Annotated in this window: 50 protein-coding genes, 2 tRNA genes and 1 other RNA gene (1 of these 53 running past the window's edge); 30 read left to right on the top strand and 23 right to left on the bottom strand. The window is 65.6% G+C overall.

All coding sequences use genetic code 11. The features are described 5' to 3' along the window. Nucleotides 1-2032: 2032 nt before the first annotated feature. Nucleotides 2033-3085 carry a PfkB family carbohydrate kinase gene (locus RDV55_RS04150; RefSeq protein WP_111824265.1) on the bottom strand — a complete coding sequence of 351 codons (1053 nt, stop codon included), beginning with the start codon at nucleotides 3083-3085 and terminating at the stop codon, nucleotides 2033-2035. Between the two features lie 116 nt (nucleotides 3086-3201). On the opposite strand from RDV55_RS04150, the gene RDV55_RS04145 reads away from it, so the two are divergent. The 4 genes from RDV55_RS04145 (at nucleotide 3202) to RDV55_RS04130 (ending at nucleotide 7296) form a co-directional block, all read left to right on the top strand. After that, nucleotides 3202-3900: a trimeric intracellular cation channel family protein gene (locus RDV55_RS04145; protein WP_111824266.1), complete on the top strand. Its 699-nt coding sequence runs from the start codon at nucleotides 3202-3204 to the stop codon at nucleotides 3898-3900. A gap of 9 nt (nucleotides 3901-3909) precedes the next feature. Further along, a complete protein-coding gene (locus RDV55_RS04140; RefSeq protein ID WP_111824267.1) occupies nucleotides 3910-5412 on the top strand; it encodes an amino acid permease in 1503 nt (500 codons plus the stop codon). Nucleotides 5413-5534: 122 nt separating this feature from the next. Next, nucleotides 5535-6272: an HNH endonuclease family protein gene (locus RDV55_RS04135; RefSeq protein ID WP_111824268.1), complete on the top strand. Its 738-nt coding sequence runs from the start codon at nucleotides 5535-5537 to the stop codon at nucleotides 6270-6272. Between the two features lie 175 nt (nucleotides 6273-6447). Continuing rightward, on the top strand, nucleotides 6448-7296 hold the full coding sequence (locus RDV55_RS04130; RefSeq protein WP_111824269.1) for a VanZ family protein: 849 nt from the start codon (nucleotides 6448-6450) through the stop codon (nucleotides 7294-7296). Nucleotides 7297-7301: 5 nt separating this feature from the next. On the opposite strand, the gene RDV55_RS04125 is transcribed toward RDV55_RS04130, so the two are convergent. The 13 genes from RDV55_RS04125 to RDV55_RS04065 all read right to left on the bottom strand — a co-directional run bounded on the left by RDV55_RS04125 (nucleotide 7302) and on the right by RDV55_RS04065 (nucleotide 21647). After that, entirely contained in the window at nucleotides 7302-7943 is a 642-nt protein-coding gene (locus tag RDV55_RS04125) for a response regulator transcription factor (RefSeq protein WP_111824270.1), read from the bottom strand. Nucleotides 7944-8108: 165 nt separating this feature from the next. Further along, nucleotides 8109-9212, bottom strand: coding sequence for a sensor histidine kinase (locus RDV55_RS04120; RefSeq protein WP_111824271.1), 1104 nt, complete (start codon nucleotides 9210-9212; stop codon nucleotides 8109-8111). 9 nt (nucleotides 9213-9221) lie between these two features. Next, the gene (locus RDV55_RS04115; RefSeq protein WP_111824272.1) at nucleotides 9222-10013 is read right to left on the bottom strand and encodes an ABC transporter permease; all 792 of its coding nucleotides are present in this window, start codon (nucleotides 10011-10013) and stop codon (nucleotides 9222-9224) included. Nucleotides 10014-10113: 100 nt separating this feature from the next. Continuing rightward, the gene (locus RDV55_RS04110) at nucleotides 10114-10833 is read right to left on the bottom strand and encodes an ABC transporter ATP-binding protein (protein WP_111824273.1); all 720 of its coding nucleotides are present in this window, start codon (nucleotides 10831-10833) and stop codon (nucleotides 10114-10116) included. 1339 nt (nucleotides 10834-12172) lie between these two features. Then, complete coding sequence (locus RDV55_RS04105; RefSeq protein ID WP_111824274.1) at nucleotides 12173-14086, bottom strand: dipeptide ABC transporter ATP-binding protein; 1914 nt, start codon at nucleotides 14084-14086, stop codon at nucleotides 12173-12175. Then, nucleotides 14083-15051 (bottom strand): ABC transporter permease, encoded by a 969-nt coding sequence (locus RDV55_RS04100; RefSeq protein ID WP_111824275.1) that lies wholly within the window; start codon nucleotides 15049-15051, stop codon nucleotides 14083-14085. Before RDV55_RS04100 ends, RDV55_RS04105 begins: the two co-directional genes overlap by 4 nt. Next, nucleotides 15044-15970, bottom strand: coding sequence for an ABC transporter permease (locus RDV55_RS04095; protein ID WP_003797334.1), 927 nt, complete (start codon nucleotides 15968-15970; stop codon nucleotides 15044-15046). Before RDV55_RS04095 ends, RDV55_RS04100 begins: the two co-directional genes overlap by 8 nt. Before the next feature lie 291 nt (nucleotides 15971-16261). Continuing rightward, entirely contained in the window at nucleotides 16262-17857 is a 1596-nt protein-coding gene (locus tag RDV55_RS04090) for a peptide ABC transporter substrate-binding protein (protein WP_111824276.1), read from the bottom strand. Nucleotides 17858-18114: 257 nt separating this feature from the next. Continuing rightward, nucleotides 18115-19032 (bottom strand): ABC transporter substrate-binding protein, encoded by a 918-nt coding sequence (locus RDV55_RS04085; RefSeq protein ID WP_111824277.1) that lies wholly within the window; start codon nucleotides 19030-19032, stop codon nucleotides 18115-18117. Continuing rightward, entirely contained in the window at nucleotides 19029-19724 is a 696-nt protein-coding gene (locus tag RDV55_RS04080; protein ID WP_111824278.1) for an ABC transporter permease, read from the bottom strand. Before RDV55_RS04080 ends, RDV55_RS04085 begins: the two co-directional genes overlap by 4 nt. Beyond that, entirely contained in the window at nucleotides 19721-20359 is a 639-nt protein-coding gene (locus RDV55_RS04075; protein WP_111824279.1) for an ABC transporter permease, read from the bottom strand. The genes RDV55_RS04080 and RDV55_RS04075 overlap by 4 nt, the downstream gene beginning before the upstream one ends. Beyond that, the gene (locus tag RDV55_RS04070) at nucleotides 20356-21183 is read right to left on the bottom strand and encodes an ABC transporter ATP-binding protein (RefSeq protein ID WP_111824280.1); all 828 of its coding nucleotides are present in this window, start codon (nucleotides 21181-21183) and stop codon (nucleotides 20356-20358) included. The genes RDV55_RS04075 and RDV55_RS04070 overlap by 4 nt, the downstream gene beginning before the upstream one ends. Further along, on the bottom strand, nucleotides 21180-21647 hold the full coding sequence (locus tag RDV55_RS04065) for a MarR family winged helix-turn-helix transcriptional regulator (protein WP_111824281.1): 468 nt from the start codon (nucleotides 21645-21647) through the stop codon (nucleotides 21180-21182). Before RDV55_RS04065 ends, RDV55_RS04070 begins: the two co-directional genes overlap by 4 nt. A gap of 295 nt (nucleotides 21648-21942) precedes the next feature. On the opposite strand from RDV55_RS04065, the gene RDV55_RS04060 reads away from it, so the two are divergent. Continuing rightward, complete coding sequence (locus RDV55_RS04060; protein ID WP_111824282.1) at nucleotides 21943-22647, top strand: ion transporter; 705 nt, start codon at nucleotides 21943-21945, stop codon at nucleotides 22645-22647. A gap of 306 nt (nucleotides 22648-22953) precedes the next feature. On the opposite strand, the gene RDV55_RS04055 is transcribed toward RDV55_RS04060, so the two are convergent. Beyond that, the gene (locus RDV55_RS04055) at nucleotides 22954-24327 is read right to left on the bottom strand and encodes a uracil-xanthine permease family protein (RefSeq protein ID WP_111824283.1); all 1374 of its coding nucleotides are present in this window, start codon (nucleotides 24325-24327) and stop codon (nucleotides 22954-22956) included. Nucleotides 24328-24486: 159 nt separating this feature from the next. Here RDV55_RS04055 and RDV55_RS04050 point away from each other — a divergent pair, with 159 nt between their 5' ends. Then, nucleotides 24487-24924 (top strand): hypothetical protein, encoded by a 438-nt coding sequence (locus RDV55_RS04050; protein ID WP_111824284.1) that lies wholly within the window; start codon nucleotides 24487-24489, stop codon nucleotides 24922-24924. Between the two features lie 230 nt (nucleotides 24925-25154). Continuing rightward, nucleotides 25155-25242, top strand: a tRNA-Ser gene (locus RDV55_RS04045). A 286-nt stretch (nucleotides 25243-25528) separates the two neighbouring features. Here RDV55_RS04045 and RDV55_RS04040 read toward each other — a convergent pair. Beyond that, nucleotides 25529-26092 (bottom strand): YbaK/EbsC family protein, encoded by a 564-nt coding sequence (locus RDV55_RS04040; RefSeq protein WP_111824285.1) that lies wholly within the window; start codon nucleotides 26090-26092, stop codon nucleotides 25529-25531. Nucleotides 26093-26243: 151 nt separating this feature from the next. Here RDV55_RS04040 and ffs point away from each other — a divergent pair. Beyond that, nucleotides 26244-26339, top strand: an RNA gene (gene ffs, locus RDV55_RS04035) — signal recognition particle sRNA small type. A gap of 116 nt (nucleotides 26340-26455) precedes the next feature. After that, nucleotides 26456-26528: transfer RNA gene (locus tag RDV55_RS04030), tRNA-Arg, on the top strand. A gap of 1092 nt (nucleotides 26529-27620) precedes the next feature. Here RDV55_RS04030 and RDV55_RS04025 read toward each other — a convergent pair. Next, nucleotides 27621-27749, bottom strand: coding sequence for a hypothetical protein (locus tag RDV55_RS04025; RefSeq protein ID WP_281267701.1), 129 nt, complete (start codon nucleotides 27747-27749; stop codon nucleotides 27621-27623). A 629-nt stretch (nucleotides 27750-28378) separates the two neighbouring features. Further along, nucleotides 28379-29293 (bottom strand): tRNA glutamyl-Q(34) synthetase GluQRS, encoded by a 915-nt coding sequence (gene gluQRS, locus RDV55_RS04020; protein ID WP_111824287.1) that lies wholly within the window; start codon nucleotides 29291-29293, stop codon nucleotides 28379-28381. Nucleotides 29294-29374: 81 nt separating this feature from the next. On the opposite strand from gluQRS, the gene RDV55_RS04015 reads away from it, so the two are divergent. From RDV55_RS04015 to RDV55_RS03995, 5 genes are all read left to right on the top strand, one after another. After that, nucleotides 29375-29839: a fluoride efflux transporter FluC gene (locus RDV55_RS04015; protein WP_111824288.1), complete on the top strand. Its 465-nt coding sequence runs from the start codon at nucleotides 29375-29377 to the stop codon at nucleotides 29837-29839. Continuing rightward, entirely contained in the window at nucleotides 29836-30207 is a 372-nt protein-coding gene (locus tag RDV55_RS04010) for a fluoride efflux transporter FluC (RefSeq protein ID WP_111824289.1), read from the top strand. The genes RDV55_RS04015 and RDV55_RS04010 overlap by 4 nt, the downstream gene beginning before the upstream one ends. Nucleotides 30208-30354: 147 nt before the next feature. Continuing rightward, complete coding sequence (locus RDV55_RS04005) at nucleotides 30355-31374, top strand: methionine ABC transporter ATP-binding protein (protein WP_111824290.1); 1020 nt, start codon at nucleotides 30355-30357, stop codon at nucleotides 31372-31374. After that, entirely contained in the window at nucleotides 31371-32108 is a 738-nt protein-coding gene (locus tag RDV55_RS04000; RefSeq protein WP_111824291.1) for a methionine ABC transporter permease, read from the top strand. The genes RDV55_RS04005 and RDV55_RS04000 overlap by 4 nt, the downstream gene beginning before the upstream one ends. Before the next feature lie 68 nt (nucleotides 32109-32176). Further along, a complete protein-coding gene (locus RDV55_RS03995; RefSeq protein WP_111824292.1) occupies nucleotides 32177-33010 on the top strand; it encodes a MetQ/NlpA family ABC transporter substrate-binding protein in 834 nt (277 codons plus the stop codon). A 124-nt stretch (nucleotides 33011-33134) separates the two neighbouring features. On the opposite strand, the gene RDV55_RS03990 is transcribed toward RDV55_RS03995, so the two are convergent. Next, a complete protein-coding gene (locus RDV55_RS03990; RefSeq protein ID WP_111824293.1) occupies nucleotides 33135-33689 on the bottom strand; it encodes a YagU family protein in 555 nt (184 codons plus the stop codon). 238 nt (nucleotides 33690-33927) lie between these two features. Next, entirely contained in the window at nucleotides 33928-34566 is a 639-nt protein-coding gene (gene upp, locus RDV55_RS03985; protein ID WP_111824294.1) for a uracil phosphoribosyltransferase, read from the bottom strand. Nucleotides 34567-34774: 208 nt separating this feature from the next. Here upp and tadA point away from each other — a divergent pair, with 208 nt between their 5' ends. Both tadA and RDV55_RS03975 read left to right on the top strand, forming a co-directional pair. Beyond that, on the top strand, nucleotides 34775-36097 hold the full coding sequence (tadA, locus tag RDV55_RS03980) for a tRNA adenosine(34) deaminase TadA (protein WP_245907763.1): 1323 nt from the start codon (nucleotides 34775-34777) through the stop codon (nucleotides 36095-36097). Between the two features lies 1 nt (nucleotide 36098). Then, complete coding sequence (locus tag RDV55_RS03975) at nucleotides 36099-36590, top strand: MogA/MoaB family molybdenum cofactor biosynthesis protein (RefSeq protein ID WP_111824314.1); 492 nt, start codon at nucleotides 36099-36101, stop codon at nucleotides 36588-36590. Nucleotides 36591-36699: 109 nt separating this feature from the next. On the opposite strand, the gene moaC is transcribed toward RDV55_RS03975, so the two are convergent. The 3 genes from moaC to RDV55_RS03960 all read right to left on the bottom strand — a co-directional run bounded on the left by moaC (nucleotide 36700) and on the right by RDV55_RS03960 (nucleotide 40100). Beyond that, entirely contained in the window at nucleotides 36700-37182 is a 483-nt protein-coding gene (gene moaC, locus RDV55_RS03970; RefSeq protein WP_111824296.1) for a cyclic pyranopterin monophosphate synthase MoaC, read from the bottom strand. A gap of 32 nt (nucleotides 37183-37214) precedes the next feature. Continuing rightward, nucleotides 37215-38492 (bottom strand): molybdopterin molybdotransferase MoeA, encoded by a 1278-nt coding sequence (locus RDV55_RS03965; RefSeq protein ID WP_111824297.1) that lies wholly within the window; start codon nucleotides 38490-38492, stop codon nucleotides 37215-37217. Between the two features lie 591 nt (nucleotides 38493-39083). After that, nucleotides 39084-40100, bottom strand: coding sequence for an endonuclease domain-containing protein (locus RDV55_RS03960; RefSeq protein ID WP_111824298.1), 1017 nt, complete (start codon nucleotides 40098-40100; stop codon nucleotides 39084-39086). Between the two features lie 1220 nt (nucleotides 40101-41320). Between RDV55_RS03960 and moaA the strand changes: the two genes are divergently transcribed. The 14 genes from moaA to RDV55_RS03890 form a co-directional block, all read left to right on the top strand. Continuing rightward, the gene (gene moaA / locus RDV55_RS03955) at nucleotides 41321-42385 is read left to right on the top strand and encodes a GTP 3',8-cyclase MoaA (protein ID WP_111824299.1); all 1065 of its coding nucleotides are present in this window, start codon (nucleotides 41321-41323) and stop codon (nucleotides 42383-42385) included. A 224-nt stretch (nucleotides 42386-42609) separates the two neighbouring features. Continuing rightward, nucleotides 42610-43962, top strand: coding sequence for an MFS transporter (locus tag RDV55_RS03950; RefSeq protein ID WP_111824300.1), 1353 nt, complete (start codon nucleotides 42610-42612; stop codon nucleotides 43960-43962). 68 nt (nucleotides 43963-44030) lie between these two features. Next, on the top strand, nucleotides 44031-47801 hold the full coding sequence (locus RDV55_RS03945; RefSeq protein ID WP_111824301.1) for a nitrate reductase subunit alpha: 3771 nt from the start codon (nucleotides 44031-44033) through the stop codon (nucleotides 47799-47801). Further along, a complete protein-coding gene (gene narH, locus RDV55_RS03940; RefSeq protein ID WP_048742549.1) occupies nucleotides 47801-49351 on the top strand; it encodes a nitrate reductase subunit beta in 1551 nt (516 codons plus the stop codon). Before RDV55_RS03945 ends, narH begins: the two co-directional genes overlap by 1 nt. Continuing rightward, nucleotides 49348-50037, top strand: a complete 690-nt coding sequence (narJ, locus tag RDV55_RS03935; RefSeq protein WP_111824302.1) for a nitrate reductase molybdenum cofactor assembly chaperone — start codon at nucleotides 49348-49350, stop codon at nucleotides 50035-50037. The genes narH and narJ overlap by 4 nt, the downstream gene beginning before the upstream one ends. A gap of 5 nt (nucleotides 50038-50042) precedes the next feature. Beyond that, the gene (narI, locus tag RDV55_RS03930) at nucleotides 50043-50819 is read left to right on the top strand and encodes a respiratory nitrate reductase subunit gamma (RefSeq protein ID WP_111824303.1); all 777 of its coding nucleotides are present in this window, start codon (nucleotides 50043-50045) and stop codon (nucleotides 50817-50819) included. Nucleotides 50820-51121: 302 nt separating this feature from the next. Then, a complete protein-coding gene (locus RDV55_RS03925) occupies nucleotides 51122-52117 on the top strand; it encodes a MoaD/ThiS family protein (protein ID WP_111824304.1) in 996 nt (331 codons plus the stop codon). Nucleotides 52118-52217: 100 nt separating this feature from the next. Beyond that, nucleotides 52218-52637, top strand: a complete 420-nt coding sequence (locus RDV55_RS03920) for a molybdenum cofactor biosynthesis protein MoaE (RefSeq protein WP_111824305.1) — start codon at nucleotides 52218-52220, stop codon at nucleotides 52635-52637. A gap of 1 nt (nucleotide 52638) precedes the next feature. Next, nucleotides 52639-53463 (top strand): HesA/MoeB/ThiF family protein, encoded by an 825-nt coding sequence (locus RDV55_RS03915; RefSeq protein WP_111824306.1) that lies wholly within the window; start codon nucleotides 52639-52641, stop codon nucleotides 53461-53463. Nucleotides 53464-53468: 5 nt separating this feature from the next. Beyond that, nucleotides 53469-54155, top strand: coding sequence for a molybdenum cofactor guanylyltransferase (gene mobA, locus RDV55_RS03910; protein WP_245907765.1), 687 nt, complete (start codon nucleotides 53469-53471; stop codon nucleotides 54153-54155). A 76-nt stretch (nucleotides 54156-54231) separates the two neighbouring features. Continuing rightward, complete coding sequence (locus tag RDV55_RS03905) at nucleotides 54232-54774, top strand: hypothetical protein (RefSeq protein WP_111824308.1); 543 nt, start codon at nucleotides 54232-54234, stop codon at nucleotides 54772-54774. Between the two features lie 60 nt (nucleotides 54775-54834). Next, nucleotides 54835-55380 (top strand): hypothetical protein, encoded by a 546-nt coding sequence (locus RDV55_RS03900; protein ID WP_111824309.1) that lies wholly within the window; start codon nucleotides 54835-54837, stop codon nucleotides 55378-55380. Between the two features lie 26 nt (nucleotides 55381-55406). Further along, nucleotides 55407-56996 (top strand): hypothetical protein, encoded by a 1590-nt coding sequence (locus tag RDV55_RS03895; protein WP_111824310.1) that lies wholly within the window; start codon nucleotides 55407-55409, stop codon nucleotides 56994-56996. Continuing rightward, nucleotides 56990-57671 carry the 5' portion of a S8 family peptidase gene (locus tag RDV55_RS03890; RefSeq protein ID WP_111824311.1) on the top strand. The gene runs 545 nt beyond the window's last position, so 682 of the gene's 1227 nt are visible here — the first part of the coding sequence; the start codon lies at nucleotides 56990-56992; its stop codon lies off the right edge, out of view. Before RDV55_RS03895 ends, RDV55_RS03890 begins: the two co-directional genes overlap by 7 nt.

Below are 57671 nucleotides of genomic sequence, written 5' to 3'. Positions count from 1 at the left end.
TTAGTAGGACGTAGGTGGGTTTTGTAACCGGTGACGCCTCTGTTGGTCGGTTGTGTGCGTTCTTTGAAACCGGTGACGCCTCTGTTGAGTGGAAAGTGGCTGAAATGGGGTCTTTTAGGTCGACGGTGGTGCCAGCGGTTGCATGAGTGCTCGGTGTCGGCACGACGGTGGTGCCAGTGGTTGCATGAGTGCTCGGTGTCGGCACAGCGGTGGTGCCAATGGTTGCATGAGTGCTCCGTGTCGGCTCGGCGGTGGTGCCGTTGTTGGCGGGAAACGAGCGGAATCTGTAACCGGTGGCACATCTGTTAGTAGGACATAGGCGGGTTCTGTAACCGACGACGCCTCTGTTGGCAGGCCACAGGTGGGTTTTGTAACCGATGACGCCTGTGTCGGTCGGTTGTGTGCGTTCTTTGAAACCGGTGACGCCTCTGTTGAGTGGAAAGTGGCTGAAATGGGGTGTTGTAGGCCGACGGTGGTGCCAGCGGTTGCACGAGTGCTCGGTGGTGGCCTGACGGTGGTGCCAGCGGTTGCATGAGTGCTCGGTGTCGGCACAGCGGTGGTGCCAATGGTTGCATGAGTGCTCGGTGTCGGCTCGGCGGTGGTGCCGTTGTTGGCGGGAAACGAGCGGAATCTGTAACCGGTGGCACCTCTGTTAGTAGGACATAGGCGGGTTTTGTAACCGACGACGCCTCTGTTGAGTGGAAAGTGGCTGAAATGGGGTGTTCTGGCCCGACAGTGGTGCCGGTGGTTGCATAAGTGCTCAGTACCGTGTCGACGGTGGTGCCGGCGGTTGCATAAGTGCTCGGTACCGGGTCGACAGTGGTGCCTTCGGTGTCGCGAGTAGCTGGAGCAGTGTCGGCGGTGGTGCCAATGGTTGCATGAGTGCTCGGTGTCGGCTCGGCGGTGGTGCCGTTGTTGGCGGGAAACGAGTGGGATCTGTAACCGGTGACGCCTCTGTTGAGTGGAAAGTGGCTGAAATGGGGTCTTTTAGGCCGACAGTGGTGCCGGTGGTTGCATAAGTGCTCAGTACCGGGTCGACGGTGGTGCCAGCGGTTGCATGAGTGCTCGGTGTCGGCTCGGCGGTGGTGCCGTTGTTGGCGGGAAACGAGTGGGATCTGTAACCGGTGACGCCTCTGTTGAGTGGAAAGTGGCTGAAATGGGGTCTTTTAGGCCGACAGTGGTGCCGGTGGTTGCATAAGTGCTCAGTACCGGGTCGACGGTGGTGCCAGCGGTTGCATGAGTGCTCGGTATCGGCACAGCGGTGGTGCCAATGGTTGCATGAGTGCTCCGTGTCGGCTCGGCGGTGGTGCCGTTGTTGGCGGGAAACGAGCGGAATCTGTAACCGGTGGCACATCTGTTAGTAGGACATAGGCGGGTTTTGTAACCGACGACGCCTCTGTTGAGTGGAAAGTGGCTGAAATGGGGTGTTCTGGCCCGACAGTGGTGCCGGTGGTTGCATAAGTGCTCAGTACCGTGTCGACGGTGGTGCCGGCGGTTGCATAAGTGCTCAGTACCGGGTCGACAGTGGTGCCTTCGGTGTCGCGAGTAGCTGGAGCAGTGTCGGCGGTGGTGCCGGGGGTGTCATCTTGCTTCTGGGAGGCATCAGGTGGTGCTTTGGATGGCAGGCCACAGGCGGGTTTTGTAACCGGTGGCACATGTGTCGGTCGGTTGTGCGCGTTCTTTGAAACCGGTGACGCCTCTGTTGAGTGGAAAGTGGCTGAAATGGGGTGTTTCAGGCCGACGGTGGTGCCAGCGGTTGCATGAGTGCTCGGTGTCGGCACGACAGTGGTGCCTTCGGTGTCGCGAGTAGCTGGAGCGCTGTCGGCAGTGGAGTCGTGGGCGGACTTGTGTTGAGAGAAGACTCGTCCAGTGGTCGCCGCACTGTCGCCACCTCCACGCCCACGACCGGGCCTGCGACCTACCGGCCCAGCCACCTTTACGACCAGGCCCGCGACCATGACCACGACGAGCCCCGCCACCTCCGTGACGAGCCCACGACGAGCCCAGCCACCTCCACGACCAGCCGCAATACCTACCAGCCGCGCACCAGCTCCGCGAGAGCTGGGGAAGCCAGCCACTGCCTCGTGCCGAAAGACGACACCGCTACCGCCGCTACCGCCGACGCGAAGCGAATCAGGCGCTCTGGATCCGCGTCGCCACCGCGCTCGATTCCCCACGCGAAAGCCCCGTGGAAGGCGTCCCCTGCCCCCAATGTTGACGCGTCCCGCACGGCGTCGACGCATACCTCGCCGCTGGCATCGTCCCACCAGTACTGCACGGAGCGTTCACCGCGCGTGCGCACCGTGCGCGCGATGCCGAAGCCTCGTAGGAAGTCCGCGACCTGCGCCCCATCCGGGTGCTCCATCAGCGGCGGTGCGAAATCCTCGGACACAACGGCGATGTCGACGAACCCCAGCAGCGCAGTGAGCCAGTCCTTCCAGGAACCACCATCCAGGATGCGCGGGTGCGGTGGGCGCGCCTCGAGCAGGGCGAACGGGTCGTCCTCGTCGACGTCGGGCACGCCCAGGGTGAGGGCCGCGTGCGCGAGTATCGGGTTGTGTCCGTCGATCAGGACCGCGCCGACGCGCTCAGGCAGGTCGGACGCGATCTGCTCCGCGTTGGCGTCGAGCCGTGCGTTCGTAGAAGCCACCATGCGACCGCTTGGATGCTCGATGATCGAGGACACGGCGGGCTCGCGTGACGCAAGCGACGAGGCCGGGGCACTCCCGCGCTTGCTTGCCTTCTCAGCGGGTGACAGGGCGGGCACCGTCGCGTCCAGGACGCGCACACCCGCGGCTGCCAGGTCGGCCGCGAGGAAGGCCGACACGGGGCCCTCGCCGAGCGCCGTCAGCAACGTCGGTGCCTCCCCTGAGGGAAGCGCAGCGCCTGAGGCAGCCTCTGCCTCGTCGAAGGACAGCGAGCGCGAGGCGGCGCACAGTGCCGCGTACGTGACGGCTGCGTTCGTCGCGGGGCCGCCGGCGGCCATCGTGAAGTCAGTCGATGTGACCTTGAGGGAGGGGTCCGGCACGTGGTCGAGTCGGTGCAGGACATCCAGGGTCGTGAGCCCGGCGAAGAGTGCAGTCATGGGGACATTGTCGCACCCGGTGACCGAGCTAGACAGCACGGTCTCGGCTCTCGCTGACAGACATACGAACCCGGTAGGATATCAACAACGACACTCATCGACTCCTCCGGATCGCCATGCACCTGCTCGACGCACTGAATAACTCCCTGCCCGAGGTCTTCCGAGCCATCGACCTCATGGGCGTGCTCCTTAACGGTATCCTCGGCGGAAAGGTCGCCCGAGAGCGAAACTTCGACGCCGTCGGCTTCTGCATTCTTGCGATTATGACGGCCCTCGCGGGCGGCATGATCCGTGATCTGCTCCTGGCGACGCGCACCGGGGCACCCGTCGCAATCACAGACCCCTACTACCTGTGGTTCGCCATCGTCGGTGCCCTCATCGCGATGGCCTTCCGCATGGATTCTCGAGCCTGGTCGGTGCTTCTCGTCATCGCCGACGGCATGGTGTTGGGCTGTTGGAGTGCGACCGGTGCGATCAAGACCCTCGACGCGGGCTTCGCGATCATGCCGGCGATCCTCCTGGGCATCATGACGGCGATCGGAGGCGGCATGGTCCGAGACATCTCCGCGGGCCTAGTGCCGCGCGTTTTCGGAGGCAATAACCTCTATGCCACGCCCGCCTTCGCGTGTTCGCTGGTGACGGTCGTGTTCTGGCACATGGGCCAGCCGGTCCTCGGCATGGGCGCGTCCATCGTCGTGGGCCTCATCTTCACTGGAATGGCGCATTGGCGCCGCTGGAGGCTCCCGCAGACCCGAGAGTGGACCATCACTCTCACATATTCGCAGCTGAAAGCTCTGCGTAGAGCCAGACGTTAGTATGGCGGTGTGAATCCCAAATCAGCATCCGTTCCTTCGTCCCCCGCCGCGTCGGGTTCCACTTCCGAGCGGAAGCGTTTTAAGACATGGCACCTGTCCATGATGGCCCTGGGCCTCGCCATTGGCGCAGGCTTCTTCCTTGGTACCGGTTCTGCGATCCACCAGGCAGGACCCGCTGTCATCGTGTCCTACGCGCTGGCCGCCATCATCGTCGTGTCGGTCATGATGGCACTCGCCGAGCTGGCTTCGTCCCTGCCGACGACGGGTTCCTTCTCGTCGTACGCCGAGGCCGGGATCGGACGGTGGGCAGGTTTTACGATCGGCTGGCTGTATTGGGTCATGCTCATCATGGTGTCGGGCCTGGAAGTCACGGGTGCAGCAACGTTCTTTGTCGGCTGGTTCCCTTCGGTCCCGCAGTGGGTGATTGCCCTGTTCATCGTTGTGGTAATCGGTGGCATCAACCTGCTGGCGGCCGGACAGTACGGCGAGATCGAGGCCTGGCTCTCGATGGTGAAGATCATCGCGATCATCGCCTTCCTGTGTGTGGGCGCGTATCTGGTTGCGCGCACGGCGATTGTTGGCCCCCTTCCGGGCCACGAAGGCGTGCTGCACAACGTCCTGGGCCACAACGGATTCATGCCGAACGGAGTCTCGGGTGTCGCTGTGGCTCTCCTGGCCGTCATCACGTCCTTCGGTGGCCTTGAGATCGTCACGATTGCCGCCGCCGAAGCCGAGGATCCCCAAGCCGCCATGAGTAGCGCGATCCGCTCGGTCGTCACCCGCATTTTCGTGTTCTACGTCGGCTCCGTTGTCCTGCTGGTCGCGCTACTGCCGTGGGATAGCGAGGCGATGAACACGAACGCCTTCGCTGCCGTCCTCGAGATGGCGGGCGTCCCCGCGGTCGGGACGCTCATGAATGTCATCATCTTCATGGCGCTCATCTCCGCGTTCTCCGCAAACATCTACGCATCGTCCCGCATGGTCTACTCGCTGTCGGCCCGCGACATGGGTCCGCGCTGGCTGCTGGGTGCGTCCGCATCCAACAAGGCCCACGCTCAGGCAGTCGTGAAGGCCGCCCTCGAGGATGACGAGGCCGTCCTGGCCGCCGAGATGGAGGGGGACATCGAAGCGGGTCGTACCCCGAAGCGCGCGGTCGGCCTCGTCGTGGTCCTGGCGCTGCTGGCGGTTCTGGGCAACTGGTACCTGCCCGGCTCGATCCTGAGTATGCTCATCAACGCGATCGGCATGGTCCTGCTGATCGTGTGGACCTTCATCATCATCTCGCTGATGCGGCTCCACCCGTCTCTGGAGCGCTCGGGTTCCCTGGTGATCCGCATGCCCGGATGGCCGTGGCTGCCGTGGCTGGTCCTCGTTTGCCTGGGTGGCATCGGCATCCTCATGCTCGTGAACGACGAGGGCAGGGCTCAGCTGGCCTCGATGGGCGCGCTGACGCTCATCATCGTGGTGATTTACTTCGTGCGTCAGCTGGTGGGTTCTCGCACGAAGGCCTAGTTATCCACAGGCATTCGCCGCCGGGACGCAGACGCCGGTGGGTGGGTGCATCATGAGGGCACCCCGGGCGGTTGGTTGGGGTGCCCTCAGTGCGTGGGCGTTGTGAGAGAAGGGACAGGGAGATGGCGCGTAAGCGACGGAGGAGCGTCGGGGACACGATTGTCCTGCTCGTGATCCTCGCTGCCCTTGTGTGGGCCTTCGTGCCGGGCGTGGGCTGGGACCTACTGGGTTTGCGATCGCGCCTTGGTTGGCCGCCGCTGCGCAGCGGTCAGGCCCTGGCTTCCCTGCCGGACAGCGAAGCGGCCCGCCAGCTGCGTGAGCTCACGGTGCGCGAGTCGGTCGATGATCCCGATGCTCCCGCATATAAGCGCGAGGTCTTCGGGCAGCGCTGGGAGGACACCGACCGCAACGGCTGTGACACTCGCAATGACATCCTCGCCCGCGACCTGGCGCGTCCCACCTTCAAGCCGGATACTCGCGACTGCGTCGTCCTCTCCGGTACCCTCGCCGAGCCGTACACGGGGGCCACGATCGAGTTCCAGAGGGGGGATAAGACCTCGTCCCTGGTGCAGATTGACCACGTCGTCGCACTCGCGGACGCGTGGCGATCGGGGGCGTGGCAGTGGGATGCTCAGCGCCGCCAAGAGTTCGCCAATGACCCTGAGAACCTACTCGCGGTGGACGGGGCCGCGAACGAGGACAAGTCGGCATCGTCCGCGGACCAGTGGCTGCCGCCGAATACCGCGTTCCGTTGCGACTATGTGAAGCGTCAGATCGCCGTTAAGAATGCGTATGGGCTGAGCGTCACGCGCGCCGAGCAGGACGCTCTCGCCGAACAACTGTCAGCCTGCACCGGATGAGTGAGGGCGCGCGATTATCCTGAGTACGATGTGGTGCTCGCGCCATTCTGACCAACAATTTCCAGGCGATTCCCAGACGTTTTCTCACAATATGTCCATCGAGTGTGCATCGGGGCGCACGTCCGCGACATCGCCAGATAATGCCGGTAATGTTCCCCTGAGGGGGAGAGATGACATGTACACGGCAATCAACTGGGCGCTTGATCTTGGGCTATACGCTGGCGTCTGTGCGATCGCGTGCGTGCTGCGGTGGCTGATCGGCCGTCGTCAAGACCGTGCTCGACTCAGTTCCCAGGCAGCGGCTCCCGATGCGTCTTCGTCACAGCGCCCGAACGGCTCGGATTTGACGGTCTCCGACGCCCTGCCGCTCATCTACCGTCGCTCGAATCAGACGGGGGCCCTGCTGCCGCGCGAGGAAAACCCGGACACCCCGAAGACGTCGGAGATTCCGGTGATCGCGCCCCCTGCCACGTCGAAGTGGAGGCTCCCGCGAGCTTTGCCGCTCGCCTGGATCCTGTACCTTGCGGGCCTGCTGATTTTCACGCTGCTGCCACTGCCTTCAGACCCGGTGGCCGCGTGTGCCGCGATCATCCACTGGGATAACTACACGCCCTTCGGGTCGTTCGTGGCGGTCGTCGATCAGTTCCGTGACGGGGAGCCCCTGCGTGGCAGCCTGTATGCCCTGTCGATCCTGCTCAACGTCGCCCTGTTTGTGCCCTTGGGTGCCCTCGCGGAGACCACGTGGCGTATACGTCGTATGCGTCGCGCACCCGAGGAGGCACCCGCCGACGGTAGTCGCCTGGCCCGTTCGATTCCGCACCGCCGCTTCTTCGCGTGGGTGGCGATCGGCTGCGCCGTCTCCTGCCTCATTGAGCTGACGCAGTACACGGGCCTCTTCGGCGTCGTGCCCTGCACCTACCGCGTCGTTGACATCGACGATGTCATCATGAACACCCTCGGCACGTACCTGGGAGTGCTCATGCTGCCCCTCATGGCGCGCCACTCGCGCTTCATGGGCGTGTAGGGGCTCTACAACCAGCCTGCGGCGCGGGCGAGGGATGCGGCCTCGGCTCGGGTACGCGCGTCCATTTTCAGCATCGACGAGGACACATGGTTGCGCACCGTCCCCTGGCTGAGCCCCAGCGAGTGGGCAATGTCAGCGATGGTGCCGCCGCCCTCGACCTCGCGGAGTACGTCGGCTTCGCGCGCGGTGAGCGGGGAGGACCCGGCGGACAGCGCGTCGATTGCTAGGCTCTGGTCGATCGAGCGGCCACCGGCGGCCACCGTTCGCACGCCGTCGACGAGATCTTCAACCGGCGCATCCTTCACCATGAAGCCAGAGGCTCCCGCGGCCAGCGCCCGCTGGAGGTAGCCGGGGCGCCCGAAGGTCGTGACCACGAGGACCCGCACGCCCGGGAAGCGCGTGCGAATCGCCTCCGTCGCCGTGATCCCATCCATGCGCGGCATCTCGACATCGATGATGGCAACGTCCACGGGAGCCTTCGCCCGCGCTGATTCGGCGGACTTGGCGAGGCGCGCCAGCTCCTCCAGTGCTTGTGCTCCGTCGCCAGCCTGCGCGACGACCTCAATGTCGTGCTCAAGATTGAGCAGCCCCGCAAGCGCGCCGCGAATCATCGCCTGGTCGTCGGCCACGAGCACGCGAATGGTCACGTCACCCTCCTTCTGTCTACTCCTGGGCTACCAGGCTAGCGCAGGTTCGACGCGTGACTCTCGGCTTGGCTCATCTCTCAGGACGAGGCCGACTCGCCCTCCTGGGACCGCGCCGAGCTCGGGGAGGGGCGCTAGGGCCGCTCGATGGGGTCGTGGCGGAGGGAATCAGGATGCGTGAGGATCGGGTGCCGCCTCGAAGGACAACGTGAGCGTCCACACGGAACCCGACGCTCCCCACGTCAGGGTGCCCTCGTCGCCGACCAGCTCGGTCAGGCCTGACAGACCCGAGCCCGCCCCGGCCGTCGACGCAGCGTAGGAGGCCGTGTAGCCGTTGTTCGTGACAGTCACGCCGTCAGAAGAGAGGCGGATCTGAACCCGCGAGGGGCGAGCGTGCAAGATCGCGTTGGTCACGCCCTCGCGGATCACGTGGGCGGCAGCGGCCGCGCGGGACCCCGACGGAGGCTCACCCTCGTTCGTAATGTCGGCGTCGATGCGGGCAACCTCCAGGAGCGAACGGGCCTCATCCAGCTCCTCGGTGGGGGACAGGGCCCGCGTGGCCGCCACGATACGGCGGACGTCGGCCAAGGCCTCGTTCGACTGGATGGTGATCGCGCGAATCTGTTCGCGCGCCTCCTCCACGCGCCCCGCGTCCAGGAGGCGGCCAGCCAGCTCGGAGACCATCGTGATGCCTGTCAGTGAGTGCCCGAGGATGTCGTGCAGGTCCGTGCTCAGGCGTGCCCGCTCGGTGGACTTCGCGCGCGCTATCGCGTCCTGGCGACGCAGGTGCTCGCGCGCCGACCGCTCCATGCCTGCGCGTGCCCCGCCGACGAGAACACCCAGCAGGGCCAGGTACACGAGCATCCACAGCGGGTTTCCTTCCGCGAGCGCGGTGACGGCGGCGAGGACGCCGATCGGGACGGTGCCCGGGAGCAGGTAGCGCAGGGGGGCCTGGAAGATCCACGCGACCAGCAGGTAGGAGAACATCATGTAGGCGTAGGGGAGCCCGACCCACCAGGCGTAGAGGGCGTAGATCACGGAGACGGCGGCCAGGCACACGTGAGAGATCACGAATGGCCTTGTGAAGGAGTTGCGTCCCGGAGGGGGATTCGTCAGCCACGTGGCCGCGTTGGCCACCGCGAGGAGCAGGCACGCGCCGATGACTCCCGCGCCCTCAAGCCTGTTGGGCATGTCAAGGGCCGAGGAGATGGGGAACCCGAGGAACAGCATCCATGGGGCCGCCCACGCGAGGGAGATCAGTCGCTCTTTCATGGTCACACCCTAGCGGTTGGTGTCGTGCGAGGCGCCCCACCAGGCGATGAGCGCTGGGATGAGCGTCCATGCCGCGATGTTGAGCCATGCCGAGGCGGTCATCGGGTTGCCCCCGCTGACCGCATAGACGGCCTGCACCACGCCGTAGAAGGGGGTGAAGGGGGCGACGTGGGCGACGAAGGACGGCATCTGGTCGAGGGGCATGAACATGCCCGACGCGAAGGCGCTGAATACCATGATGAACGCCGAGGCGCTGTAGGCGTTCTCGCCCTTGATGGTGTAGCCGCATGCCAGGCCGATGAGGGCTCCGAGCGCGGACAGGGCGATGACGACGGCGGCGCTTTCAGCCCAGGTGACGGCCGCCATGTGGGCCCCTGTGGCGATCCCGAAGCCGAAGGCGATGGCCGTGATGAACGCGCTCAGGACCATGAGGGCGCCGAGCCGGGCCAGGAGGATCACCCACGGTTGGATGGGGGTGAGTGCGTACATGCGTGAGATGCCGGTTGTGCGCTCCACGGACACGGTGGCTCCCAGCGATCCGCCCACCAGGAGGACGCCGTAGGTGGTCATCATGACGATCATCGCGGCGGCGACGTTGCCGCGCGCGGTGAGCGTGTTTCGGGCGGTGTCGGTCATCCCGAACATGGCGTACATGAAGAGGGGCAGAACCAGCGCGAAGGCCATGTTCCACGGGTTGAGGATGTGGGATCGGAAGGTGGTGAACCACAGTCGTCCCGCTCCCGTGAAGGGGCCGGGGATGGTGCGGTTGGTTGTGCGTGCGGGTGTGGCTTGAGCGGTCATGATTCCTTCTGTGGGTCTGGGGGCGAGGAGGTGGCCTCGTCCGGGGGTGCCTCGCGCGGTGGGACGCGTTGAGGTCAGCGGGGTGGGGGCAGTCGCGGCGTCACTCGGCGTCGGAGTGGGAGGCGATGCGCTCGAAGACGTCCTCAAGGTCCTCGCCGCGGGCGACGACCTCCTCGGTGGGGGCGTCCAGGACGATGCGCCCCTCGTCAAGGATGACGATGCGGTCGGCTTCCTTGCGCGCCTCGGTCAGGTAGTGGGTGGCGAAGAGGAGCGTGCGCCCGGAGACGGTCTCTTCGCGCATCGTGTCCCAGAACTTGCGGCGGGCGAGGGCGTCCATGCCGGCGGTGGGCTCGTCGAGGATGATGAAGTCGGGGTTTCCTGCCAGGGCGAGGGCCAGGCGCACGCGCTGGCGTTCGCCGCCGGAGAGCTTGGAGAGGCTGCGGGTGGCGAGTCTTGTCAGGTCGGCCCGCTCCAGGAGTTCATCCGTGGGAACGGGGTTGGCGTGCATCGAGGCGACCAGGGCGATGGTGGAGCGAACGCTGCCGTCGCGGGGCAGTGACCCGGACTGGAGCATCGCGCCCACGAGCGAGCGGCGCACGGCCTCTCGCGGGCTCATGCCGTAGACGCTGACGTCCCCCGAGACGGGGCGTGCCAGGCCGAGGATGATGTCCAAAAGCGTGCTCTTGCCCGCGCCGTTGACGCCCAGGAGGGCGACGATCTCGCCGGGGACGAGGGTGAGGCTGACGTCGCGAAGGGCGTCGACCGTGCCGAATGACTGGTGGAGCGAGTGTGCCTGTACGGTGGGTGTTGTCGTGTTCATGACACCAGTGTGCGCCCCGCCTCGCACGCGCGGAAGTGCCCTTTGAGTGAGGCGGGAGGGTGACAAATGTCAGGGGTGGTGCGTGGGGTGGTCTGTTGTCCGGGGCCCGCGCACCAGCGCATGTCACGCCGCTGTCAGCCGGTGAATGAGTAGCGCGGGAGTGGTCTCCTGACCTAAAAGTCGCATGCAATTCCCCCGGGCTACTTTTCTACGGTGCTCGGAAACATTGGAATTGCAACGTTGCTATTTCAATGCATGAAAGGTTAACAGGGGAATTGCATGCGAAACTCCTCCGGTTAGTCACTGTCGTTGTCCGCGCGGCCCTCTCATCTGCACGTTAACCCGATAACATGCGCGTGGGCAGCGCCGTCCAGGCGCAGGTTCAATGGTTTGCGTGCGCATGGAGGGGTTGGCGCGCATGTTCAGGGGCTTACATACGAACGACGCACCGTGTCCGACACTGTTGTGCCCAAAGTGCAGACCACCTCGCCCACGGCAGCCCATTGTCAGCGTTTTTCGCCGAGGTGGTCTGCAGTTTGGCGGCCACACCGCCTCCCGTCGGGACCTGGCCGCCCCCAAACGGGGGAAATGGCGTCATTAGGGGTGTGACACGCCGGCGACACGCCGCCAGCCACCTCCTAATGCTGCAAAACCCCCATCGCCGCCGGTGCGGAAGGGACTGTGAGGCCGACGAGATCGGTGGCGATTACCTGGCCTGACCGCGCCGCGGTGTAGCGGGCGACGAAAGGCCGGTAATTGGTGACATGGACGGTGCTGAGAGGAGACAAGACTCGCCCAACAAGAACCGCGCCGGGCCACTGCGGTATAAAACTCGCCCTGCAGACCCCTTCTCGCAGGATTTGCGGTACAAAACTCTCCCTGCTCGCTCGAAATCTCCTTATTTGGCACGTTTTGCGTGTGCAGGGCGAACTTTATACCGCTGTCATCAGCAAGAAGCCGTGCGGGGTGAACTTTGTACCGAATACAAGTCAGAGACGGGGCTAGCCATAACAGTGCACCAAGCACCGCCGGTGTGGAGGGCGCGTAGGGCTTGGCTTCGGTGCCCGTGGGCGTCGGGGCCTGGCCGGGCTATTTATAGCGACCCGGCCCCACTGGTGTGGAAGGCGCCGGAGGGTCCGGAGGGCATGGGCGGGCTTCGAGATCGATCACTCCGAGCGAAGCTCGCGTGTGGCGATCTCGCGGGCGGCCGGGCCCGACGGCGCCCGGAACACCCGTGGGGCCACAAGCAACATCATCAATCGGGCCAAGCAACCCGGCAGGACACAGCGAGGGGCCCGAAGCGCCGCAGCGCCTCGGGCCCCTCGCGTGTGTCAGCGACTCACAGGTTGAGCTGGATGTTGCGGCCGGGGACGGCCTCGATCAGCTCGCGCGTGTATGCCTGGACCGGGTTGTTGAACAGCTCGTCCGTCGTGTTGGCCTCGACGAGCTTGCCCTTCTCCATGACGATCACGTCGTCAGCGATCTGGCGGACGACGGCCAGGTCGTGCGTGATGAACAGGTAGGACAGGCCCAGCTGCGCCTGCAGGTCGTTGAGCAGGTACAGGATCTGGTTCTGCACCAGCACGTCCAGGGCGGACACGGCCTCGTCCAGGACGATGACCTCCGGGTTGAGTGCGAGGGCGCGGGCAACGGCCACGCGCTGGCGCTGACCGCCGGAGAGCTCGTTGGGGTAGCGGCGCATCGCGGAGCGAGGCAGGGCCACCATGTCGAGCAGCTCGGAGGCTCGCTGGATGCGCAGTTTCTTTGGGTTGAACTCGCGCTTCTCAGCGTCGGTTAGCGAACGCTTCCCGTCGGCGGCCTCGACGAGGGCGCGCATCCACTCTTCGGCCTCACGGCCCGTGGCCTCGGCACGCTTAATCTCGGCGCGCGCGTACTCCAGGGAGCCGTATCCGTGGATCTTCAGCGGCTCTTCGATCAGGCGGTAGATCGAGTACATGGGATCCAGGGAGCCGTACGGGTTCTGGAAGACGGCCTGGAGGCGGCGGCGCAGGCGGAAGAGCTCCGCCTCGCTCATCTGCGAGGTGTCCTGCCCATCGAAGTAGACTTTGCCCTTCGTGGGTGTCAGGAGCTGGAGCACCATGTTCGCGGCGGTGGATTTGCCGGAGCCGGACTCGCCGACGACCGCAAGGGTCGTGCCTCGGCGCAGCTCGAAGGAGACGTCGTCGACGGCCAGGAAGGTGTCGTTGCCCTTCTTGGCGCCGCGGATGTCGAATTCCTTCGTGAGGTTCTCGACGCGGATGATGGCGTCCGTGGAGGTCGCACCCTTGCCGGCACCGACGAGTTCTTCGTCGGTGACCGCGATTCCCCGCTTGTGCGCGGACTCGATGCGCGCCGAGGCCAGGGAGGGCGCGGCGGACACGAGACGCTTCGTGTAGGGGTGCTGGGGGTGCTGGAGGATCTCCAGGGCGGGGCCGGACTCGACGATGCGGCCGCGGTGCATGACGACGAGCTGCTCGGCGCGCTCGGCCGCCAGGCCGAGGTCGTGCGTAATGAACAGGACGGCGGTGCCCATCTCGGCGGTGAGCTTGCCGAGGTGGTCCAGGATGCGTCGCTGGACGGTGACGTCCAGGGCGGAGGTCGGCTCGTCGGCGATCAGCAGCTTGGGGTGGGCGGCCATGCCGATGGCGATGAGCGCGCGCTGGCGCATGCCGCCGGAGAACTCGTGAGGGAACTGCTTGGCGCGGCGTTCCGCGTCGGGCAGGCCGGCTTCCTCCAGGAGGGCGGTGACGCGCTGTCCGACCTCGGAGCGGGGCACGACCTCGTTCGCGATGAGGGCTTCCTTGACCTGCTTGCCCACGCGGAGCACGGGGTTGAGGTTACTCATCGGGTCCTGGGGGACGAGGCCGATGCTGGATCCGCGCAGCTCCACCCACTCACTGGTGGTCAGGTGGGTGATGTCGCGCCCGTCAAACTCGATCTTTCCGCCCGCGACCTTGCCGGTGCCCGGCAGCAGGCCGATGACGGCGGCGGCGGTCGTGGACTTACCGGAGCCGGACTCGCCGACGATGGCGACGGTCTGGCCGGGGTAGATCGTCAGGTTCGCGCCGCGCACGGCGGGGACGACGCCGGTCGAGGAGGTGAAGGTGACCTCCAGGTCCGTGATCTTGAGCAGGGGCTGCGCGTCATCCGGGTGAATGTCGGACGAGGCCGGGGCCGTGCTGGCGGCGACGGCTCGTTCGACGATCTCTTCCATCTCCTTGTCGGAGAGCTGGGGGGTGTTCGTTTCGCTCACTTGCGTGCCTTCGGGTCGAGGGCTTCGCGCACGGCGTCGCCCATCATGATGAAGCTGAGGACGGTCAGGGCCAGGGCCGCGCCCGGGTAGAACAGGACCATCGGGTTGGTGCGCAGGGACGTCTGAGCGGACGAGATGTCAGCGCCCCAGGAGACGACCGACGTCGGCAGGCCGATGCCCATGAAGGACAGGGAGGCCTCGGACACGATGAAGGTGCCCAGCGCGACGGTTGCGTACACGATGATGGGGGCCATCGAGTTGGGGATGATGTGGCTCAGGAGGATGCGTGCGCGGGATGCGCCGGTCGCGCGGGCCGCCGTCACGAATTCTTCGTTCTTGGCGGATAGGACCGAGCCGCGGGTGATGCGCGCGATGGAGGTCCAGCCGAACATGGACAGGACGATGACGACCATGGCGATGGAGCGCGAGCCCTTGAACATCTGCATGAACACGATCGCTGCGAGGAGCAGCGGGATCGCGAAGAACACGTCGGTGATGCGTGAGAGCAGAGCGTCGAACCAGCCGCCGAAGTAGCCTGCCAGGGCGCCGATGGTGCCGCCGATCAGCACGACGGCGAGGGTTGTGAGGATGCCGACGGACACGGATGCGCGGGCACCGTAGACGACGCGGGCGTAGATGTCGCAGCCCTGCTTGTCGAAGCCGAAGGGGTGTCCGGCGGAGGGGCCGGCGAGAGACGAGGAGAGTTCGCAGAACTTCGGGTCTGTCGCGGTAAAGAGCGAGGGGAAGAGCGCGAGGAGCGCGGCGAGCGCGATGATGAACGCGGCGATCCAGAAGGTCGGGCGGCGGCGCAGGCGCTTCCAGGCCTCACCCCACATGGACGAGGGCGCGCCCTCGTCGGCGACCGCGTCGACGGCGCCGAGGCCGGTCTCGTCGATGTCGGAGACGTAGTGGTCCTGGCCCGCGCGGGTGCGGGTGATGTTGGCGGAAGGAATCTTGTCACTCATAGCGGATCCTCGGGTCGAGCACGGCGTACAGGAGGTCGACGATCAGGTTCGCGATGATGTAGACCAGCACGAGCACTGTTGTCACCGACACGACGGTCTGGGGTTCGCCCTTGATAATGGCGTTCCACAGGGTGCCGCCGACGCCGTGGATGTTGAAGATGCCCTCGGTGATGATCGCGCCGCCCATGAGGGCGCCGAGGTCGCCGCCGATGAAGGTGGCGACGGGGATGAGGGAGTTACGCAGGATGTGGCGCGTCATGACGACGCCGCCAGACAGGCCCTTGGCGCGCGCGGTGCGCACGTAGTCCGCGGAAACGTTCTCGGAGACGGACTGGCGGGTCAGTCGGATGACGTAGGCCAGGGACACGCCGCCGAGCACCATGGCGGGCATGGTCAGGCTCTTAATGTCGACGGAGGCCGAGGCCGTGGTCGGAAGGATCGCGAGCTGAACACCCAGGACGTACTGGAGGACGAAGCCCAGAACGAAGGTGGGGACGGAGATCAGTAGCAGGGAGACCACGAGGATCGTGGAGTCGAACCACTTGCCGCGGCGCATGCCTGCGACGACGCCGAGGCCGATACCGAGGAAGGTCTCGATGGCGAGGGCGTAGATGGCGAGCCTCGCGGTCGTCGGGAAGGCGGTCGCCATGATGGAGGTGACCTTCTGGCCGTTGAACGCGGTGCCGAAGTCGAGTGTGAAGACTCCCTTGAGGTACAGCAGGTACTGCATCCAGAAGGGCTTGTCCAGGTTGTACTGGGCGCGGATCTGCGCGGCGGCGGCTTCCGAGAGGCCGCGGTCGCCACCGAGTGCGGCGACGGGGTCACCTGGCATCAGGTAGACCATCGCGAAGATCAGAAAGGTGGCTCCAAAGAAGACCGGGATGGTCTGGAGGAGTCGCCGTCCGATGTAGCGGAGCATGGACAATCCTTTTGTGTTCGTTTCGTGGGAGGGGAGGTTCCGATCCCTGGCGGTGCCTCGCAGGCGAGACTGGCTATGGTTTCATCATAGGGTAAAGAATGGGCAAATGGCGCGCGAGCGTCACCATTCGTCCGTTGAATCGAGCCCTTGACGTTCAGTTCGCCGCGTACTGAGGGGTGCGGCGATACCCGGTGTGGCTTGTCGACGCGGTGTCTGACAGGGCGATTGACATGCGCGAGGGGCGGGCGGCTCGCGCCGCCCGCCCCTGAGGCGAGGTTGCCCGCTACGAGGTCACTTCTTGGTGATCTGGTACAGCACGGGCTGACCCTTCCAGTCGAAGGCCACGTTGTCGACGTTCTTCGACCAGCCGCCGCTGACGTTGGGGTACCACAGCGGCACGGCAGGCATGTCCTGGAGAAGGATCGTCTGAGCCTTCTGCAGGGTCGTCACGGCGTCGGCGGTGGTGGTCGCGGAGGACGCCTGAATCATGAGGGAGTCGAACTCACTGTTGGAGTAGTCGCCCTTGTTGGCGTCGGCCCCGGTGGCGAACTGAGGCTGCAGGAAGTTGTACAGCGCCGGGTAGTCGCCCTGCCAGCCGTTACGGAAGGCACCGGTCATGTCCTTCTTATCCTCTGCATCGAGCAGGGACTTGAAGTCGGCGAAGGGGTTACCTTCGGCCGCGATTCCCAGCGTGTTCTTGATGGAGTTCGCGGTCGCGTCGACCCACTCCTTGTGGCCGCCGTCGGAGTTGTATCCGATGGTGAAGGTGCCCTCCCACGGGGAGATGGCGTCGGCCTGCGTCCACAGTTCCTTGGCCTTGTCGGGGTTGTAGGTCAGGACCTCGTTGCCGGAGATGTTGGCGTCGTAGCCTTCGAGGGTCGGAGCCGTGAAGTCCTTGGCGGGGGTACGGGTGCCGTTGAAGATGGTCTTCGTGATGGTCTCACGGTCGACGGCCATGGAGATGGCCTGGCGGCGCAGGCGGCCTTCCTCACCGGAGAAGTGGGGCAGGTACTGCGGGATCGTGAAGTACTGCACGCCAGCGTAGGGCTGGTTCACGGTACGGCCCGAGAGCTCGGATTCGAAGGTGGCGAACACGGAGGCCGGAACGCTCTCAAGGACGTCCAGAGAGTCGGAGGACAGGTCCTGGTAGGCGGCGTCGAGGCTCGTGTAGAACACGAAGGTGACGCCGTCGTTCTTGGCCTTGGTGTCGCCCACGTAGTGCTCGTTGGGGACGGTCGCGAACTTGACGTTGTGCTCCCACGCGTCGGCGGAGGCCATCTTGTAGGGGCCGTTACCCACGGGGGCCTGGCCGCCCGCCTCGGGGTCAGCGAGGGTCGAGTCCGGCAGCGGCGCGTAGGCGACGTAACCCAGGCGCGACACGAAGTCCGAGGTGGGGTTCTTCAGCTTCGCGGTGAAGGTGTAGTCGTCAACCTCGGTCAGACCGGTGATCTCACCGTTGCCCTCGTCGTCGGTGCCCTCGAAGAAGCTGAAGAACGCAGCCTGCTGCTGGTTCTGCGAGGTGATGAGGTTCCACGCGCGGATGAAGTTGTGGGCCTGGACGGGGGTGCCGTCGGAGAACTTGCGGTCGTTGTGGAGCTTGATGGTCCACTCGGATGCGTCTTCGTTGGGCTCGATGGACTCGGCAACGTCAAGGACGGCGGTGCCGTCGGTCTCGTAGCGGACGAGCTGGCTGAACAGCACGGTCAGGATCTTGCCGCCGCCGTTCTCGTTGGTCAGACCCGGCAAGAGCGGGTTCTGCGGCTCGGAGCCGTTGGCGGTGATGACCTTGTCCGCGGAGCCGGACGAGGTGGTGCCACCGCCGGCGCATGCGGTCAGGGCGAGCGCGGCAGCAGCGGGGATGACGAGCCATGCCTTCTTCAGGTTCATGGATTCCTCCTCCTGGTTGATGGGTGGAACTGGGGGCGGTGCCCTCAGGTATGCTTCGAGCCTAACCCGAGCCATATGAAAGACATGAAAGATGTCCATCATGTGCGCATTACATTTTGGTTACAAACGTAAAAAGTAGGTCAAATGATGTTGTGGGTCACATAAACGTGGGACCGTTGTGACCAAGTATTCATGCGACGAGGCCGGGGCTGAATGTGCGCACACACCCGGCCCCGGCCTCGTCCATCGAGGAGCACTCAGGAGAGCAGGCCCTCCGAGATCAGCCAGTCGTGGGCGATCTGAGAGGCGGACTTCTGCTCGACCGTCGACGCCCGGTTCATCTCGACCAGATCCTCGGCATCCATCGCGGCGCTCACCCGGTTGATGACCGCGGCGGCGTCATCGTTCACCCTCGACGAGGCCAGGGGCACCACGTGCGAGGCCAGGAACAGGCCTTTCGGATCGTCCAGGACCGTCAGCGTCCCGTCCGCAAGCGCCGGATCCGAGGAATAGATGTTCGCCAGCTGGATGTCGCCGTCCTTCAGTGCCTTGACCGTGAGGGGGCCGCCCGAATCCTCAATCGGGGTGAATCCGACGGTCACGCCGTAGGTCTGTGACAGTCCTGTCGGGCCATAGGGGCGCGTGCGTAGCTCCGAATTACCGCCCAGGGTGAGCGTGCCCGCGTTCGCGAGGTCGCCGATCGACGTCAGTGAGTGGGCGGCCGCGAAGTCGGCCGTCACCACGTAGGAATCCTGATCGGTTGCGCCAGCCTGCTCGAGGGCGCGCAGCCCCTTGGGAAGGGTGCTGCGTAGCGCGTCGTACACCTCTTCGGAGGAACGTGCGGTCGCGTTCTGATCCAGGTACTGCAGCAGGTTGCCCGTGTACTCGGGGAAGACGTCGATCGAGCCGGCCTCAAGCTCGGGCATGTAGACCTCGCGCTGGCCGATCCGCATCTGGCGGTCGACCGCAAACCCGGCACCCTCGAGCGCCTGCGCGTAGGTCTCCGCGATGATCTCGTTCGAGTAGTAGTCCTGCGACCCCACGACGAGCGTCGTCTGGCCATTGTCCGAACTTTCGGTGCTCGCGTTCCCGCCGACCGACTCTGCGGAACCGCAGGCGGCCAGCGCCAGGGCGGAAGCGGCGATGGTGGCCATCGTCATCATCGTGCGTTTCATAGTGACTCCTTGAGTGAGTTGTTCTCATTGTCTAAGAAAGAATGGGTGCGGGCCCGAAGCCGTCGCGCGACCAGCGCCAGGAGCGCGTCGGTCGCCAGTGCGAGGGCGACGACGATGATCGCACCCCCGATCATCTCCGCGTAGTCGCGGGTCTTTAGCCCCTCGTAGAGGAAACGGCCGAGGCCGTAGTTCGCCGTGTAGGCAGCCAGCGTCGTCGTCGCGATCACCTGGAGCGTCGCCGACCGCACGCCCGCCGCGACGAGGCCGGCCGCGTGTGGGGCCTCGACCTGCGCGAGGACCTGTTTTTCAGTGAGTCCAATCGCTCGCGCCGCGTCCACGGTCGCGCGCGGCGTCGAGGCGATGCCTGAGTATGTCGCCGACAGGAGCGGCGGAATCGCCAGGACGAGGAGAGCCAGCGTGGGCGCCGCCAGTCCAATACCCAGCCACAGGCCCGCCAGCGTCAGGACGCCGAGCGTCGGAACCGCACGGGCCGCGCCCGTCGCGCTCACCAGCCATCGGCCCCTGCCCGTGTGCCCGATCCAGGTGCCTAGCGGCAGCGCGATGAGGGCTGCGAGCGCCACGATCAGGAGGGTCAGGCCCAGGTGCTCGGTCGCCCTCACGAGGATCCCGGACTCGCCCAGCCAGTGGGCGGGGACTGCCAACCAATTCAGGGCGTCGAAGAGAATGTTCATGCCCGGCCCCTCCTCGTCCAGGGAGTGAGTGCCCAGCCGAACCCTTGGATCAGCGCATCGATCACGAGCGCAAGGAGAACCGTTGCGACCAAGCCGGCCACGACCTCGGCGATGAGCCCGCGCTGAAAACCGTCAGTGAACAGCGTCCCCAACGAACGCACCCCGATGAACGCGCCCACCGTCACGAGCGACACCGTCGACGTGGCAACCACGCGCGTGCCCGCGACGATGACGGGCGTCGCCAGGGGGAGCTCCACCTCGACGAAGCGTCGAAAGAGTGGGTAGCCGCACGCGTTCGCGGCCTGCAGGGTCGCGCGAGGAATCGCGTGGAAGCCCTCCGCGGCCTGGCGCACCAGCACCGCCACGCCGTACAGCGTCAGGACAATCACCATGTTGGCGGGAGAGCGCAGCGCAACCCCGACGATCACGGGAATGACAATCAGGAGTGGCAGCGACGGCACCGCGTACAGCGCCGACAGGGCAGACAAAACCCAGCCGCCGCGGCGAGAAAACGCCGCCCACCGTGCGATCGGCACGGAAATCAGCACCGACAGAGCAATCGCTGGCAGGGCGATCCACAGGTGCGCGAGCGTCAGGGAGCCAATCACTCCCCAGTTTGAGGACAGCCAGGTCACGGTCGGTCCCCGGCCTCGTTGGTCGTCAGCGTGCCCACGGGGGTGCCTGCGTCGTCGACGACCAGACCATCCGGGCCGCTCACCCGCACCGGGCGCGCCGCGCGGGAGGCCCCCACGAACTCGGCGACGAAGGACGAAGCGGGGGAGGAGAGGAGCTCGGCGGGCGTTCCCACTTGCTCGATATTTCCGCCCGTGGACAGGACTGCGACCTGGTCGCCCAGCGTGAATGCCTCGTCCACATCGTGGGTCACGAACAGGATCGTCGTGCCCAGCATCCGCTGAATCTCCTTCAGCTCGCGCTGTAGGTCCGCCCGCACGATCGGGTCCAACGCGCCGAAAGGCTCATCCATGAGGAGAATGTCAGCGCGATTGGCCAGCGCTCGTGCCACACCTACTCGCTGACGCTGCCCGCCCGACAGCTGCGCGGGGTAGCGATCGGCCATCTCGAGATCCAGGCCCACCAGCTCGAGGAGCTCGAGCGCGCGTTCGCGGGAGGCCTGCTTCGTGGCGCCCTCCAGGCGCGGGATGGTTGCGATATTGTCTGCGAGGCTTCGGTGGGGGAACAGGCCGCCCTCCTGCAGGACGTAGCCGATCGAGCGGCGCAGGCGCACCGGGTCCTCGGAGGCGACGTCCGCCCCGCGCACGTACACCGTGCCCGAGGTCGGGGTGACCATCGCGTTCACCATCCGCATGAGCGTGGTCTTGCCGCAGCCCGAGGTGCCTAGGAATACGGTCGTCGAGCCCTGCTCGACGGTGAGGGAGAAGTCCTTGACGGCTGTCGTGCCGCCCGGGTAGGTCTTGGAGACGTGGTCGAAGCGAATCATGCGCGCCCCCCGGTGGCCGGAGCATTGTGCCACGTGGGATCCCCGGCCTCGGCGATGAGCGCGAGGGATTGCATCAGGTCTGCGCGCTGAGACGTGGATAGTGGAGCGAAGAGGCGTTCCTGTTCCTTCCTCACGAGCGCGCACGCCTCCTCCAGGTGTGCCATGCCCCGGTCGGTCACCGTCAGGATGGTCGCGCGCCGATCGTGCTCGCAGGGGACGCGGTGTAGCAGACCGTCGCGGTGGAGCCGTTCGACGAGGCGGGAGGCGGCTCCCAGGGTGATGCCCTGGCTCACCGCGACCTCCTGGATGCGACATGCAGGGGTGTTGCGGACCGTTCGAAGGACGAGGAAGCGGCCGAGCGTCAGCGCGTTGCCTGCGGCGGAGAGGGCGGTCTCGATCGCGTTCCAGGCGCGCACCTCCGTGTCAACGAGGGCCGCGAAAAGCGACGATGCAGATGTGGTCATGCGCAGTACGTTACATGCAAATAGTTGACATGTATGGGGTTTGTGATGGGAAAGTCATTCATTATTTGACGAGATTTGGATGTGCATTGATTGAGTTCTACGTCAGCTTTGTGTCGATCTGGTATTGTCCTGTCAAGTCACAGTGGTGGCTGGTTGCTTGTTTCTGGCGTCATTGTGTTGGCCGGATACTGCCCTCGAGGACAGTGAGTGGTGAGCGAGGGGTGGTGTGACCTCGGTGATACAGTGCCACGTATCAGACGACGAGGCCGGCGAGTGTCGGGGAGAGGTGAAACCAGTGCGGGAGCGGCTCTACAACCTGTTGACCGGCGAGGCCGGTCGCGCCGTGTGGTGCGGACGCGTCATGACCGTCCTGATCGTTGCTAGCCTCGTCCCCCTCTGCTTCAAGGAGCCAAGCCCCATCCTCGAGGCGATCGAGTACGCGTGTGTCGCCGTTTTCATCGTCGACTACCTCGCTCGATGGGTGACGGCGGACCTGAAACTCGGCAAGGGGCCGTTGTCTTTCCTGATCTACCCCTTCACTCCCATGGCGATCATCGACCTGCTGTCGATCCTGCCCGCCTTCAATGCTCTCAATGATGCGCTGCGCACCCTGCGAGTACTCCGCCTGTTCCGGACGATGCGCGCGTTCAAGCTCATCCGCTACTCGAAGAGCACCTCCGCGATCGCCGCCGTGTTTGAGAAGCAGCGGCAGGCACTGCTCGCAGTCCTCTGTCTGGCGATTGGCTACATCCTCGTGAGCGCCCTCATCATCTTCAATGTCGAGCCGGAAACCTTCGCGACGTTCTTCGATGCCGTGTACTGGGCTGTCGTTTCCTTGACGACCGTCGGCTACGGGGACCTGTATCCCTCAACGGACGTTGGGCGCGCCGTCGCTATGATCTCATCGCTCATGGGCGTCGCCGTCGTCGCCCTCCCCTCGGGCATTATCACGGCCGGAATGCTCGACGAGTTGCGCGGCGAGGGGGACGGCGAGCGGTGAGCGACCGAGCCCGTCGAATCGTCCGGGTACGTCCCGCCGGGGAATCGGCCCGATGGAGCGCGCGAATGACCCCGATAGTGGGCGCGCGAATGACGAGGCGACAAGGTGCCCCCATGCTCCTCGCCGGAAGGATCGCCGCACTCCTGGCCGCCGCCCTCACGGCCGGCACCCTCCTCTGAATAGCCGCACGTAACTGTCAATCGGTCACTTGCAGGTGAGCGCGCAAACGAGGCCGGGGCCCAGCCACGCTCCCACCGAGCGGTGAGAGAGCGGCCGAGCCCCGGCCTCGTCCGTGAACCCCTACGATCAGGCGTCGGCCTGCGGCGCGGGCGAGCGGTGACGCTTCGAGTACGCCTCGCCCTCCAGCTCCGAACCCGACGGCGCGGACGCGGGCGACGCGGCCTCCAGGTTCGTGCCGCGCAGCTTCGAGATCAGGCGCATGCCGTGGTAGATGAGCAGTGCCGCAGCGGTGCCCAGTGCGATGCCCTCGAAGGACATCTCGCCAACCGTCCACGTGAAGTTCGCGATCGCGACGATCAGGGAGACCGCGGCGGTGTTCAGGTTCACCGGGTTGGAGAAGTCCACGCGGTTCTGCACCCAGATGCGAACGCCCAGCATGCCAATCATGCCGTACAGGACCGTGCCCGCGCCGCCGAGCACGCCGGCGGGAATCGTCGCGATGAGGGCGCCGAACTTCGGCAGCATCGACAGAACAAGCGCGAAGCACGCCGCCACGATGTAGGCGGCCGTCGAGTAGACGCGGGTCGCCGCCATGACGCCGATGTTCTCCGCGTAGGTGGTCGTACCCGAACCGCCGCCGGAGCCGGCCATCATCGTGGAAAGGCCGTCCGCGACGAGGGCGCGGCCCGTCAGGTCATCCATGTTTTCGCCCGTCATCGCGGACACCGACTTCACGTGGCCGACGTTCTCGGCGACCAGGATGAAAACAACCGGAAGGAACAAGCCCAGCGTCGAGGGAGCGAACTGGGGGGTGTGGAACTCGGGGAGGCCGATCCAGGCGGCCTGACCCACGGAGGAGAAGTCGACCTCGCCCTGGATAATCGCGGCGACGTAGCCGATCAGAACGCCGATCAGGATTGAGAGGCGGCCCAGGATGCCCTTGAAGAGCACCGTCACCAGGCAGATCGACACGATCGTCACGACGGCCGTGATCGGGCCTTCCTTCACCCAGTTCCATGCGGCGGGAGCCAAGTTCAGGCCGATGAGAGCCACGATCGCGCCGGTCACGACCGGAGGCATCGTCGCGTCAATCCAACGAACGCCCGCGAAGTGGACGATCAGGCCGACCAGCGCCAGCGTGGCGCCGGTCGCGATGATGCCGCCCAGCGCATACGACGAACCCATCGAGGCCGACACCGCGGTGATCGGCGCGATGAGCGCGAACGAGGAGCCCAGGTAGGAGGGCAGACGGCCGGCCGTAATCAGGAAGAACAGCAGGGTGCCGATCGCCGTGAAAAAAAGCGTTGTTGACGGGGGGAAACCTGTCAACAACGGAACAAGGAACGTGGCACCAAACATTGCGACCACGTGCTGGGCGCCAATGCCGATGGTGCGCGGCCACGACAGTCGCTCGCCAGGAAGGACGACGTCGCCGGGGTTAATGGACGTGCCGTTACCGTGAAGCTTCCAACGGAACAGCGAGGTCTTCGTTTCGCTCATAAGCGTACAAATCCGATCAGTTGATGGGCGGGATGGCCGTACCGGTCGGAATAACAGGGTAGCGCGTCCGCCCCCGTGTCGACAGGTTTCGCCACGCGTAAACCCTTCCAGCGGGCAAAGTGTGGTGCATGCCCCTCCCTTTATGGAATAGTGGGGCACATGAGTCAGCCCTCCCCGAACATCGCCCCCGTCGCCTCCGGCATGTCCGGGGCGAACCCGGCCGATGCCTCGCCGATGAGCGTTGCGGGCGACCGCTTCGGCTACGCGCCCGAGAGCGTGACGCATGGGAGCGCGCCCGCCTCCTACGGGAGTTTCCCGGGGACTGAATACGTCAATGTCAGGGAGGTTTTTGCCGATGGCGGCTACACCTCCCCGGTGCCCATCACGAATCCCATAGCGAAAGCTGCCCTCTGGTTCGCTGTCTTTGGTTTCTTCGGCATCACCATTCTTATCAGCATCGTCCTCGGCGTCGTTGCGCTGATCCAGGCGCAATCGCTCCCCGAGCGCATCGGTTCGAGGGAGGCTATCGCCGCCCTTGTCTTCGATGGAGTTCTCGTCTTCATCGCCGCATACATTTACGTGCTGGGGCTCGGCTAATCGACGAGGTCGGGGTGCCTCTCGCGGGTACGGCCGGCTACGCGGAGGCTCCGATGCGCGCCGCGTGTGTGCGCTGCGCTGACTGCTCAAGCCTCGGTGGGTTCGGCGGGGTCATTCGTTCCCCGGAGGTTCCTGTTTTTCCTGAAATCTTGCGCCTGTGACATGGTCCATTGGCCAGGATTGGCGCGGGCGGGCATTTTTCGCTTATGATTGTCCGGCACGATGTGCACGGAGGATTCGCCTAGTGGCCTATGGCGCACGCTTGGAAAGCGTGTTGGGTGCAAGCCCTCGGGGGTTCGAATCCCCCATCCTCCGCCACCGGACCCCGGGACCGCTTCAGGTTCCGGGGTTTTCTTTTTGTTTCCAACGAAAAGTCACCATCGCAGGGGAGGGGCGTTCCCTCAACGAATCCCGTCTGTTGCCCTGGTGAGGGAACGAAGTGCGAAATTAGGGCGACAGATAGGCCGCGTGCATCCCGGCTTTCGGCGCTGCTGGTCGGCTCGCCAGGTAGTTGCGTGGACTGCTTCGTTGGGGCGGTCTGACGCGCGTGCCGTCGGGTGGCGCTCAGATTGGGCGGTGTGGCGGGTGTCCCGGCCTCGTTCCCTCAGGCTCCGAGGCCCTCCACGATCTCTGCACCCGGCAGAGCCGCGAGAACCTCGCCCGTCACGAAGAGCTTCGAGCGGCGCAGGCCCGAGCCGATGCAACTCCACCCCGTCGCACACGCCGAGTCGATGAGGAGTCGCCATGACTCGGGCACGCCCACGGGCGTGATGCCGCCGTACTCCATGCCCGACGCCTCGACCGCGCGGTTCTGCGGCCAGAAGCTGGCCTTGCGCACGTCGAGACGCTTCTTCACGACGTGATTGACGTCCGCGTTCGTCGTCGCGCGAACGACGCATGCTGCGATCCGCTCCTCGCCAGCGCGCTTGCCGGCCACCAGGATGCAGTTCGACGACAGGGCCAGGTCCATGCCGAACTCGCGCGTCATGACCTCCGTGTCGGCCAGCTCTGGGTCGATCGCAACGACGAGCGCCGACGAGGCAGTGGCCGCCCCGCGCTCGGCAAGTGTGGTCAGTGCGGCGGCGACCGGCGGCGCGAGCAGATCGAGATGGTCCAGTGCAGGCACCGGCTCGAGTGAGCCGATACCGGGAATGATGATGTCGCTCATGACATCAGGATAGGTCCGTCGTTGCGGTGGGTGTATGGGTTGCCCGATGCGCGTGCATCTGTAACGGCTGCGTGTGGGGGTGTCGGCACGTCGTGGTCGGCGGCATGCCTGCCGCAGCTGCACGAGTGGGGCGAAAACGTGTATGCTGGGAGCCGGTCCTCCGCGTGACGGTATCATCCGAACCTCCCCAGGGCAGGAATGCAGCAAGGATAAGGGTGCGCTGCCGGGTGCGCGGAGGATCTTTGTATATGCTGCTCGATCTTGGTCAGCTGCAGGATGCATTTCTTCGATGTGGTTCAGGCCATATCTCTTGATTTGCATCTCGGAGAAGAGCGTGTAAGCTTATACCCAGCCAAACGGCAAGCGCCCGTAGCTCAATGGATAGAGCATCTGATTACGGTTCAGAAGGTTGGGGGTTCGAGTCCCTCCGGGCGCGCAGCGGCCCCCCTCGGTGCGATCCACCGGTGGGGGTTCTGCGTTTCTTCCAAGCACTCCTTCGGGAGTGCTTTTTCATGCCCATTCACAAGCGCAGTTCGTACTCATGTCGCGCCGTGCGGGTTGTCGCTTACCTGACGTGCAGGCGACCTGCTCGGGCGGTTCGCATTCACGTCGCGCGGTGCGGGTTGTCGCTTGTAGCAGCCTTGCCTGTGCCCCGTCGGGGAGTCGTCGTGCGAGGGGCTCGGTTGCAGGGTTATAGGACACTTGGGTTATAGGACATTGGGGTTATAGGACATTGGGGTTATAGGACAAAACGTGTTGGTTTTGTAGTGACTTTTCGGCTTTTTGGTGCGGAATAATCGGTATTGAAGTTGGTGGGAGCCAACTTGAAGGATGGACAAAACGTGTTGGTTTTGTAGTGACTTTTCGGCTTTCTGGTGCGGGACAGTCGGTATTTTAGTTGGTTGGGACCAGCTATGAGGATGGACGAATCGTGTTGCTGCAAGGGCGAGGTCGAGGGAGTTTGCGCGTGGGGCATGGCTACGGGGGTCTGAAAGTGAGGCCTACTGCGCTTCATGCGACACGGGGCGTCATGAAACTGGCGCCCCGCGCCTCGGCGCTGCGTTGGACCTGCGCTTCATGCGACACGGGGCGTCATGAAACTGTCATCGTCCCAACGAACTACTGCTTGTGTGCTTCGTTGATGAGCTGCGGCCTTATGTTCGTGCGACCCTCGGGAGTGCGTTCTGTGCATTGTCGGTCGGTATCTCTTTCATGCAGAGCCTTCGGCGTATCCTGTTGTGAAACTGGAGGAATCAGCTCTGAGGTTTCTCGGGCCCGTGGTGGAGCTGTTGGGTCCGCGGTGGAACTCTCGGGTCCTTGGTGGAACCGATGACACCTTTGCCAGGCGTTGTGGTCGGTTGAATGAAACCGTTGGCGCTTCTGTCGGGGTGTTGAAGCGGCTATATGAAACCGGCGGCACCCCTGTCGGCGAAAAATGCCCCAAAAACGGCCGTATATCGTTGACGGTGGCGGCAGTGGTTTCAATCTGGTGCTGGGGAGTATCGACAGAGGTGCCAACGGTTGCGGCTCAGGGCGAGGAGGCGCAGACGGAGGTGCCAGTGGTTTCAGCCTTGAGCGAGGAGGCGCCGACAGAGGTGCCGGTGGTTTCAGACAGAGCGAATGATGTGTCGATGGTGGCGTCGTTCGTTTCATGCACGGGTGCCTCGTCATGGGGGCGTTGTCTCTGCCAGAATCCAACAAACCTCGTATGCGATCCCGGCACGAAAGTGGCGCGAAGCCCGTGAATGGTTGCTGGGTGCGGCTGTGGTGTCCACGGGCGGTGGTTTGGTGTGGCTGCGGTGCCTGTGGGCGGATGCTGGGCCTGGCTGCGGTGCCCGTGGGCGGTGGCGGGGCCTGGCCGGGCTTCGAGACGACGCGCCGAGCGGAGCTCGCGGCGCGGACGGCGAGCGGGCGGGCCGCCGCCCACGGGCACATCAAGCAGCCCGGCCCACGCGGGGAGGCCGCGTGGCGTCTAGGAAACCGCGGTTGGCAGGGAATGTTGGATGCCGGCGGGCCGCAGACACTACTAGATGCCGGTGGTTGGCAGGTAGCGCCCGACGACTGAGTGGGCCGACATCGCAGGGGACTGTGCGGGCCGACAGCGCAGGAGACTGAGCGGGCCGACATCGCAGGGGACTGGGCGGGCCGCCGCCCACGGGCACATCAAGCAGCCCGGCCCACGCGGGGAGGCCGCGTGGCGTCTAGGAAACCGCGGTTGGCAGGGAATGTTGGATGCCGGCGGGCCGCAGGCAACACTGGATGCCGCCTGACGGCAGGCAACGTCCGTCAGGAACTTGGCGGCGTCACGACCCACGGCTCGGTGGGCAACGAACGCAGGCCATCGATCCCCAGTGTTTCCGCAATGTCGGCGGCGCAGCGCGCCCCGGGCACCCCCAGGGAGGACCCGATAAACGCGACGACATCGGCGGTGGACCAGCCCAGGCCTCGTAGATCCGAGAGGGTGACGGCACCGTCGCGCTTCGCCAGGCGCGCTCCCGATGGCGCGAGTGCGAGGGGCACGTGCGCGTACGTCGGCTCGGGCGCCCCGAGCAGGTGAGCGAGCTGCGCCTGCGCGGGTGCTTGGGAGAGCAGGTCGAAGCCGCGCACGACCTGATCGACGCCCTGGAAGGCGTCGTCGACGACGGCAGCGAGGTTGTAGGCGGGAACGCCGTCCGCGCGGCGCACGACGAAGTGGTCAACGGGTCCGGTGTAGGAGCCGTGCAGCTCGTCGAACACGGTCCATTCGGGTGAGGGGGCGGCCAGGCGCAGCGCGGGTTCGCGCCCCAGGGCGGCCAGGGACGCGCGCTTCGCGGCCCGCTGCGACTCGGTGAGCGTCAGGCAGGTGCCCGGGTAGTGGCCGGGCGGCACGTGGGGAGCGGAGGCGGCCTCGCGGATGTCGCGTCGGGTGCAGTAACACTCGAAGATGAGCCCGCGTGCGGCCAGCGATGCGAGGGCGGCCTCGTGTGCCTCGGCCCGCGCGGTTTGGATGAGGGGCGCCTCGTCCCAATCCACGCCGATGGCCTGGAGGTCCTCGATCTGGCGCTGTGCGGAGCCGGCGCGCTCACGGTCGATGTCTTCGATGCGCAGGACGAAACGCCGCCCGGTCGTTCGAGCCCAGGCCCACGCGAGGATCGCGGTGCGCAGGTTGCCCAGGTGGAAGTCGCCCGTGGGGGAGGGCGCGAATCGTCCGGTATTCGTCATGGGCTCAGTGTACGAGGCGGCGGCTGCCTCCCGGGTGCCGCCTCCCCGGGTGCGGTGCGCGGCAGGCGTACAGTGGGGTGCATGGCGAGTTTTCGGGTGCCCGACTGGTTGGCTGTGTTTGTGGGTGGGGTCGTGGGGACTGCCGCGCGGGCCGCGTTGGATGAGCTTGCGAAGGCCTCGCCCGCGCCCGGCCTCTTCCTGTCGTGGTCGACGCTGACGGTCAATGCTGTGGGCGCGTTTATCCTCGGCGCGCTATCCGGGTGGGTGGTGGGGCGCATGGCACGCAGCGCTGGGGACGACACATCGCTGAGGAAGCTGAGGCTCCTGGTTGGCACGGGTTTCGCGGGAGCGTTCACGACGTACGGGGCGTACATCGTCGCGTCGGTGGGGTACGCGGCGCTCAATGGAATTGTCGAGGCCGTCTCTCAGTCCCTTGGTCTCCTGGCCCTGGGTGGGGCCTGCGCCTGGGCGGGAATGTGCGTGGGGGAGTGGTCGTGTGGCCGCCCGGGTGCGCGGCCTGTCACCAGTGAGGGGGATCGGGAATGAGCGGAGCGATGTTCCTTCTCGTGGCCATGGCCGGAGGCGTGGGCGCGTGCGCGCGATTCTGGCTGGATCGGGGAGTTCAGCGCGCCCTCTGCGCGTGGGGTGACCCTGCGGGGGCGAGACTCGGCATCCTGGTCGTGAACGTGACCGGCTGCTTCCTGGCCGGTGCGGCCACCCAGCTGGTGCCCGGCTGGCTTATGCCGATCGTCTCGACGGGGTTCCTGGGTGGTTTCACGACCTTCTCGACGGCGCTTGTGGACGCGGTGACCCTGTGGGTGGACGGCTTCCGGGGCCGCTCGCTGGGCTTGGCGCTGTGCACATGGGCGGCCTCGTGGGGTGGAGCGCTCGCCGGTATCGCCTGCGCTGGATAGGTGTGTGCGCAAGGTCGGCCAATATATGGGCCGATCGGTGAGGGTTTAGCCACGATACGGAGTTTTGTAACAGCATGCATGGCGCTCGCGCGCGTGGCCCTCATATGCTGAGGTTGCGGGCCGCGTGGCCCAGTAACGGAGAAGCACATGATTGACCTCACCGGGGTATCCAAGGTCTACCCCGTGAAAAGCGGCGGCCAAGTCGTCGCGCTCGATCGGGTGAACCTGCACGTCGATCGAGGATCGATCCACGGGATCGTCGGTCGTTCCGGCGCGGGTAAGTCCACGCTCATCAGGTGCCTGACGGCCCTGGAGAAGCCCACCGATGGCCATATCGTCGTCGACGGACTGGATCTGTCGACGCTGTCGGGTTCTGCGCTGCGCGCCGCGCGCCGTCGCATCGGCATGGTGTTCCAGGCCGCGAACCTCCTGGATGCGCGTACTGCCGCCGACAACATCGGCTATCCTCTCAAGCTCGCCGGTGTGCCTCGTCAACAGCGCCGCGAACGCGTCAATGAGCTCCTCGAGCTCGTCGGCCTCGAAGGCCGCGGCGACTCCTACCCGTCCCAGCTCTCGGGCGGCCAGCGTCAGCGCGTCGGTATTGCCCGCGCCCTGGCCGACGATCCGGCCGTTCTTCTGTGCGACGAGCCGACGAGTGCCCTCGACACCGAGTCGACCGCTCAGATCCTTTCCCTGCTGCGTCACGTCCGTGACGTCGCCGGCGTCACCGTCGTCATCATCACGCATGAGATGGCGGTTGTCCGCGAGATCTGTGACTCCGTGACCCTCCTCGGCCACGGCCAGGTTCTCCAAACCGGAACTCTCGAAGAGGTCGTGGGTGACCCGTCCACGCCGCTGGCTCGCGAGCTCGTCCCCATGCCCGTCGTCGAATCGCTCCCCACCCCCGAGGACATCAGCCTTGATGGTGTGACGAAGGGGACCGTCCTCCTCGACGTCGTCTTTACCTCGCACCCGGGCGTCCCGACCGGCGCGACTGTCCTGCACCTGGCCTCGTCCATGGGTGCCGACGTCACCGCGGGAACCTTCGAGTCCCTCGGGAACGTGCAGGTGGGCCGTCTGGCCCTGACCGTTCCCGCGTACCACGCTGACAAGATCATCGAGCAGCTGCGCAAGAACAACGTCCACGCGGAAGTGAGGACACAATGATCACCGCACACCTCGCCGCAGCGACCGCCGCACAGGCGCTCGTGCCCACGGGCAAGGGAGACCCGACGTGGTTCGATAACCCCGCCCTCACGCAGAACTTTGTGCCCGCGATCTTCGAGACCCTCATGATGACGGGGCTGTCGACCATTTTTGCGGTCATCATCGGCACGCTCTTGGGCCTCGTTCTGGTTCAGACCGGCAAGGGCGGCCTCACTCCGAACAAGGGCGTGTACCAGGCGGTGTCTTTCGTCGTGAACATCGTGCGCTCCCTGCCCTTCATCGTCGGCATCATCATGCTGATTCCGGTCACGAAGGCGATCGTCGGAAAGTCCACGGGCTCGTTCGCCACTGTCGTGCCACTCGTCATCCTGTCCGCGCCTTTCTTTGCGCGTCTCGTGGAGACGAACCTCCTGGCCGTCGACCCCGGCAAGATCGAGGCCGCCCAGATGATGGGTGCCTCCAATCGCCAGATCCGCTGGGGCGTGCTCATTCGCGAGGCCATGCCGGCCCTCATCCAGTCGATCACGACCCTGGCGATCACCCTCATCGGCTACTCCGCGATGGCCGGTGCCGTCGGCGGCGGTGGCCTGGGCCAGATGGCAATTAACTACGGCTATAACCGCTGGCAGGACGATGTCATGATTTCCACCGTCGTCGCCATCATCGTCATCGTCCAGATCATCCAGCTGATCGGTGACCTCCTCTCGCGCGCACTCGACCACCGCGCGCGCTGATAGACCCAGTGAGGCCGCCGGCCTCAACCATCCATCCCATCCAGTACGCAGAAGAAAAGAGAACCATCATGCGTCATCGCTCTCTCGCAGCCATCGGCCTGGCGGCCGTTGCCACCCTGGGCCTGGCGGCCTGCGGCGGCGGCTCCACCTCCTCGGATGCTTCCGGCTCCTCCTCGCAGGTCGTCACGCTGAAGGTGGGCGCCACGCCCTCGCCCCACGCGAAGATCCTGACCTACATCAACGACAACCTGGCCGCGGATGCCGGCATCAAGCTCGACATCGTTGAGTACACCGACTATGTTCAGCCGAACACCGCGCTGAACGACGGTGACCTGGACGCCAACTTCTACCAGACCGTTCCCTACCTGGAGAACGCGGAGAAGCAGGCCGGCTACGACTTCGAGGCGGGCGAGGGCATTCACCTCGAGCCCCTCGGCGTGTTCTCCAACAAGCACAAGTCTCTCGACGAGTTGCCCGACGGCGGCACGATCGGCATCATCTCCGACACGTCGAACCAGGCCCGCGCGCTTGAGCTCCTGGCCACCCAGGGCCTCGTCTCTATCCCCGAGGGCGATGGCGACGTCAACATCAACACCGTCACCAAGCTGAAGAACTTCGACTTCCGCGAGGTCGAGGGCCCGCAGCTGGTCCGCTCGCTCGATGACTTCGACTACGCGGTGATCAACGGCAACTTCGCGCAGGAGGGCGGCAAGTCCATCTCCGGCGACGCCCTGGTTGTCGAGTCGCCCGAGGGCAACCCGGCCGTGAACGTCCTCGTGTGGAAGGGTGACTCGAAGAAGGCTGACGCCATCGCGAAGCTTGAGAAGCTCCTGCACTCCGAACAGGTCAAGCAGTACATTGAGCAGACCTGGGCGGACGGCTCGGTTATTCCCGCGTTCTGATTCGCGAGGCCGGGGCGCTCGGGCGCAGAGGCTGACAGATCGCGGAGCCGATAGGCGTGCATAAACGGGTGGGCCCGGAACCTCACGGTTCCGGGCCCACCCGTTTGTTCGCGGAAGCGTTGTGTCAGTTGGTGCGAGCCTCGAGCGGGAACTCGGCATCCGGCTCGTGGGTGATGCGGTTACGCATGTCGCGACGGAAGACTTCGATTGCCCATAGCCAAATGATGTGGCCGAAGAACTCGGAGAAGTGTTCCGCGAAGGGCTGGTCCCAGGGCGCGGGAACGGTGCCCATGAGAGGCATCAGGATGACGTGGAAGCCGACGTACACGACGATACCGAAGGCGGCGCCCTGCCAGAGCTTGATCTGCGGGAAGCGCTCAGCCAGCACGCAGTAGATGACCGCGAAGCCGATCGAGAACGCGAAGTGGACGATGAAGGAGACCCAGGGGAGTCCTTCGTTGCCGTTGTAGGTGTAGGACAGGTGGGTGACGCTCTCCGGGATGCCCAGCTGCTGGAGCAGTTCCTGAGGGGGGTTGGTGGCGTTGCGCTCGGGCGTGCGCGGAGGCAACGGAACCTCCCAACCGAACTTCACGATGGCGGAGACGATGCCGCCGAGAACACCTGCGAGCGCTGCGACGCCGTAGCGGCGGCGCTTGGGATTGGTCTGAATGATAGCCATGTGTCAAGGATGAAAGTCTCGCATGGCAGTTTCGAGGCCTCCGCTGGCTTAGCGCCAAAGCTCACACGTGGGCGTCACCCGGGCTAATGTCCAGAAAATAGCCGAATCGGTTAATATCTCCTGCTTTCGCGCGAGTATACGAGGAGTGGGGACGGGACCTGGGTCCCGCCCCCACTCCTCGTGTGGCGTTATATGCGTCGCACCCCGGCATCACGGTGCGCGAGGGGTGAACGCCTCGTCAGTCGACGATTCCGTACAGGCGGTCGCCCGCGTCGCCCAGGCCGGGGACGATGTAAGACTTCTCGTTGAGGTGATCGTCGACGGCGGCGACGACGACGTTCACGTCCGCGCGGTCACCGATCGCATCCTCCAGCGTCTTGATGCCCTCCGGAGCGGCCAGGATGCACACGCAGGTCACGTCCTTCGCGCCGCGCTCGAAGAGGTAGTTGGTGGCGGCGACCATGGTGTGGCCGGTGGCAAGCATGGGGTCGAGGACGAAGCACTGGCGGCCCGACAGATCCTCCGGCAGGCGGTTCGCGTAGGTTTCGATCTCCAGGGTGTCGTCGTCGCGGCGCATGCCCAGGAAGCCGACCTCGGCCGTGGGCAGCATGCGGGTCATGCCCTCAAGCATGCCCAGGCCCGCGCGCAGGACGGGTACCACGATCGGGCGGGGCTCGGAGAGCTTCAGTCCAACCGTGGGGGCGACGGGGGTCTCGATGGGGGTCTCGGTCACGGCCACCTCGCGGGTCGCCTCGTAGGCGAGCAGGGTGACCAGTTCGTCCACGAGCTGGCGGAACGTCGCCGACGGCGTTTCGCGATCGCGTAGGACTGTGAGCTTGTGGGTGATCAGGGGGTGATGAGCAACGTGGAGGCGCATGGTTATAGGCTACCTTGTTGGCCCGTTGGCGCGCATCCAGTGTGAAGGAGACAAGGCTGGGATCTGGTGTTCCGTGTTGTCGCGTCGCGCCTGGCTGAGCCACCATCGCGTGGGTGGCAAGGGCGTCAAACTCGTTCGTCACATCAGCACCATGAGTCACGATGGACTCCAACTATCCCAACTGTCGTTTGGTCGGTAAGCTGGAGGGGTGACAGTTCATGAGCAGTACCGCGAAGCAATGGGCAAGGCCCTCTTCCTGGCCAACCGTGCCCGCGAGACGGGAGACGTTCCCGTCGGAGCCGTCGTCGTTGACGAAAGTGGCCGCATCATCGGACGCGGGGCTAACTGCCGAGAGGCCAACCATGACCCTGCAGGACACGCCGAAATCGTCGCCCTGCGTGAGGCCGGCCGCGCGAGGGGCACCTGGCGCCTGACGGGCTGCACTCTCATCGTCACCCTCGAGCCCTGCACGATGTGCGCGGGCGCAATACTCGCATCTCGCATCGACCGCGTCGTCTTCGGAGCCTGGGATCCGAAGGCTGGCGCGGCGGGATCCCTGCGCGACGTCCTGCGCGATGCTCGCATGCCCCACCCGACCGAGGTCGTCGGCGGCGTGCTGGCGCAGGAGGCCGCCATGCAGCTGCGTTCCTTCTTCCTCGGCTGCCGTGCCGCCGACGAAATGCCGGTCGTCGAGGCACCGGTTCACGAACCCGGGGACATTCCCGCGCCCATCGTCGTTCCCTACGAGGAAGACGAAGCGCTCGAGCCGATCCATCAGGAAGCCCCGAACGAGGGAGTCCCCGCCCAGCTCGTCACCCCCGCTGCGCCCGCCGCTCCGGTCGCACCCCCGCAGCCCGCGCATGCCCCCGCCCACGCCGTGCGCGCTCCCGGTCGGCACTACGGCACCGAGCCCTCGCCCCTGCCTCGTCGAGCGGGCCGTCCCTTCTCTGAGCGAGTCCGCGGCAACGCCGACAATCCCGCCGACATCCCCGCGGGCGAGTCGATCGAGCCCGGCGTGCCCGCGCACCTCCCGCCGTCGCAGCCGCCCTCCCGCAGTGGCAGCCCAGTCCAGCCTGCCGTGTCGGCCGACATGGGGCACGGAGCCATCACGAAGTCTGTTCCGAAGATCCGTCCCGTACACGTGCGCCCTGCGGCGAGCGTACCCGAGGGGCTCTACACGCCCGCGCAGCCCGTGCGGCCCGTAACCCAGCCCGCACGGCCCGTGGCCCAGCCCGTGCGGCCCGTGACCCAGCCCGTGCGTGAGAGCACTCCCCGTCCGCCGTCCCCCGAGCCCGTCCGGGCTGTGGAAGAGCCGATCCCCGCGCCGCCGATGCCTCCCGCTTTCCCCCAGCGCGCCCAGAAGCGCGCGAGCGCGCGCCCCCAGCGCCCGCTCCCGCAGGCCTTCGAGCCAGAGCCCGTGCGTCGCGTCGACTACGAACTGTCTCCGCGCCAGTTCAACGATGTCGACCCCATCACCTCCGGGATTCGTGTGCGCCGCTCCGCGCGCCGTCGGGGCAATGCCCGTCACTGACGTGATTCCCGCGCGCGTCATCACGGTGTCGGACCGCTGCTCCGCAGGCCTCGCCGAGGACCTCTCTGGGCCCCTCGCCGCACGCCTCCTCGCGGAGCACGGCGTCGACGCAACGGTCGTCATCGTCCCCGACGACGTCGAGGCCATCCGCCGCGCTATCACCGATGCCGTGCAGGAGGGCTCCCGCTTTGTGTTCACGACCGGGGGCACCGGCCTCGCGCCCCGCGACGTCACCCCCGAGGCGACCGAGCCTCTCCTCGCCACCCGCATCGATAGCCTCGCCGACGCTATTCGGCGTCGCGGGGAAGAAATGGTCGCATCCGCCGCTCTGTCTCGAGGCCTCGTCGGAGTCACGGCGCGATCCGATGCCGGTGCTCTCGTCGTCAACGCGCCCGGCTCGCGCGGCGGGGTCACCGATGCCGTGGCCGTCATCGGCCCGCTCGTCGCCCACATCATCGACCAGCTCGCGGGCGGCGATCACCCGCGCGCCTAACTCCCCAAACGCGCCTAACTCCCCAAACGCGCCTAACTCCCCAAAACAGTAACGAAGAGGCCGCCCGGCGCGAACGCTGCGGGCGGCCTCTTGAGTAGGAGTGGGGGCGTCAGTCCCGTGGATCCTCCGGACGCACCCAGTCGCCGCTGCGGCCGCCAGACTTCGCGACGATCTTCGCCTCGCGGATACGGGCGGAGCGGTCCACGCCCTTGACCATGTCGACGATGGCCAGCGCCGCGACCGTCACCGAGGTCAGCGCCTCCATCTCCACGCCAGTGCGGTCGGCCGTGCGCACGGTCGCACGGATCGCCACATGGTCATCCTCCAGGCTCAGGTCCACCGCGCAGCCGTGCACGCCGATCGTGTGTGCGAGGGGCAGCAGCTCGGGTACTCGCTTCGCCGCGGAAATGCCGGCCACGCGCGCCACCGCCAGCACGTCGCCCTTCGGGACGGTGCCGTCGCGCAGGGCTTGCATGACCTCGGGCGAACAGTCGACGCGGCACACGGCGCTCGCCTGGCGCACCGTCGGATTCTTCGCGGTCACGTCTACCATGTAGGCGGCACCGTCCTCGTTCAAATGCGTAAACTTCACGGGTTTCCTCTCGTTAATGTTCAGTAGCGGGGTCAGCCCACGAGCGGGACGACCGCCAGCTCCTGGCCGGCCTCAACCTTCTCAACGTCGGGCGGGACCACGCCGATCGCCTCCGCGGCCGCGAGTGAGGCCACCAGGTGCGACTTCGACCCCAGGGGGTGCACCGTTTCGACCCAGCGGGCCCCGGCCTCGTCCCCCTGCTGGGAGGCGAAGCGAAGCGGGATGAACTGGGTCTTTCCGGACGGCGACTCCCATCCCACGCGCGCCCGGGCGATCACGGCGCTCGGGACCGTGCCGCCATGCTCCGGGGCGACGAGGCCCGACATGACCGCCAACGCTCCCGCGACGTACATGTGGAACGTTGTAAAGACCGACACGGGGTTGCCGGGCAGGCAGATCACCGGGGTTTCGCGCCCGTTCGGACCTACCTGCGTCGAGCCCACGCCCTGCGGGCCGCCCGGCTGCTGCGCGACGTGGTGGAAGCCCGCGTCGGTGCCGAGGGTGAGGCGCACGACCTCGAAAGCACCCGCCGAGATGCCGCCGGCCGTGATGACGAGGTCGGCCTCCGGAGCCTCGTCGAGGGCTCGGCGCAGCTCTTCTGGCGTGTCTCCCGTGCGCAGGCGTGCCACGACGCGCCCGCCCGCCTCCTCAACGAGGCCGCGCAGCAGGATGCTGTTCGAATCGGGGATCTGGCCGCGCTCAAGGGTGTCGCCAGCGCGCTTGAGCTCCGTTCCCGTCGAGACGACGATGACGCGCGGGCGGGGGAGAACCGTGAGAGTCCCGTGCCCGACAGAAGCCGCGGCCGACAGAGCCGTTCCGTCGAGGATCTTACCGGCGGCCAGCACCGGGGAACCCGCCTCGAGGGCCTCGCCCGCGACGCGCACGTTCGCGCCCGGCTTCGGTGCGACGCGAATCTTGACGGTGTCGGGCGCTTGGGCGATGCCCGCGGCGTGATCCGTGTGCTCGACCTTGACGACGGTGTCCGCGCCGGTCGGGATCGGTGCGCCCGTCATGATGCGCCACGCCTGCCCCCGCTCGAGGCGATTCTCGCGGGTGTCACCCGCCGGGATGTCGCCCGCGACGGGCAGGGTCCACGGGCCCTCGCCCTCCAGGTCCTCGCGGCGCACCGCGAACCCGTCCATCGCCGAGTTCGTGAACGGTGGGAGTGGGATGAGCGAGTGGACGTCGACGGCCAGGCGTCGTCCGAGGCACTCGTCGATGGGAAGCGTGTCGTGGGGGAGGACGTGGCTGAGCGCCAGGGCCTCTATCAGCTCGCGATGCTGCGCAGTGGACAGGGAGGGATCGTGCATGCCACCAGTGTAGGGCCAGGTGGAGTGGGGGATGCGTGCAGGTGGCCGCTGAGTGCCCGCTCAGCCGTGACGTGTAGAGGCCCGTCGGGTCGGGGAGGCGTGCGGGGGCAGGTCGGGCCAGAACGCCGGTCCCGGTCCGGAGGCGAGATGTTGGTCGGGCGTCTCTTGGGGCACCCGTCCTGCTCCCGGTCGACGAGGCTCGGGCTGGGTTGGATGGTTGCGGCTCGTTTCAGCGACCCGGACATGGGAGGTCGGGGGGAATTGCAGCATTAGGAGGCCGACACGCCGGCGACACGCCGTGACGGGACTTCTAATGCTGCCAAACCCCCCGTTTGGGGGCAGTCGGCAGGGTGTGAAGCTGCGTTGCTTACCCGGGGGTCTGGTTGTGGCAAGTGTGGGGGTGGGTGCGGGCCCGATGGTTCTGGTGGGGTTGGTCGCGTGGGGGGAATTGCAGCATTAGGAGGCCGACACGCCGGCGACACGCCGTGACGGGACTTCTAATGCTGCCAAACCCCCCGTTTGGTTGCCTCAGTGAGCCTTCGCTGGTGGAGAGGAGGCAGGCGTTGACTGTGTTCGTCGGGTGTCGTGGTCTTATCCCACGCGCGCGGCGAGTGCGGCGCGGACCTGCGCAACGAGCTCGTCCGGATGATCGAGGTCGTGCCAGCCGACGCGTATGATGTGCCAGCCTTCGGCTTCTAGGTGGCGTTGGCGCTCGCGCTCGCGGGAAAGTGATGCGTGGATGCTGCGAGCGTCATCCCCGTATTTGGCACGCCCGTCGAACTCGATGCCGACTTTTTCGACCGTGAACGCGCAATCGATGAAATAGCGACGACCCCGCATGTGCACTTCGACCTGTGTGCGCATGCCTGTCAGGCCCGCGGCGCATAGCTCGTACAGTACGCGTGCTTCTCCGGGTGAGGCGCATCCGGCATCTGCGTGGGTGATGATCCACTGTGCTTGAGAGCGTCCTTTTGCCCGATTGCCCAGCTGTTTCAGCTCGCGCTCAAGAAAGAATTTCCACGACTCCTCGTTGTTGCGTGACGCTTTCATGTGGAAGTTGTCGAAGTGTGTGTAGGCGTGGGCGTTCATGCACATCTGCGTGAAAGCAGCACGTCGGTTGGATGATGTGCGGGCGGCAGTAATCTGTGCAGATTCAAGGTTCTCGATGAGTAGCCCGCGTGTGTCGCTGATAGCGGGGAGGTGACAGACGTGCCTGGGCCCCACCTTCATGGGTGCAAAGGTGTGAGTGCCTATTGCTATGGCGGGCAGGACGATGGGGCGGATAGTGGATGATGTGGCAACCGTGATGGGTGGAAGCGCGGGATCACTACCATAGCCGTGCGCCCATAGCGCACATTGTCCGGTAGCAACGAGAGTTCGGTGCGTATACGCGAGGTGGTAGAGGCGTGCGGCGAGCACGACCTCAGGTAGCTGGCTCATGTTTATGTCTGACAAGAGAGACAGATCAAGGTATGTCTTGCCCGCGATTTTCACGGCCGTTGGTATCTTCGTGAGGCCGTGGTGGCTGGATCGCGGCACGCGAATGATCGCCCGTTCAACGGCGTTGAGGATGAAAGGAGCGTCGTTGCCCCTGTCTTCTTGTTTCATGAGTGAATTCTAGTGCAATTGATTCAAGTTCGTTGCAGTTTGATACTCAGATCTTCTGATTGTGTTTGATTGCTGAGATGTCACCGTGCGATGCGGTGCGGGCGGGGCGCATGGTGCGGCGTTCTCGCGTGGCGCGACGAGGCCCGGGCTGGGGCGTGAGGTTGTGGCGTGTTCGGGTGGTCCTGGGGTGGTTAGCTGGGGGGATTGCACGACATGGGGGTTCGACACGCCGGTGATGCGGCGCTGGGTGGCTTCATGTAGTGCAAAACCCCCGTTTGGGGGGCAGGGCCGATGGGTCTGGTGGGTGGCCTTAGTGCGTGTCTAGATGCGGCGCAGCCTGGTTGGTCCCGTGGGGAGATTGCACGACATGGGGGTTTGACACGCCGGTGACGCGGCGCTGGGTGGCTTCATGTAGTGCAAAACCCCCGTTTGGGGGCAGGGCCGATGGGTCTGGTGGGGGCAGTCAATCGGGTGTGAAGTTGCGTTGCATACCCGGAGACGGTTGTGGCAAGCGTGGGGGGTGGGTGCGGGCGGGGCGCATGGTGCGGCGTTCTCGTGTGGCGCGACGAGGCGTGGGCAAGGTTGTGCGGTTGCAGCTCATTTCAGCGGCCCGGACATCGGAGGTCGGGGGGAATTGCAGCATTAGGAGGCCGACACGCCGGCGACACGCCGTGACGGGACTTCTAATGCTGCCAAACCCCCATTCTGCTCGATGCGTCGGCGGAATCAGGTGTCCCGAAGGCTATGCTCGCCACCAATGGGTGCAACAAACCGGATTCGTGTCGCCGTTCGTGATCGTTCTTTCGAGGGGCAAAAACTGGGTGCCCCGCGCGGTGGCGGGGCTGCCCGGTCAACGAAGCTGTCCGGCCTGTGACGGCACGGACGCGAATGCCAATGTCAGCGTTTGCAGCAGGAGGCCACGAGGCCGCCGTCGGGCGACAGAATCAGACGGTGAGCATAACCTTCGTGGCGCGACGCTTGTCCGTGGCTGCGTAGCCGTCGGCGGCCCGCTCGAGAGGTAGGACCAGGTCGAAGACGGCGTGCATGATTCCCCCTGATAGGCGTTGGAGTTGCTGCTCGCGATGCCCCGTTGAGTCTCGCGTACATCCGAGCTGGGCGCTGTCTCCTTTCCCTCAGCGACGAGGGAGGGGCCGCGTCTCGCCGTTCACGCTCTGTTTTTCGAGGGGCGAACACCGGACACATCGGGGTAGGGTTGCGCCATGTCTGTCGAGTTCGTTTCCGCCTCTCGGGTGGCCGATGTGGCGGTTTGTGACGCGCCGCTACGGCTCGTCGACACCTTTGGGCGGGTGGCCCGCGACCTGCGCGTGTCGCTGACCGACCGCTGCAACCTGCGCTGTTCCTACTGCATGCCCCCCGAAGGCTTGGACTGGCTGCCCACCGAGGACACGCTGACGGACGACGAGGTCTGCCGCCTCGTGCGCATCGGCGTTGAGATGCTGGGGATTCGTCAGGTGCGCTTCACCGGTGGGGAGCCGCTCCTGCGCCGTGGTCTCGAGGGGATCATCGCCGAGTGCGCCAAGCTGCGTACCGACGAGGGTGAGCCCCTCGACCTGGCCCTCACGACGAACGCGCTCGGTCTGGCCAAGCGCGCCCAGGGACTTAAGGACGCGGGGCTGAATCGCGTCAACATTTCGCTCGATTCACTGGATCCCGAGCACTTCGCAGCGATTACGCGCCGCGATCGCCTCAGCGACGTTCTGGAGGGCATCGAGGCCGCCGCGCGCGCGGGCCTGAGTCCCATCAAGGTCAACACCCTCGTGCTGCGCGGCATGAACGAGGCCGACTTGCCTGACCTGGTCGACTACTGCCTGGATCGGGGCATTGAACTGCGTGTCATTGAGCAGATGCCGATCGGCCCGGCGGACACGTGGGACCGTCAGAACATCCTGACGGCCGACGAGATCCTGCACATCATGAGCACTCGTCACACCCTGACTCCCGCGCCTCGCGAGGACCCGCATTCCCCGGCGGGGCGCTGGATTGTCGATGGTGACCCGAGTAAGAGGCTGGGCGTCATCGCCTCAGTTTCCGACCCCTTCTGCGCCGCGTGCGACCGCACCCGCCTGACCTCGGATGGCATGGTGCGCTCCTGCCTGTTCTCCACAGAGGAGACGTCGCTGCGCGACCTACTGCGCGGGGGCGGAGACGACGCTCAGATCGCCGCCCGGTGGGCTGATGCGATGTGGGCGAAGCCGGCGGCGCACGGGCTGAATCTCGACGCTTTCGCGCGACCGTCGCGCACCATGAGCCGTATTGGCGGGTAGCCTCCCACTAATTTCATCACGCCGATGTTTTCTAACCTCGGTCAATTGTGTGTTTGTCGCCACGTTGGATGCGGCTGGTGGGAAGACTTTTCCCTGTCGCTTCAAGAGTGATGTACGTCCCAACGAGTTCGTATGGCTTACGCCATTTCAATTGATAGCCTCCGTGCTAGAAAGTGTCCGCTGCGCGCCTGCGCTCGGACGTCCCTTCTGACTTGAGGAGAGCCATGAGCGCGACCGAACCCGCGGCCAAGAAGAGCCGCTACTTGCTCACTGACTGGAACCCCAACGACGAGTCCACGTGGGACTCGAAGCTCGCGTGGCGCACGCTGTGGATCACGACCTACTCGCTGATCCTGGCGTTCTGCGTGTGGTTCCTGCCCAGCGCGATCGCGCCCAAGTTGACGCTTCTTGGCTTCAACCTGGACAAGTCCCAGCTCTACTGGCTCACGGCTCTGCCTGGCCTGGCCGCGGGCATCCTGCGCCTCATCTACATGTTCCTGCCGCCCCTCATCGGCACCCGTAAGCTCGTCGGCATCACCTCCCTGCTGTGCATCCTGCCCATGGCGGGCTGGTTCTACGTCGTCCAGGACGCCACGACCCCCTACTGGGTCCTGCTGACCCTGGCCTTCATGTGTGGCATCGGCGGCGGCGCGTTCTCCGGCTACATGCCCTCCACCGGCTACTTCTTCCCCAAGCGCCTCTCCGGCACGGCCCTCGGTCTGCAGGGCGGCATCGGCAACCTCGGCTTGTCCGTCATCCAGCTGGTCGGCCCCATCCTCATGGGCTTCGGCCTCTTCGGCATTACCTGGCTGGCCCCGCAGACGCAGGCCACTGGCGACCATGCCGGTGAGCACATCTGGGTCTACAACGCCGCAGTCTTCTTCATCCCGTGGTGCATCGTCGCCGCGATCCTCGCCTTTATCTGGCTGCGCGACGTTCCCGTCACGGCCAACATCAAGCAGCAGCTGGACATCTTCTCCAACCCCAACACCTGGTACATGACCATCCTCTACGTCATGACCTTCGGCCTGTTCTCCGGCTTCTCCGCAGTCTTCGGCCTGCTCATTAACAACCAGTTCGGCCGCGAGTCCACCGTCGGCCTGCCCGTCCTGGGTGCGACCTTCGCCTTCCTCGGCCCCCTCATCGGCTCGATCATCCGCATGTCCTGGGGCGTCTTCTGTGACCGCATGGGCGGTGCCATCTGGACCTTCATCTCCGCGGTCGGCATGGCTATCACCCTGGCAGGCGTTGCCTGGGTCCTGTACAGGCCCACCGGCTGGAATGACTTCTACATCTTCATGGCGCTCATGCTCGCGATGTTCCTGTTCTCCGGCTTCGGCAACGCCGGCACCTTCAAGCAGATGCCGATGATCATGCCGGCCCGCCAGGCCGGTGGCGCTATTGGCTTCACCTCCGCCATCGCGTCCCTCGGCCCCTTCCTCGTCGGCGTCGCTCTCTCCGCGGTCGGCACTGGCGGTGCATGGGCCTTCTTCCTGGGCTGCGCCATCTTCTGCGTCCTGTGTGCGATCCTGTGCTGGGTCATGTACGCGCGCAAGAACGCCCCGTTCCCCGGCTGATCCGCCCGGCACTGCGTGGTGCCAACGGACCTGCCACTGCCTCGTCACTCGACTCTTAGGAGCAACCCATGACGAATCTCGAATCCGATATGACCTTCCCGACCTACGGCGGCGAGGTCAAGCCCGCGACCGGCGCGACCCTGTTCGCGCTCGGCTCGTGGCTGCGCCGCGGCAAGGCGTCCGCCGACGCGCGCCAGCTCTTCCTCGAGGGCGGCCGCGACGGCGACTCCTTCTACCGCGACCGCTGGAGCTACGACAAGATCGTGCGCTCCACCCATGGCGTGAACTGCACGGGCTCGTGCTCGTGGAAGATCTTCGTCAAGGACGGCGTCATCACCTGGGAAACCCAGCAGACTGACTACCCGTCAACCGGCGCTGACATGCCCGAGTACGAGCCCCGCGGCTGCCCGCGTGGCGCTGCGTTCTCGTGGTACGAGTACTCGCCGACCCGTATTAAGTACCCCTACGTGCGCGGCGTCCTGCTCGACATGTTCCGCGAGGCCAAGAAGCGCCTCGGGGATCCCGTCGACGCGTGGGCCGCGGTCGTTGAGGACCCGGAGAAGGCGCGTGCCTACAAGTCGCAGCGTGGCCGCGGCGGCATGGTCCGCGTGTCGTGGGAAGAGGCGATGGAGATCGTCGCCGCCGCCTACGTGCACACGATCAAGCAGTACGGCCCCGACCGCATCGCCGGCTTCTCGGTCATCCCCGCCATGTCGATGATCTCCTACGGTGCGGGCGCCCGCTTCCACGAGCTCATCGGTGCCACGATGCTGTCCTTCTACGACTGGTACGCGGACCTGCCTCCAGCCTCGCCTCAGGTGTTCGGCGACCAGACCGACGTGCCCGAGGCCGGCGACTGGTTCAACTCGCAGTACCTCATCATGTGGGGCACGAACCTGCCGCTGACCCGTACCCCCGACGCTCACTTCATGGCCGAGGCCCGCTACCACGGCCAGAAGGTCATCGTCGTGTCCCCGGACTTCGCGGACAACACGAAGTTCGCGGACGACTGGTTGCGCGTCCAGCCCGGCACGGACGGTGCCCTGGCCCAGTCCATGGGTCACGTCATCCTCAAGGAATTCCACGTCGGCAAGCGCGAGCCCATGTTCCTCGATTACATGAAGCGCTACACCGACTCCCCGTTCCTGGTGGAGATTAACGAGGTCGGCGAGGGTGCCCACGAGGGCGTCGCCCCGACGACCCTGGTCCCCGGCAAGTTCCTGACGGCCGCCAAGATGCCCGCAGGCACGACCGAGCGCACCGAGAACAACCAGTTCCGTCCCCTCGTCATCGAGGCCGACGGCACGGTCAAGGACCCGGGCGGCACGCTCGCCGATCGCTTCGGTGAGGAGGGCGCCGGCCACTGGAACCTCAACCTGGATGGCGTCGAGCCCGTCATGTCCATCATGGACACGGACGAGTGGGAAGCCGCCCTGATCGCCCTGCCGCGCTTCGACCTGCCCGCGGCGCCCGGCCAGGCGTCGATCGGCGGTGGCTACGTGAAGCGTGGCGTGCCCGCGCGCCGCGTCAACGGTCGCCTCGTGACGACCGTGTTCGACATCCTGCTCGCCCAGTACGCCGTCGAGCGTGAGGGCCTGCCGGGTGAGTGGCCCACCGACTACATGGACGCCTCCACGCCGGGCACCCCTGCGTGGCAGGAGGAGTTCACGTCGGTTCCCGCCGCCGCAGCCATCAAGATCGGCCGCGAGTTCGCGCAGAACGCGGTTGAGACGCAGGGCCGTTCCATGATCCTCATGGGCGCCGGCACGAACCACTACTACCACTCCGACGAGATGTACCGTACCTTCCTGGCGCTCACGGAAATGTGTGGCACCCAGGGCCGCAACGGCGGCGGCTGGGCCCACTACGTGGGTCAGGAGAAGGTCCGCCCGATCATGGGTTGGGGCTCCTTCACCTTCGCCCTGGACTGGGCGCGCCCGCCGCGCCAGATGATCTCCACCGGCTGGTACTACATGACCACGGACCAGTGGCGCTACGACGGTGCTGCGGCCTCGGCCATGGGAAACCCGATCAAGTCCTCGAACCTGGACGGCAAGCAGCTGGTCGACACCCTCGTCGAGTCGGTTCAGCGCGGCTGGATGCCCTGCTACCCGACGTTCTCCAAGGGCTCGACCCAGCTGGGCCGCGAGGCCGCCGAGGCCGGCATGGCCCCCGCGGAATACGTGTCCCAGGAGCTGCGCGAGGGTCGCCTCCAGTTCGCGATCGAGGACCCGGACGCCCATCACAACGTCCCGAAGATCCTCGCGAACTGGCGTACGAACCTGCTCGGCTCGTCCGCGAAGGGCACCGAGTTCTTCCTGCGTCACATGCTGGGTACCGGCAACGAGGTCAACGCCGAGGAGCTGGAAGAGGGCAACCGTCCCGCGTCCGTCAACTGGCGTGAGGCTCACCCCGGCAAGCTCGACCTCATGTGGGTCGCGGACTTCCGTAACACCTCGACGACGCTGCACTCCGACGTGGTGCTGCCCGCCGCCACGTGGTACGAGAAGCACGACCTGTCCTCCACGGACATGCACCCCTACATGCACTGCTTCGACGAGGCCGTGAACCCGCCGTGGGAGGCTCGCACCGACTTCGAGGTGTTCCAGACCCTGGCCCGCCTGGTTGGCCGCCTGGCCCCCGGCCACCTGGACACCCAGACGGACGTCGTTGCGGTCCCGCTCACCCACGACTCCCCGGATGCCATGACCATGGTGGATGGCTCCGTGCCTGAGCAGACGTGGACGCCCGGCAAGACCATGCCGAAGCTGGTTCCGATCGAGCGCGACTACACGCAGGTCGGCTACAAGTTCGACCGCATGGGACCGCTCCTGCCCAAGGCCGGACTGGCCTCGAAGGGCGTGGCGTACAACGTCCAGGAGGCGTACGAGCAGCTCGGCGACCTCAACGGCCGCGCCCCCATGGACGGCAACGCCGGCGAGGGCATGCCGCTGTGCGACACCGCGATCAAGGCGGCGAACATGGCGCTGCGCTTCTCGGGCACCACGAACGGTTCGCTGGCCGTTCAGGGCTTCCGTAACCTGGAGAAGCGTGTCGGTAACGAGATGGCGTTCCTGGCCGAAGGTGACGAAGAAAAGAAGATCACCTACGAGGACACCGTCCTGCAGCCGCGCAGCGTGATCACCAGCCCCGAGTGGTCGGGCTCCGAGCACGGCGGACGCCGCTACAGCGCCTTCGTGCAGAACGTCGAGTGCCGCAAGCCGTGGCACACGCTCACGGGCCGCCCGCAGTTCTACGTCGACCACGACTGGATGATGGACATGGGCGAGTCCCTGCCGATCTTCCGTCCCCCGCTCGACCTGGCGCACATCTACGGTGAGCGCCCCGTCGGCGACCACCGTCCGGGCCAGGCGGGCCAGGCCGAGGTCGCGGTGCGCTACCTGACGATCCATAACAAGTGGGCCATCCACTCCCAGTACTACGACAACCCGTACATGCTGACGCTGGGTCGTGGTGGACAGACGGTGTGGATGAGCCCTCAGGATGCCGAGAAGATCGGCGTGCGCGACAACGAGTGGATCGAGGCGAAGAACCGCAACGGTACGGTCTCGGCCCGCGCGGTCGTCTCCCACCGCATCCCGGAGGGCACGGTGTTCATGCACCACGCCCAGGATCGCCAGATCAACACCCCGCTGAACGAGGGGTCCGGTAAGCGTGGTGGCACGCATAACTCGCTGACGCGAATCTTCATCAAGCCGTCCCACCTGGCCGGCGGATACGCGCAGTTCTCCTACGCGTTCAACTACTACGGTCCCACCGGCAATAACCGCGACGAGGTCACGGTTATCCGCCGCCGCTCCCAGGAGGTGCAGTTCTGATGAAGGTCATGGCTCAGATCGCGATGGTGATGAACCTCGACAAGTGCATCGGCTGCCATACCTGTTCGGTCACCTGCAAGCAGGTGTGGACGAACCGCGACGGCACCGAGTACATCTGGTTCAACAACGTCGAAACCCGTCCCGGCGTGGGGTACCCCCGCGGCTGGGAGGATCAGAAGAAGTGGAAGGGCGGCTGGAAGCGCACCGCCACGGGCCGCCTCGTGCCCCGTCAGGGCGGACGCGTCGCCTCGCTCGCGAAGATCTTCGCGAACCCGACGCAGCCGACCATGAAGGACTACTACGAGCCGTGGACCTACGAGTACGACAAGCTGCTCCAGGCACCCGCGAACTCCCGCGCGATCCCGACGGCCCGCGCGAAGTCAAAGATCACCGGCGAGCACATCGATAAGCCCGAGTGGGGCCCGAACTGGGACGATGATCTGGGTGGCTCCATGGAGACCCTGGATCAGGACCCGGTCCTGCACCAGATGAACCTCCAGGTCGCCAAGACCATCGAGGACGCGTACATGTTCTACCTGCCTCGCATCTGCGAGCACTGCCTGAACCCGACCTGCGTGTCGGCGTGCCCCTCGGGCGCGATGTACAAGCGCTCCGAGGACGGCATCGTCCTGGTGGACCAGGATCAGTGCCGCGGTTGGCGCATGTGCGTGTCGGCCTGCCCCTACAAGAAGGTCTACTTCAACCACAACACGGGCAAGGCCGAGAAGTGTACGCTGTGCTACCCGCGTCTCGAGGTCGGCCAGCCGACCATCTGCTCGGAGACGTGCGTGGGTCGCCTGCGTTACATGGGCGTGCTGCTCTACGACGCGGACCGCGTCACCTGGGCAGCCTCCCAGGAGGATGAGCGCGACCTGTATCGCGCCCAGCGCGAGATCCTGCTGGACCCGAACGATCCGCAGGTGGTCGCCCAGGCTCAGGCCAACGGCGTTCCCCACTCGTGGATCACGGCCGCCCAGCAGTCCCCGATCTGGAAGCTCATCACCGAGTACGAGGTTGCCCTGCCGCTGCACCCCGAGTTCCGCACGCTGCCGATGGTCTGGTATGTGCCGCCGCTCTCGCCGGTCGTCGACCAGGTGACCGCGTCCGGTAGTGATGGCGAGGACCACAGGGTCCTGCTCTCCGCCATCTCGCAGATGCGTATCCCGCTGGAGTACTTGGCTGGCCTGTTCACGGCCGGAGACACGGCACCCGTGGAGCTGGCGCTGCGTCGCCTTGCCGCGATGCGCTCGTACATGCGCGACGTCTTCGTCGACAACCCGACGAACGAGGAGATCCCGGCCTCCGTGGGCATGAGCCCGGAGAAGGTCAAGGAGATGTACAGACTGCTGTCGATCGCCAAGTACGACGACCGCTTCGTCATCCCGACCGCCCATCCCGAGATGCCGCGCGGCATCAAGGAACTTGAGGGCTGCCCGGTGTCCTACGACGTCGAGGCCTTCCACGGCATGGCCCCCGCCACGTCGAACCGCCCGATGGGTGGCTCGTCGCCGGAGGGGCGCCAGATGCTCCCCCTTGAGGTCGTTCGATGAGTACTTTCGTCGGCATTCCGCGTATTCCTACGGCTGCCCCGGAAACGGAGATGGACCCGCAGGACGCGCGCGGCGTGCGCATGGCGGTCTCGGTGCTCCTGGACTACCCGGGGGATGACTTCGAGACCAAGCTGGATGCGGTCGAGGAGGCTTTGGCGGATCTGCCGGAGCCGGCCTCGGCGTCGCTTGCCGCGTTTGTGAGCCACGCTCGCGCGGCGGGCCTGCGTGCCATGCAGACGACCTACGTGGAGACGTTCGATCAGCGACGCCGCTGCGCGCTCGGCCTGACGTATTACACGCATGGCGACACCCGCGGGCGCGGCCAGGCAATCCTGGCGTTCAAGGAGATTCTTCGCCGCGCCGGTTTCGAGATGGACCGCGAGGAACTGCCTGATCACCTGCCGGTGGTCCTGGAGTTCGCGGCATTCGATGAGACCGGCACGGCTGAGGGGCTCCTGCGCTCCAACCGCGAGGGCATCGAGGTGATCCGCACGGCATTGCGTGCCGCCCACTCTCCGTATGCGCCGCTGCTGGACGCGCTGGTTGCGACGCTGCCCGAGCCGGACGAAAAGACTATTGAGGGCTTCCGTAAGCTCATTAGCCAGGGGCCGCCCACCGAGCTGGTGGGCGTGGGCGATCTGTCTGCTACGCCTTTCCCCACTTCCGATACAACGATGGGACGGTAACGTTCATGGAATCCGCACTTTTGCATGCCGAGTCTGCATCCCAGATGCAGTCGCTGTCCTTCCTGGACATCGCCCTGTGGGTGGTCCTGCCGTACGTGTCCTTCGCGATTCTCATCGTGGGCCTCGCGTGGCGGTACAAGACGGACCAGTACGGCTGGACGTCGCGTTCTTCGCAGTGGAACGAGCCGACGATCCTGCGCTGGGCGTCGCCGCTGTTCCACTTCGGCGTCCTCTTCGTGTTCGTGGGCCACGTGATGGGTCTTGTGATTCCGAAGGCCTGGACGCAGGCGCTCGGCGTCTCCCAGCACACCTATCACCTGATTGCGACGATTCCCGGCTCGATCGCCGGAGTCATGACGATCCTCGGCCTCGCGCTGCTCATCTACCGTCGCCTGGTGGTCAAGTCGGTGCGCGTGGCGACGACCCGCATGGATATCGTCACCTACGTCATGCTGAGCATCCCGGTGCTCCTGGGCGGCGCGGCGACCCTGCTCAACCAGGTGCTCGGCGGCCATGAGGGCTATGACTACCGCGAGACGATCTCCGTGTGGTTCCGCTCGATCTTCATGCTGCAGCCTCAGGCTCACCTGATGGTCGACGTGCCACTGAGCTTCAAGCTGCACATCGTCGCGGGCCTCTTGCTCTTCTGCGTGTGGCCGTTTACGCGCCTCGTGCATGCGGTGAGCGCGCCGGTCGGCTATGTGGCACGTCCCCCGGTGATCTACCGGTCTCGCGACGAGCGTCGCGCGCACGAGATCACGCGTGGCGGCATGTCCGACTGATCGACAGCCGTTCGCGCTTCGGCCTCGCCCACGGGGCGTGAAGCCGTAGCGCGGTAATCGGCAGGACCGGGGGCGAGCGTAGGTTCGCCCCCGAGTCTTTATTGGGGTCCCCGCCGTCTTACCTGTAGGAAAAGACCGATGCGCCCCGCGTAATGCGACTAATCAACGGTTTTGGGCGTGCAGGGCGTGGTGTGTGGTGGGTAGAATAAAGCGCGCTTTGTAAGTAAGGTAACAGCTTAAATGCCGTTTGGTCGTGCCCGTTGTGGGTATTACCGCTGATTTTGAGGGAGAGAGGACTGTCGATGAATCACACCTCCCGTTCTCGGCCTCTGGCTGAAACACTCGCCGCGATGGCGGCCTTGACTCCCGCCCAGCACGCCCTTCTCGAGCGGATTTCGCACCACGCGAGCCCTGTGACCGTTGCCGAGCTGGCCCAGGAGGCCGGCCTGCATGTGTCGAGCGTTCGTGAGACCCTCGAGGGCCTGTTCACGCTCGGTCTGGTCGAGAAGCAGCAGCTTCCCTCATCGGGCCGAGGTCGTCCTGCGCTCGGGTATTCGACGACGACTCCGGCGGATCCGTCTTTTGCGGCTCAGATGCTGCACCAGCTGACCTCGTCCCTGCTGGCCTGGCTGCGCGCCGACGCCGCGGACCCGGCTGCCTCCGTGCGCGAGATCGGCTCGCGCTGGGCGGATGCTGCGCTGGAGACGATGGACGTTCCCGATCACAGTCACGTGCCCAATCACCGCCCGGTGCGCGACACCTTCAACATCGCGACTCATATGGGCAAGGTTCGCCTGTTCATGAACGCAATGGGCTTTGCGTCGATCCCTCACGACACAGATCGGCTGGCGGTCGTTCTGACCGCGTGCCCGTTCACGGAACCGGGAACGCCGGACGACTTGGCCCTGGAGCTGCGCCGCGGAATCGTCGAGCGCGTGTTCGAGCGGACCGCGACCGGATATGCCACGTGGTCAGTGGATGTTGACCCGGTGGATCCGCTGCGCATGACGATCTACATTCGCCCGCTCAACGAGGCGAACCCGAAGCCGCTGTCGACGACGCTGCACTTCTTCGGCGGGGCGGCTGAAGCGGCTGGCGGTTACGTGCGTGAAGTGCCTTCCGTGCAGACGCCCGCAACCCTCGGTGAGCTGGTTAAACAGCTCAGTGCGGAGAGCCCCGAATTGGAGAGGATCCTCGCCGTGTCGAGCTATCTCGTGAACGAGCGTTCGGCGCGACCGGACACGGAGCTCGCTCCGGGGGCGCGCGTCGACGTCCTGCCTCCCTTTGCTGGTGGGTGAGACTTTGTAGTCATCTGTGCGCGATGGCCGGGATTGTAAAACGATCCTGACCGCTTCATCGTACGATGAGGGAAAGGCTCTCTCGTCCCTGGAGGATCCCATGTCAGCAGATATCGTAACCGGCATCACGGATGAGCCGCTGGATGCTAGCGCGCTGATCAGTAGTGCTCGCCGTGATACATGTGGGGCCGTCGCGTCTTTCATTGGCGTGGTGCGCAACCATGATGGCGGTGAGAGCGTTGATGCCATTGAGTACTCGTGTCATCCGTCTTCTCAGCAGATTCTGCGCGATATTGTCTCGGAAATGAGGGATCGGCCCGGCGTTCATCGCATCGTGGCGTGGCATCGTGTGGGCCATCTGGGCATCGGCGAGGATGCGATGGTTGTGGCCGTCGCGGCCGAGCATCGTGCGCAGGCGTTCCGTGCGGTTGAGGCGATTGTTGAGGACGTGAAGGCGAAGCTTCCGATCTGGAAGAAGCAGGAACTGACCGACGGTTCTCACAACTGGTCGGGTCTGTGAGATGACGATCGGCGATCCTTATTCACGTGACGCAGCGGTTTCGGGTCGTAGCGTCGCGCTCCCGCTCATCAATCAGCCCGTCCCGTTCGAGGCCGGGGATCCCGCGCTGGAACGCTTTCGCCGCAATTGGCTGGTGTCGGGCATTGCCGAGGCCGGGCAGGCGCGCTTGGCGGCCGCGCGCGTGCTCGTGGTGGGCGCGGGGGGCTTGGGTTCTCCGGTTCTCCAGTACCTGACCGCGGCTGGTGTTGGAACGATCGGCATCTGCGACTCCGACGTTGTTGAGGTGTCGAACCTGCAGCGCCAGCTGCTGCACGGCGAGGGTGATGTGGGTGATCCGAAGCCGGATTCCGCAGTGCGTCACTTGAGTGGTCTGAACTCCCAGGTGCGCTTTGAGCGCTACGGTCACGCGACCCGTGAGTGGCTGGATGAGCACGGCCGGGAGTGGGACCTGATTATGGATTGCACGGATAGCTTCGACTCGAAGTACCTGGTTGCGGACTATTGCGCTGATTCTGGCGTGCCACTCGTGTGGGGCACGGTCGTGTCGATGTCCTTCCAGGTCAGTATCTTCTGGTCTGGTGCGCCGGCCCCCGCGCCCTCCCTGTCCCTGCGTAGCCTGCACCCGGTCAAGCCTGCCCCCGGGACGACACCGGCCTCGCCGACGGTGGGCGTGCTGGGCCCGGTCGTCGGCCAGGCGGGAACTGCGATGGCGACGGAGGCCATCAAGGTGCTGGTGGGCTTTGGTGAGCCGCTGATCGGTCGCGTCCTCATGGTGGACGCGGCGACGCAGCGCGCCGACGTGTTGACCTTCGCGCCGTGGGAGTGAGCTCCGTGTCTGCCCCTCGATCCGACGTCGCCGCGATTGTTGTCGGCGGTGGCGGCGGGGAGCGTCTGGGTGGGGTGTCGAAGCCGGACCTGGTCCTCGGCGGCGAGCGCCTCATCGACCGCGCGTGCGCCGCACTGGTGCCGGTCGCGGGGGCGGGGTGCGTGGCGGTCGTCCCTCCGGCGGTGCGGGTTCCGGCGGGGGTGGTGCGCACGTTGGAGGATCCGCCGGGGGGCGGTCCGCTGGCCGGCATTGACGCGGGGCTGTCGGCGCTGGCGCTCGGCGGGGATGCTCTGGTTGTTGTCGTGTCTGTCGATTCTCCGGGCGTGGGCGAGTTTGTGCCGCTCCTGCTGGCCGCGCCCCTGGGCGACGCGGCGGATGGGCGCATCCTTCGGGGAGGGGACCCCGAGCCCTTCGACCAGTACCTGATGGGCGTCTACCGGGCTTCCTCCCTGCGCCGCGTGATCGACGAGGCCGCGGCCGCTCTCGGGTCGCTGCGCGGAGTGGGCGTGCGCCGGGTGCTTCGTTCCCTGGCGTTGGAGCGGGTCGACGTGGGGGCGTCGGCGTGCCGGGACGTGGACACCGCGGAGGATGTTGCCTGGTGGGAGGCGCGTTTTGCGCCCGCGTTGCCGCGCGAGAATGCGGTTTATGATGGCAGGAGCTGGGCGAGCCACCGGGGCGTGATCGGCCAGTGACAAGTCACAAGCGAAGACGTGAGACGGCGGGCCGTATATTTCGTATGATTGACCAGTCTGAAAGTAGGAGATTGATATGTCCTCTCGTGTGTCGCGTCGGGTGTTTGCTGCGGTGTCTTCGGTGTTGCTTGCCGCCGTCGCCGTGTCTGGCTGTATGCCGGGCCTGAGGGGTGGGGGCAGCGCTGCCGATATCAGTGGGTTGAAGAATATTCCGGAGGGTCAGAAGCAGGAGCTGGTGAGTCAGTTCAATGCGGCCTCTGGTGCGGACAAGCAGAAGATCGCGGCGAAAGCTCAGGCGTTGAGCGCGATGGTGGGCGCTCAGCTGGTGGGTGTGGAGCCCTCTGATATTTCGGGTCAGAAGTTCAAGCTGGACGGCCAGAACAAGGTGTCGGTGAGTAAGAACGACATGGTCTACAAGATGATGTCGGCCACCGATTATTGGCGTTTGGGGCAGGACACGTACGACCTGTGTGTGGAGCAGGATTGTGAGTTTTACTCGTCGTGGACGGTGGATGTGGAGGGTAGCGGCTCCGATGTGACGTATGTGTGGACGTTGAAGATTGAGGGGCCGGATCAGCCCGCTCAGCCGTTGGTGCGGCGTTTTAAGGTGTCGAAGTAGTAGTTGTCCGGCGCGCGGGCGCGCCGAGTCTTAACCCATCACGAGAGCAAGGAGAACACAATGGCAGGCGAAGACGGGCAGGAATATAACGACGAGAGGCAGCAGCAGGCCAATCCCTACGTGCAGGAGAGCCAGGATGCCGTCGACTCTTCCTCGAAGGCTTCCTATTCCCTGGGGTCGGCCCAGACGAATGACGTGTGGGGCAGCGAGGACGGGCCCGATACCCTTGGGCGTAAGGCGAGCGAGATGTTCAACGGCATCTCCGACGTCCTGACGAAGGAGAACTCGCTGATCGCCGAGTTTGAGACGAAAATGAAGCAGGCGATCGAGTCTATCAAGGCGGCCGAGGCCGACAACGAGCAGGCCTTCCAGACCGTGAACGGGACCCTCAAGGACCTTGCGGGTTCCGAGCAGGCACAAGCCCTTGCGTCTTCCTTGGAGAAGGCGGGCTTTGTGGAGAAACGGCCTGCACAGAATGGCTGGGTCACCGGCACTACTCAGGCACCCACAGGACAGACTTCCGCTAGCGGTGCCCCGGCAACCGGCGGCGGGAGCGCGCCGGTGCCGAACCCGCCGGCTCCGACTTCCGGTCCGAGCGAGTACTGAGGCCTCCCGCAGAAAGGAACTGAACGATGGTTTCATCACCGATGTATGAGCGCCTGAAGGTGTTCATGGAGGCGGCGCGCGCCAACCAGGGTCTTGACGCCTGGGACGCCGACCACGAGAAGACGATGCAGGGTTTCGAGCAGGCGATCGACCGCCTGAAGGCCTACCGCGACGGCCACGGGTTCACGGGCAAGACCGGGGATGCGATGAACAGGTGGGTCGAGCGCTCGATCAAGCGTATCGAGGGATACCGGGCCAAGTACCAGCGCGGCTACAACGGATACTCCGCAGGTCGAAAATCGATGGCATCGGCCCTCAAGGAGGCGGAGACTCTCTCGCCGGACCTCCTGGATTCCGCTACCTCGGCGATGCGCTACCTTCCGGTGGTTGCGTTGCCTAGCAGCGCGCCCGGTGGTGGCGTCGAGGTGGGGCCGGTGCGCTTCACGACGGGCGCGGCCTACGTGGACGGCGTCGAGGCGCAGGCCAACGCCCAGCGCGAGGGCTCGGCGCAGCGCATCCTGGACATGGTGAACGGCAAGACCAAGCTGTTCAGCACCATTGTTAAGAGTCCTGGCTCTACGGAGGGCGTGGAGACCGGGGAGGAGCGCGGAGGAAATCCCGGGGACTCGGGTTCCACCCACACGCCTAATCCGTGGGATCATTCTCCTTCCGACGGTTATGGCCGTGAGGCGGGGCGTGATCCGCGTTCTGGTGCTTATCCGGGTGGGTTTGATCAGCCGTGGATGAGTGAGGCTGATGCTGCCGCGGCACGTAACCGGACGATCGCTTCGGGCGCGCTTCCGACTAGGGAGCTCCCCTATGGTGAGGTGGGGTCTCGGACGAATCCGATTACGGATCCTCAGGATCTGATGAACACGGATCTGTTGCACACGCGGGTTAATGGCACGGCGTATCGTAACGGTGTGGTGGGCGGTCATACGCCTGCTCCGCCGGCGGATGTGGATCATCCGCTGTGGCGCCTCAACGGTGGGGGTGCGTCCTCTGATTCGTCTGTGGCCGGTCGCCTGGGCGGCGCGGGCGTGTTGGGTGCGGGCGGCCTGGGGCTGCGTGGCGCGGCCCGCATGGGGTCGGGTTCCCTGGGCTCTGCCGGTGGCGCGGGCGCTGCCGGTCTGCGTGGTATGGGTGGCGCGGGTGCTGCCGGTCTGCGTGGCATCAGTGGTAGTACGGGCGGTGCCGGTGGCGCGGGCGCTGCTGGTTTGAAGGTCGGCTCCTATTCGGGGCCGGGTTTTGGCACGTATAAGCCGCCTGCTGGTGTTGCTGGCGCTAATGGTGTGGCCGGTTCTGGTGCTGCTGGGTCTTCTGGTGTGACGGGTACGACGGGTGCTGGCGGCGCGGGTGGTGCCGCGGGTGCTGCTGGTCGTGGTGGCGCTGGTGCTGGTGGCTTCATGGGCGGCGGCGCTGGCGCTGGTGCGGGCGCTGGCAAGGAGGATAAGAAGTCGCGTCGGCGTAAGTATGTGGCGTTTAGGTTTGAGGATGAGGATGAGGATGGTCTGCCTGCGGGTTATGTGAATCCGATGTCTCAGACGTATGGGTCGGATAAGGATATCGCTCCGGCTAAGCGTGCTGATGATGGTTGGGATCCTCGCCAATGGTGACCTCAGCTTTCATTGTGGGCCCCGCCTCGCTTCGCACTCGTGTGGGGTGGGCGGGGCGCGCCGCGCGCGCCCTGACCACGCTCGCCTCCGCGTCCGTGTTGGCTGTGGGTGCTCTCGCCCTGGTGCCTGCTCCGGCGCGTGCGGACGATGCGATCACCACGCAGGAGTATTTCTCGTACTATCACCTGGATTCTGCTCGGGCGAAGGGGTACACGGGTAAGGGCGTAACCATCGCCCTCATCGACGGGCCCGTGGACACCAGCGCGCCGGAGCTCAAGGGTGCGAACATCACGGACAAGAGCCGCTGCACCATCGAGGCGTCCGACAAGGAGAAGAAACACGCCAGGGAGATGGCGTCGATCCTTGTTTCCCCCTACTTCGGGGTTGCACCCGATGCCACCTTGTATTCCTACCAGCGAAGGACCGTCGACTCAGTCTCTGGGGGTACGTGCGACGCAGACGTGCCGGAGCTTGATCGTTTCGCTTCAGTTTTCAATCAGGCCATCGATGATGGTGCCCAGATCATCTCGCTTTCACAGGGGGCGAGTGATCACAGTGACGAGTTGAAGTGGGCGATTGCGCGCGCCATGAGCCGTGGGGTTATCGTCGTTGCATCCGTGGGCAACAATGGGCTTGATGAGAATGAGTCGCATATGTCGTGGTGGTCGGGTGTGG

Source organism: Schaalia odontolytica (assembly GCF_031191545.1).
GTDB lineage: Bacteria > Actinomycetota > Actinomycetes > Actinomycetales > Actinomycetaceae > Pauljensenia > Pauljensenia odontolytica.
Note: the sequence above shows the minus strand (reverse complement) of the source record. Positions and strands in the feature narration are given on the sequence as shown.

Coding starts and splice junctions, on each gene's coding strand:
- gluQRS (WP_111824287.1), bottom strand. CDS start 29,293: ATGACGAATACCGGACGATTCGCGCCCTCCCCCACGGGCGACTTCCAC.
- RDV55_RS04100 (WP_111824275.1), bottom strand. CDS start 15,051: ATGAGTGACAAGATTCCTTCCGCCAACATCACCCGCACCCGCGCGGGC.
- RDV55_RS03925 (WP_111824304.1), top strand. CDS start 51,122: ATGAATCACACCTCCCGTTCTCGGCCTCTGGCTGAAACACTCGCCGCG.
- RDV55_RS04070 (WP_111824280.1), bottom strand. CDS start 21,183: ATGATTCGCTTCGACCACGTCTCCAAGACCTACCCGGGCGGCACGACA.
- RDV55_RS04005 (WP_111824290.1), top strand. CDS start 30,355: ATGATTGACCTCACCGGGGTATCCAAGGTCTACCCCGTGAAAAGCGGC.
- RDV55_RS04150 (WP_111824265.1), bottom strand. CDS start 3,085: ATGACTGCACTCTTCGCCGGGCTCACGACCCTGGATGTCCTGCACCGA.
- RDV55_RS04145 (WP_111824266.1), top strand. CDS start 3,202: ATGCACCTGCTCGACGCACTGAATAACTCCCTGCCCGAGGTCTTCCGA.
- narJ (WP_111824302.1), top strand. CDS start 49,348: ATGAGTACTTTCGTCGGCATTCCGCGTATTCCTACGGCTGCCCCGGAA.
- RDV55_RS04135 (WP_111824268.1), top strand. CDS start 5,535: ATGGCGCGTAAGCGACGGAGGAGCGTCGGGGACACGATTGTCCTGCTC.
- RDV55_RS04050 (WP_111824284.1), top strand. CDS start 24,487: ATGAGTCAGCCCTCCCCGAACATCGCCCCCGTCGCCTCCGGCATGTCC.
- RDV55_RS04040 (WP_111824285.1), bottom strand. CDS start 26,092: ATGAGCGACATCATCATTCCCGGTATCGGCTCACTCGAGCCGGTGCCT.
- RDV55_RS03915 (WP_111824306.1), top strand. CDS start 52,639: ATGACGATCGGCGATCCTTATTCACGTGACGCAGCGGTTTCGGGTCGT.
- RDV55_RS03950 (WP_111824300.1), top strand. CDS start 42,610: ATGAGCGCGACCGAACCCGCGGCCAAGAAGAGCCGCTACTTGCTCACT.
- RDV55_RS03995 (WP_111824292.1), top strand. CDS start 32,177: ATGCGTCATCGCTCTCTCGCAGCCATCGGCCTGGCGGCCGTTGCCACC.
- RDV55_RS04015 (WP_111824288.1), top strand. CDS start 29,375: ATGGCGAGTTTTCGGGTGCCCGACTGGTTGGCTGTGTTTGTGGGTGGG.
- RDV55_RS03905 (WP_111824308.1), top strand. CDS start 54,232: ATGTCCTCTCGTGTGTCGCGTCGGGTGTTTGCTGCGGTGTCTTCGGTG.
- moaA (WP_111824299.1), top strand. CDS start 41,321: ATGTCTGTCGAGTTCGTTTCCGCCTCTCGGGTGGCCGATGTGGCGGTT.
- RDV55_RS04110 (WP_111824273.1), bottom strand. CDS start 10,833: ATGAACACGACAACACCCACCGTACAGGCACACTCGCTCCACCAGTCA.
- RDV55_RS04010 (WP_111824289.1), top strand. CDS start 29,836: ATGAGCGGAGCGATGTTCCTTCTCGTGGCCATGGCCGGAGGCGTGGGC.
- narH (WP_048742549.1), top strand. CDS start 47,801: ATGAAGGTCATGGCTCAGATCGCGATGGTGATGAACCTCGACAAGTGC.
- RDV55_RS04115 (WP_111824272.1), bottom strand. CDS start 10,013: ATGACCGCTCAAGCCACACCCGCACGCACAACCAACCGCACCATCCCC.
- RDV55_RS03990 (WP_111824293.1), bottom strand. CDS start 33,689: ATGGCTATCATTCAGACCAATCCCAAGCGCCGCCGCTACGGCGTCGCA.
- RDV55_RS04130 (WP_111824269.1), top strand. CDS start 6,448: ATGTACACGGCAATCAACTGGGCGCTTGATCTTGGGCTATACGCTGGC.
- RDV55_RS03960 (WP_111824298.1), bottom strand. CDS start 40,100: ATGAAACAAGAAGACAGGGGCAACGACGCTCCTTTCATCCTCAACGCC.
- RDV55_RS04065 (WP_111824281.1), bottom strand. CDS start 21,647: ATGACCACATCTGCATCGTCGCTTTTCGCGGCCCTCGTTGACACGGAG.
- narI (WP_111824303.1), top strand. CDS start 50,043: ATGGAATCCGCACTTTTGCATGCCGAGTCTGCATCCCAGATGCAGTCG.
- RDV55_RS03895 (WP_111824310.1), top strand. CDS start 55,407: ATGGTTTCATCACCGATGTATGAGCGCCTGAAGGTGTTCATGGAGGCG.
- RDV55_RS03945 (WP_111824301.1), top strand. CDS start 44,031: ATGACGAATCTCGAATCCGATATGACCTTCCCGACCTACGGCGGCGAG.
- RDV55_RS03900 (WP_111824309.1), top strand. CDS start 54,835: ATGGCAGGCGAAGACGGGCAGGAATATAACGACGAGAGGCAGCAGCAG.
- RDV55_RS04090 (WP_111824276.1), bottom strand. CDS start 17,857: ATGAACCTGAAGAAGGCATGGCTCGTCATCCCCGCTGCTGCCGCGCTC.
- RDV55_RS04085 (WP_111824277.1), bottom strand. CDS start 19,032: ATGAAACGCACGATGATGACGATGGCCACCATCGCCGCTTCCGCCCTG.
- RDV55_RS04120 (WP_111824271.1), bottom strand. CDS start 9,212: ATGAAAGAGCGACTGATCTCCCTCGCGTGGGCGGCCCCATGGATGCTG.
- RDV55_RS04080 (WP_111824278.1), bottom strand. CDS start 19,724: ATGAACATTCTCTTCGACGCCCTGAATTGGTTGGCAGTCCCCGCCCAC.
- RDV55_RS03965 (WP_111824297.1), bottom strand. CDS start 38,492: ATGCACGATCCCTCCCTGTCCACTGCGCAGCATCGCGAGCTGATAGAG.
- RDV55_RS04095 (WP_003797334.1), bottom strand. CDS start 15,970: ATGCTCCGCTACATCGGACGGCGACTCCTCCAGACCATCCCGGTCTTC.
- RDV55_RS03920 (WP_111824305.1), top strand. CDS start 52,218: ATGTCAGCAGATATCGTAACCGGCATCACGGATGAGCCGCTGGATGCT.
- RDV55_RS04055 (WP_111824283.1), bottom strand. CDS start 24,327: ATGAGCGAAACGAAGACCTCGCTGTTCCGTTGGAAGCTTCACGGTAAC.
- RDV55_RS04000 (WP_111824291.1), top strand. CDS start 31,371: ATGATCACCGCACACCTCGCCGCAGCGACCGCCGCACAGGCGCTCGTG.
- upp (WP_111824294.1), bottom strand. CDS start 34,566: ATGCGCCTCCACGTTGCTCATCACCCCCTGATCACCCACAAGCTCACA.